The organism is Flavobacterium aquidurense (assembly GCF_001404985.1).
Lineage (GTDB): Bacteria > Bacteroidota > Bacteroidia > Flavobacteriales > Flavobacteriaceae > Flavobacterium > Flavobacterium aquidurense_B.
In genome coordinates, this window is record NZ_JRLF01000007.1 from 115,344 (window position 1) to 173,014 (window position 57,671).

A 57,671-nucleotide genomic window follows, 5' to 3' on the forward strand; every position below is an offset into this window, starting at 1 on the left:
AACAAATTTGTAATGATAGGAATATTATTTTAATAGAAGATAATTGTGAATCATTAGGAACCGAATTACCGGAAGGAATTACCGGTAATTTTGGAATTGGAGGCAGCTTTTCTTTTTTTGTTGCACATCATATGTCAACGATAGAAGGAGGAATGGTTTGCACAAGTGATGATGATTTTGCCGAAATGCTTAGAATTGTAAGAGCCAACGGATGGGATAGAAACCTTACTGCTGAACAACAGGAAAAATGGAGAGGAAAATTCGATATTCAGTCAGAATTTCAAGCCAAATATACGTTCTATGATTTAGGATATAATTTTAGACCTACTGAAATTACCGGTTTCCTAGGGCAATACCAAATGCAGTTTTTAGAAGAAAATATTAGTAAGAGAGAACAAAATTATTTGCGAATAGAAAATATTATAAAAGACAATTCAGATTTTGTTTATCTAAAACACAATCATATAAACAGATTGTCTACGTTCGCTTTTCCGTTTGTTTGTAAAACGCCGGAACTAAGAAAACATTATCTGGATAAATTTACTCAGGCCGGTGTTGAAATCAGACCTATGATTGCCGGAAATATGCAAGAGCAGCCATTTTATAAAAAATATGTAAAAGACCTTTATAATATGCCCGGAGCGAATATGATGCATGCGAATGGTTTTTATTGCGGAAATTATCCTGAGCTTCTTGAAGAAGACTTATTGATTATCGAGAATTTATTAAAAAAATAATGATTGTAGTTGAGTTAATTGGAGGTTTAGGAAATCAGTTGTTTCAATATGCAACAGCCAAAGCTTTTGCTTTAGAAACAGAACACAAACTTTATATAGATGTCTCACAATTTAAAAGTTATAAATTGCACAACTATGCATTAAATCATTTTAATATTATTTCTAATGTCTATAACAAACCAAACAGATATTTTAAAAAAATAAAAAGTTTTTATAAAAAAAATACTTCCTATAAAGAAGTTGATTTTGGTTATAATCAGGATCTTTTTAATTTAAAAGGAGACGTTATATTTTTAGAAGGTTATTTTCAGTCAGAAAAATATTTTAAAAAATACGAAAAAGAAATACGGGAGGATTTTGAAATACGTACACCATTAAAGAAGATTACTACAGATACTATTGCAAAAATTGAAACTGTAAATTCTGTTTCAGTACATATTCGACGAGGAGATTATTTAAACAATCCTTTACACAATACAAGTAAAGAAGAATACTATAAGAAAGCTTTAGAAATAATAGAAGAAAAGATAACCAACCCTGTTTTTTTTGTTTTTTCTGATGATATAAAATGGGTCAAATCAAATTTCTCAACAAATCACGAAACAGTTTTTATTGACTTTAATGATGCTTCAACGAATTTTGAAGATTTAAAATTAATGGCTTCCTGTAAACATAATGTTATAGCAAATAGTAGTTTTAGCTGGTGGGGTGCATGGCTCAATAAAAATCAGAATAAAATTGTAATTGCTCCAAAACTTTGGTTTAATGACAATTCTATAAATACTAATGATATAATACCAACAAGTTGGCTTAAAATATAAAAAATGAAAAAGGCATTAATAACCGGAGTTACTGGTCAGGATGGAGCTTATTTAGCAGAATTCCTATTAGAAAAAGGCTACGAAGTTCACGGCGTAAAAAGAAGAGCTTCATCGTTTAACACACAACGTATCGATCATTTATTCAGAGACCTTCATGAAGAAAACGTTCGATTCATCCTTCATTACGGAGATTTATCTGACGCGACTAATTTAATAAGAATAATTCAGGAAGTTCAGCCTGATGAAATCTATAATTTAGGAGCCATGTCTCATGTAAAAGTAAGTTTTGATACTCCTGAATATGTTGCAAATGTTGATGGTTTAGGAGCAATGAGATTATTAGAAGCAGTAAGAATTTTAGGTCTGGCAGAAAAAACCAGAGTTTATCAGGCTTCGACTTCAGAGTTGTTTGGTTTAGTGCAAGAAGTACCACAAACAGAGAAAACACCATTTTATCCGCGTTCACCATATGGTGTGGCAAAAATTTATGCATACTGGATAACCGTAAACTATCGTGAGGCATATAATATGTTTGCTTGTAATGGAATTTTATTTAACCACGAATCGCCATTACGAGGAGAAACATTTGTTACCAGAAAAATTACGATGGCTACGGCAAAAATCGCATTAGGCTTACAGGATATATTATACATAGGAAACCTAAATTCGCAAAGAGATTGGGGACATGCAAAAGATTATATAGAAGCCATGTGGTTAATTTTACAACAAGATAAAGCAGAAGATTTTGTTATTTCTACCGGTAAAACCACCACAGTTAGAGAATTTGTTAGAATGGCATTTCTGGAATGTGGTATTGAATTAGACTTTGTAGGTGAGAATGAAAATGAAGTAGGAAGAGTTAAATCCTGTTCAAATTCAAAATATCAATTAGAAATAGGGAAGGAAATTGTAAAAATAGATCCCGCTTATTACAGACCAACAGAAGTTGATTTATTGATAGGAGATTCAACAAAGGCAAGAACAGTTTTAGGATGGAAACCAAAATTTGATCTTAAAGATATAGTGGAACAAATGGTAGAATCAGATATACAATTATTTGAAAAAGAAATAAAGTAATGTCTTCAAGCCCAAAAATAACAGTTTTAATGCCGGTCTATAATTGCGAACTTTATGTAAAGGAAGCGGTAGACAGTATTTTAAATCAGACTTTTTCAGATTTTGAATTTATAATAATCGATGACGCTTCGACAGATTCAACTGTTTCGATTATAAAATCATATAATGATCCAAGAATACAATTAATAGAAAAACCTCAGAATTCAGGTTATACAAATAGTTTAAATAACGGATTAAGCATTGCTAAAGGAGAATACATTGCCAGAATGGATGGTGATGATATTAGTTTGCCGGAACGCTTTGCTAAACAAGTGACTTTTTTAGATGCAAATCCAGATGTTGTTTTGTGTGGAACTGTATTTACGATAATAGGCACAGATATAATTGTTACTGTTCCTGAAAATAATGAAAATATTAAATTAGCAATGCTTAAGGATTGTTGCATAGGACACCCTACAGTAATGATAAGAAAAAATATCCTGGATAAATTTTCTTTAATGTATGATGCAACTAAAGAACCTGCAGAAGACTACGATCTCTGGACCAGAATGCTTGTAATTGGCAAACTGCACAATTTACAGGAAGTGTTACTACAATACCGGATACATAATTCGCAAGTATCTCAAAAAAGAAATGAACAACAAACAAACATAGCCTTAGAAATAAAGACGAATTTAATCAATAATTTAAATTTAAATAAAGATGAATTTACAACTGATTTATTAAAGAAAATTATTTCAGGAAAACATCAGATTTATTTTAGTGAAATCGAACAATTCCAAGATTTAAAAAGCAGGCTATTGCTGGCCAATGAAGCAAGTTTTTTTGAAAAAACAGGTTTTGAAAAGTACTTGTTAAATCTTCAGAATAATTTATATAAAGATTATTTTTTAAAGAGAAAAAAATACTCGGCTTCAATTTTTTTTCAATATTTAAAAGCTAGAAACAAGCGCCATTTTAAATTAATAGCACGTCACGAAATAAAATTATTTATTAAATCAATGATTTTCTATACTAAAAAAAATGAATAGTCCTTCTGTCTCCATAATAGTCCCTTGTTATAATCAGGCTCAATATCTGGATGAATGCCTTCAATCTGTATTAGATCAGAGTTATGATAACTGGGAATGTATTTTGGTAAATGATGGGAGCTCTGATAATACAGAAGAAGTAGCAAAAAAATGGGTTACGAAAGACAAAAGATTCAAATATTTTGTTAAAGAAAATGGGGGAGTAAGCAGTACTAGGAATTTTGGAATTTTAAATTCTATGTCAACCTATATTTTACCTTTAGATGGAGATGACAAGATTGGTAGTGATTATCTAAAATTAGGAATCACTGAATTTGAAAATGATAAATCGTTATGTTTGGTTTATGCCAATGCAGCTTTTTTTGGAATAATAAATGAATTTTGGAATTTGCCTGATTTTGATTTCAAAAAGTTTTTACTAAATAATTGTATTTACTGTTCCGCAATTTTTAAAAGAACAGATTTTATATCTACCGGAGGATATGATGAAAAATTAGAATACGGAAATGAAGATTGGGAATTTTGGATCAATTTAATATCAAAATATGATATGCCCAAAATAAAAAGATTAAATTATACAGGTTTCTTTTATCGAAGAAAAGTGATGTCACGAGATGTTGAACTCTGTAATGATCCAATCAAACAATCTAAAACATTATTTGAAATTTATAAAAAGCATCATAAATTATACGATGAATATTTTGGAGGTTACATACATAATCTCAGACAGATTGAAAGAGATAAAATAGAAATTAAGAAACTATTAAAAAGCAAAAAGTTTGTAATTAATCTCTTTACGAATAAATTTTTAGGATTGGAATTTTTTAAAGGAACAGATAGTAAAATATTAAAATGATTTCAATAATTATATGTTCAAGAACTAAAAATATTAATAATGATTTAGTTCAGAATATTCAGCAGACTATTGGTTCAGTACATGAATTGATAGTAATTGATAACTCAGAAAATAGATACTCAATTTTTGAAGCATATAATATTGGAATAAATAAAAGTAAAGGAGAAATACTTTGTTTTGTCCATGATGATATACATCTTGTTACAAAAAATTGGGGACAAATTTTAAATTCAATTTTTAATAAAAACGAAAAAATTGGATTAATTGGCATAGCCGGATCAAAAAGCAAAACAAGAATGCCTTCAGCTTGGTGGGATTGTCCGCAAAAAGATTTATACTTAAATCTTGTTCAACATCTTGTCAACAAAGAAAAAGAACATTGGGTAGAAGGATTTAAAAATAATACATTAGAAGAAGTCGTAGTTGTAGATGGTGTATTTATGGCAGCAAGAAAAATAAATGATATTTTCTTCAGTCAAAAAATGAATGGTTTCCATAATTATGATTTAAACCTTTCATTTGAATACCTTAAAAAAGGGTATAAAATAATTGCAACACAAGATATTTTATTAGAACATTATTCCAGAGGCAAAATCAATAAAGATTGGTACAAATCAGCAATTGAATTTTATAATTTGTATAATCATATGCTTCCCATATCGGTTTCAGAAATTAAAAATTTAAAACTTCAAGAGTTTAAAAACGGAAAACTTTTTGTTTTTAAATTAAATGAATTGGGATTCAAAAAAGAAGCAATTCGGTTTTGGTTAAAATTAGTGTGGTTGAAACCCATAAGTAAATTTCATATTGATTTTTGTAAAATACTTTTAAAATAAAATATCAAATATCTAAAAAAATAAAATGGAGCAAGCAGCCCCTTTAGTTTCAATAATAATTCCAACTTTTAATAGAGAGCATCTAATAAAAGATACTTTAGAATCCGTATTGTTACAAAGTTATACTAATTGGGAATGTGTTATTGTAGATGATGGATCTACAGATAATACCGTTGCCGTTGTTAAGGAATTTATCAAAAATGATAGCCGTTTCTCGTTTTATAATTTAGAACATAAAGGAGTAAGTTACGCCCGGAATTATGCGTTAAGTATAGTAAAAGGAGAATTTATACAGTTTTTGGATTCAGATGATTTATTGCATGAAAATAAAATAAAAGATTCTTTAGCCGTTCTGGAAAAAGATAAATTCGATCCTAAAATTGTAATATCGAATTTTAGGATGTTTAGAGATACATTACAAAATTCAGAAGCACCATTTTGTAAACTCACTTTAGCCGAATTTAATTTTGAAAAAGTATTATACGATTGGGATTTCGAGTTTAATATACCAATCCACTGTGGTTTTTTTCATAAAAGCAATTTCGAAAATTTTAAATTTCAATCAGAATTAGGCGCAAAAGAAGATTGGATTATGTGGTTAAGGATATTTAAAAATAATCCTGAAGTTATTTTTATCGATTTGCCATTAGCTTATTACAGATACCATGATAAAAATATGACCAAAGATTTTGCTCATATGAAAAGCAATTTCTTCTATTCTTTTCCGGTTTTAAAAACGATGTTATCTGAAGATGAATTTGAAACCTTTTTAATTTTTTTAATCGAAAAGTATTATCAGCAGTCCAGAGAAAACAGACTTGAACTGAAGAAATATAAACATTCAGGATCATATAAATTAGGAAATAAAATTAAAAAAATCCTTTCGAAATTACACTTACTTGGTTTTGGAAAATGGATACTGAAAAAAGCAACAAAATGATCGCGATCGTAATACCGTATTACAAACTTCAGTTTTTTGACGAAACGCTGCAATCCTTAAAAAATCAGACTGATAAAAGATTTAAAGTTTATATAGGAAACGATTCAAGTCCTGAAGATCCACAATTTTTGCTGGATAAATTTAAAGGTGCTTTTGAGTATAATTATCATATTTTTGATTCGAACCTGGGCGGAACCTCATTAGTAAAACAATGGCATCGATGTATCGCTCTTACTGAGACTGAAGACTGGATTATGATTCTGGGAGATGATGACGTGTTGAGTGATAATGTAGTGGAACTATTTTATAAAAATCAAAAAGAAATTCAAGAGAAAAATATAAACGTAGTTCGTTTAGCTACCAAGGTTATAAATGAAAAAGGAGAAGTTTTTTTAGATAAATTCACTCATCCTGTCTTAGAAAACGCACAAGATTTTTTGACCCGCAAATTTTCAAAAAAAACACGAAGTTCATTAAGCGAACACCTGTTTAAAAAAGAAATTGTAGAACACAAAAAATTCAAAGATTTGAATCTTGCCTGGCATTCTGATGACTTAGCTATTTTAGAATTTTCGACTCCCAATTTTATTTATTCTATAAATGATGCTCATCTTTCAATTAGGGTTTCAAGTTTGAGTATAACAGGAGATTCCAGTACAAATGATCTTAAAAACTGGGCCACTTTTGAATTTTGCGAGATACTATTTTCAAAATATACTGCATCGTTTACAAAAGGTCAAAAGAAAGTAATTTTGCAAAAGCTTGAAGTTGCTTTTTTAAATATTCCTTCATTTGCAACTTATAAAACAATGATTGCTTATCATGTTAAGCAAATAGGTTTTATATCGGCAATAAAATTTCAATTTCGATTAATAAAATATAAAATAATTTTGATATTGAAGAAACTCAAAATATTTGCAGCTGTTTATGCAGTTTATGCTAAAATAGTAAAGAAATGAAAAACTTTTTTTTAGTAATTCCAACCAGAGATCGATTAGAATGTTTGTCTAATTTGTTATTAGATCTAAATGCTTTCGGGACATATATTTCGCAAGTTGTTATTGTTGATCAAAGTCAGGTCGATATAGAATCAGATCTTGATAAACTGCCGCTTGAATTTAATTTTACTTTCGTGAAAAACGGAAGAGAAAAATCAGTGAATCATTCCAGAAACCAGGCTTTAAAACATTACAAAGATGAAGAATGGCTGTTTTTTCTTGATGACGACTTGAGAATCCCAAGTATTGCGTTTGAGCAAATTACAGAAATTTTAAAACCCAACATAATTGATGTTTTAATTCCGGGAATTCATTTTGACGGAATGGAAACAGCAGAGTTTAAATACCAAACCATTTTAGACACCATTGCAAAACCACATAATTTCTCAAAATCACGATTTAGACTGCAAGTATGTTCCGGTTTAAATATTGTAAAAAAAGATGTTTTTAGAGAAGCGGGTTTTTTCTTTGATGAAAATTTCACCATATGGGGCGATGATTGGGATTACGGAATGCGCTTGCTTCAGGCCGGAGCAAATATCTATTTTCAGCCTAAAATTTTGGTAGAACACTTGCAGGTTTCAGTTGGTGGACAAAGAGACAAAGCCAAAACATTAAATCTGGAATTAGAAAAAGAAAAACTTTATTTTTATTTCCTGCAAAAACACTTTTCAAAAACTGTAGTGAAACAACAATATTATATAAAGATTTTTCAGTCAGTTAAAATGTTTTTTTTACACGGGAAAATTTCAAACGTATTAATTTCATATAAAGGATATAAAAGAATGCTAAAAATGAAATCTCATGATTAATGAAATCAAAAAGCTTTTATGGGTTTAAATAAACATAATTTTTCTATTTTAATTACAACTAAAAATAGATGCAGCGACTTGATTTTTACATTAAATAAAATCAAATATTTAATAGAAACAGAAGAGGTAGAATGTGTGGTTTTTGATGATGGTTCTACAGACGGTACTTTTGAAAAAGTAAACAAAGATTTTCCCGGAATTAAAATTTTTCGCAATGAATCTTCAAAAGGATATCTTTATTGTCGAAATAAAATGCTAAATGAAACTCAGGCAGAATTTGCAATTTCACTAGATGATGACGCACATTTTATTACTCAGGATCCTTTAAATGCTATACGCAAACATTTTGATGAAAATAAAAATTGCGGATTAATTGCACTTCGCATTTTTTGGGGATTAGACGAACCGGTTGAAATAATTTCAGCAGAAAAATCACAAAGAGTAAAAGGCTTTGTTGGTTGCGGTCATGTCTGGAGAATGAGTGCATGGAGAGATACCCCTAATTATCCGGAATGGTTTGAGTTTTATGGAGAAGAAGATTTCTCAGCAATGCAATTATTCAAAAGAAATTGGGAGGTTCATTATTTTCCGGAAGTCTTAATTAATCACAGAGTGAATATCAAGGCCAGAAAAAAAAATGCCGATTATGCTATTAGATTACAAAGATCACTTAGAGCCGGATGGTATTTATATTTTTTGTTTTTACCGCTAAAGGTAATTCCCAGAAAAATGGTTTATTCTATTTGGATGCAGTTAAAGCTAAAAGTTTTTAAAGGTGATTTTAAAGCTCTAAAAGCACTATTTTATGCCCTGTTTAACTTAATAGGTTCCATTCCTAAAATCATAAAAAATAAAAACAGATTTACGGATAAAGAGTTTTATGAATTTCGAAAACTTGAGGATACCAGGATATATTGGCAACCAGAAAAAAAATAACATTATAATTGCGTGCAAATGAAAACAATTGCTATAATTCCGGCAAGAGGAGGCTCTAAAAGATTACCTCAAAAAAATGTAAAAATGTTAGCAGGAATTCCACTTTTGGCACATAGTATTTTATATGCTCAGGCCAATAGCGACATCATTGACGAAATTTATGTTTCGACAGATAATGATGAAATTAAAAAGCAGGCAATATTGTTTGGCGCTAAGGTTATTGATAGGCCAGAATCCTTATCTGGTGACTTAGAACCTACGGTAACGGCATTAAAAAATGTATTAGAGCAATTAGAAGGAGATGTGGAAAATGTAGTTTTGTTGCAACCTACAAATCCCTTAAGACCGGATGATTTATTAAAAAAAGCTTTTAAAATGTATGAGCAAAATAACTCTGACAGTTTGTTTACTGTAACTCAGAATCATCAAAAATTTGGAAAAATTGTACAAAATAAATTCGTTCCTTTCAATTATAGAATTGGACAGCGAAGCCAGGATCTTGAACCCCTTTTTTATGAAAACGGATTGCTTTATATCACTAAAGCAAAACTTATTTTAGAAGATAAAATTATTTCTGAAAATGCTTTTACATTGATAATAGATCATATTTTTGCAAAAATTGATATTGATGCACAGGATGATTTTGATTATACAGAATGGATAATAACAAAAAATAAAAAATGAAAATAAAGAAACTTGCAATTCAGAATTATAAATATTTTTGTTCATTAGAAGGAAGTGATTATATCGCAAGCGAATTTGCTTTAGAAACTATTTTAAGACTTATAAAAAAATTTAATATATCTGATATTCTCGAAATAGGATTGGGTATTGGATCTGTTTCTGATACAGTTTTAAAGTTTTCTAAATTAAACAAACTGGATATTAAATATGTAGGAACAGAAAGCAATGAATTTTGTTTGAAAGCTCTTCCAAAAAATGTACAACACTATGACCAAATTCAACTTTTTCCTAAGTTGAATGAAGTTATTAGTAAAAAATTTGATTTAATTATTATTGATGGTTTAGATCTTTCACTAAAACAAATTGAACAATATTGTGCAGTAAATGCGATACTTTTTATAGAAGGCGGCAGAGAAGATCAAACAAAATCAATATTAAGTATTTTTCCTAAGTCATTGTTTGTAAATGTTATAACGCTAAAAAAGAATCCGCCTTATGCACACGAAAGCCGAAGTGTAAAAAGTTATATTGGTGGAGGGCAATTAATATTTATTAACCCTACTTTTAAAATGAAATTATTTTGGGCCAAACAAAAAGCCTTCACTTTTATAAAAAGAAAAATTAGAAAAAACTTTAAATAATGAATCCATATATCGAAATAGCAGGAAGAAAAGTTGGACAAGATTTTCCACCTTTAGTAATTGCCGAAATCGGAATTAACCATGAAGGCTCTTTGCAAGTTGCCAAAGAAATGGTTGATGCTGCACACAGGGCAGGAGCTGAGGTTGTAAAACACCAAACCCATATTGTAGAAGATGAAATGAGCGGTGCTGCGAAAAAAGTCATTCCCGGTAATGCCGATGTTTCTATTTATGAAATTATGGAGCGTTGTTCCTTAAATGAAGCTGATGAATTAGAACTTAAAAACTATGTCGAAAGTAAAGGCATGATTTTTATTTCGACACCATTTTCAAGAGCAGCTGCAGAACGTTTAAAAAAGTTCGATATCCCCGCTTATAAAATAGGTTCCGGAGAATGCAATAATTATCCCTTATTAGAACATATTGCTTCGTTTGGGAAACCTGTAATTTTAAGTACAGGAATGAATACTATCGAAAGTGTACAAAAAGCAATTGCTGTTTTTGATAAACATAATGTTCCGGTGGCAATTTTACATACTACAAATTTATATCCAACACCTATTCATTTGGTTCGTTATGGTGCAATGACAGAATTGCACGAAGCATTTCCTGATAAAGTTTTTGGTTTAAGTGATCATACTTTAAATAATAATGCTTGTTTAGGAGCTGTTGCTTTAGGCGCAAGTATTTTAGAAAGACACTTTACAGATCATATGCAGCGTACAGGTCCGGATATTGTTTGCAGTATGGATGAAAAAGCATGTCAGGAACTAATCATTTCTTCGGCAGAGATTGCTTTGATGCGCGGAGGAACTAAAAAACCGGCTCTTGAAGAACAAGTAACAATTGATTTTGCCTTTGCTACTGTTTGCGCTATTGCCTCAATTAAAAAAGGAGAAGTTTTATCTAAACAAAACATTTGGGTAAAACGTCCCGGAACCGGAAAAATCCTGGCAGAACATTTTAATGATTTAATAGGTAAAACTGCAACAAGGGACATTCAAAATGATGAACAATTAGATTTTTCTGATTTTGAATAAAAATATTTAAATGAAAAAAATTCTTTTTCTTACCGGTACCCGTGCTGATTTTGGTAAAATAAAATCATTGATTCAAACGCTTGAAAAACAAGATAAATTTGAAGTATTTGTTTTTGTAACCGGTATGCATTTACAAGAAGTTTATGGATATACCTTAATAGAAATTGAGCGTTGTAATTTTAAAAATGTTTTTACATTCGAAAATCACACGCACGAGACCACAATGGATTTAACATTGGCTAAAACCATAGAAGGATTATCAGGTTATTGCAAAACCATAAATCCTGATATGATAGTGGTTCATGGTGATCGCGTAGAAACCCTTGCAGGTGCTATTGTTGGTTCTCTTAATAATGTTCTTGTAGCTCATATAGAAGGAGGCGAAATTTCAGGAACTGTTGATGAATTAATTCGTCATAGCGTGAGTAAATTAAGCCATATTCATTTTGTTTCAAATACGCAGGCAGCGAAAAGATTGAGCCAGATGGGAGAAATACAAGAATCCATTTTTACAATTGGTTCCCCGGATATTGATATTATGTTTTCTGATCAATTACCGGATTTAAAAACGGCAAAAGATTATTATAAAATCAACTTTGATGATTTTGCGATTGTAATGTTTCATCCCGTTACGACTGAGTTTTCGATCATGAAAGAATATGCAGAATCATTTGTAGCATCATTATTAAACGATCATCACAATTATATCGTGATTTTTCCCAATAATGATTTAGGAAGTCAGTTTATTCTTGATGCTTATAAAAAGCTAAAAGACAATCCAAGATTCAGGGTTTTTCCGTCACTGCGATTTGAATATTTTCTTACTTTATTAAAAAACAGTCAATTTATAATAGGCAATAGTAGTGCAGGAATCAGAGAAGCGCCTTATTATGGAATTCCTATTATAAACATAGGCACAAGACAGCAAAACAGGGCAATACATGCTGATATTATCAACACCGATTATTCTGTTCAAGGTATAAAAAAAGCACTTGCAATAATAGATTCTCATAAAGTTCAGGGATCGATCGATGATTTTGGCGAAGGAAATAGTAACGAATTATTTCTTCAGTCTCTTCAAAAATCAGATATTTGGCATCTTAATAACCAAAAACAATTTAGAGACAGTTAATGCTTAATAAAAAAATTTTTATTTTACTGCCTGACGGAGTAGGACTGCGGAATTTTGCTTTTTCAAATTTTTTCAAATTCGGATTACAGCAAAATTTTGATATCAGATATTGGAATAATACTCCTTTTGATTTAACAACTTTAGGATTTGATGAGGTAAAAATCAGAAATGCTAAAGCGAATCTTTTAACGGATAGTTATAAAAATGCAAGAAAACATATCGAACTCAATTTAAATATTCAAATTGAGAAAGATCCGGTGTATGATACTTATCGTTTTCCTTTTTCGTATAAAAAATTAAAACCAGCTGTAAAAAATTTAATTTCTCAGTTTTTAATTGCAACTCATTCTTCAGATAAAGGGTTGAAGAAAATTCGCGAAAAAATTAAAAAACTAGAAAAAAGCGGCAACTATTATGCGCATTGTCTGGAAACACTTAAAATAGAAAAACCTGATTTCGTTTTTTGTACCAATCAGCGTCCGGTTTTGGCAATTGCACCATTATTAGCAGCACAAGAATTAAAAATTCCAACAGCTACTTTTATATTCTCCTGGGATAATTTGCCAAAAGCAACAATGGTAGTCGAGACAGATTTTTATTTTGTCTGGAGCGAGCACATGAAGCGCGAACTGCTGCATTATTATCCGTACATTAAAGAAAATCAGATATTTGTAACAGGAACTCCACAATTTGAAAGTCATTTTGATGCAAACAATGCCGTATCAAAAAGTGCGTTTTTCGAAAAATACCAGCTTGATTTAAATAAAAAATATGTATGCTATTCAGGAGATGATTTTACAACTTGTCCTGATGATCCGCAATATTTATCTGATGTTGCAGATGCTGTCAGAGAACTAAATAATCAGGGAAATTCAATAGGGATTATTTTTAGACGCTGTCCGGTAGATTTTTCTAAGAGATATGATTTAGTACTTGAAAAAAATAAAGATATAATTACACCCATTGCTCCTTTATGGGAAAAAGTTGGAGAAGACTGGAATACCATTTTACCAACAAAAGGAGATCTCGAATTGCAAATTAACACAATCAAACATACAGAGATGGTGTTAAACCTGGGATCATCAATGGTGTTTGATTATGTTGCACATCAAAAACCTTGTGCTTTTATAAATTATGATGTACCTGATAAAGTTGATAAAGATTGGTCAGTTTCTAAAATTTATCAATACGTTCACTTTAGGTCCATGCCAAATAAAAATGCCGTTTTATGGTTAAATTCCCCTCAGGACATAAAAGAAAAAATCAGACTTGGTTTAGAGCAATCAACGGAAACAATAGAAAATGCTCAAAAATGGTTTGAGATCATTAGTGGTCATTCGCCAGAAAGTGTTTCTGAAAAAATTTGGAAAGCTATCGAAAAAATCGTGCACTAATTTCTGAATTTTATTTCCTATTAAATTGTTTATCAAATTTTTAAAATAATATGTTTTTTAACTCTTTAGCATTTGCTGTTTTTTTACCAGTCGTTTTTTTTCTGTATTGGTTTGTCTTTAATAAAACAAAAAATACCCAAAATGCGTTACTAATTGTTGCCAGTTATTATTTCTATTCTTGTTGGGATTGGAGATTCTTGTTTTTATTAGTGTTCTCGACTTTTTTGGATTATTATACCGGAATTCAAATCGAAAAAGGAAAATCAGAAGGAAGCCGCAAGTTTTGGTTTTGGCTCAGCATAATAGTTAATTTAGGATTTTTAGGAATTTTTAAATATTATAATTTTTTCGCTTCCTCATTCTCAGATTTATTAAGTTCAGTAGGAGTAAAAGCCAGTCCAATTTTATTAAATGTAATCCTTCCGGTCGGAATTTCATTTTATACCTTCCACGGTTTATCATATGTAATAGATATTTATTACAAACGAATAAAAGCTGAATACAACTTTGTAGATTATTCGCTATTTGTAAGCTACTTTCCACTTTTAGTTGCAGGACCAATAGAGCGCGCCACGCATTTATTGCCTCAGGTAAAAGTAAAACGAGAATTTGATTTTGAAAAAGCAAAAGAAGGTGTTTTTCAAATTGTTTGGGGATTGGTTAAAAAAGTAGTCATTGCAGATACGTGCGCCGCATATGCAAATGCTATTTTTGATAATTATACGGCAATGAATACTTTCTCATTAATTCTGGGAGCCATTTATTTTGCTTTTCAAATTTATGGAGACTTCTCAGGATATTCAGATATTGCATTAGGAGTTTCAAAACTGTTTGGTTTAGATTTATTGCGAAACTTTAATTATCCTTATTTTTCAAGAGATATTGCCGAGTTTTGGCGTCGCTGGCACATTTCGCTTTCATCCTGGTTTCGGGACTATTTGTACATTCCGTTAGGCGGAAGCAAAGGAGGAATATGGATGAAAATAAGAAACACCTTCATCATATTTGTAGTCAGCGGGTTCTGGCATGGAGCCAATTGGACTTATGTTGCCTGGGGATTTATAAATGCTATTTATTTTCTGCCTTTATTATTGTCAAATAGAAACAGAAATAACATGGATACGATCTTCTTACGATGGAATTTTGATTCTGTAAAAGTCATATTAAACATTCTGTCAACATTTTTACTGACTTGCGTAGCCTGGATATTTTTTAGATCAAAGACCATAACAGATGCGTTTCTATATTTAAAAAGACTCTTTACGAACGCTGATTTTAGTTTTCAATATCTGGAAAACGAACGTTATAATTATGAGTTATTAATACTAACCGGTTTGTTCGTTTTGGTTGAATGGAATAATCGCAATAAAGAAGAACCTATTTCCGGAAAAAGAAGTTTGCTGAGATTAACCCTTGCTATTGCTGCCATTCTCGCATTCGGAATTTTTTCAGATTATAAAGAATTTATATATTTTCAATTTTAATGAAACAGTTTTTAATTTTTACAGGCAAAATTGTTTTGCTGACAATTTTACTCACAATTGTATTAGATGGATTCTATACAGCCATGTTTATACAAAGTAAAAACAGAGGAAAAATAGATCAGGTTTATAATTCAGAAGCAGAAAAGTATGATGTGATAATCTTGGGTTCATCACGTGCAAATAACCATTTTGTTGCTTCAATGTTTGAAGAAAAAGGATTAAAAACCTTTAATTATGGTATGAGTGGTTCGCATTTGTTCGAGACATCCCTGATGTTGAAACTTATGATAGAAAGAAAATATCAAATCAAGAATGTTATTCTTGAGGCAGATTTAAATCTTGCAGGAATCAAAAGATCAGACGGGATTTCATGTGCATTTTTACCGTATATTCATAATTCAAAAGTTGTAAAAGAACAATTTGAAACTCAAACTGATTTTAATGAGTTATATTATATCCCATTTTACAGATATATAAAATACGAAGCTAAAATTGGGTTTAGGGAAATGTTTTTTAATGCAGTACATAAACGAACAAGTAATTTGGATAATGAAGGCTATTATCCATTAAAAGGCGTAGAAAACGGAAACATGAAAAACAATATTGTTAATCTAAATCCGCTGCCACACAATAGATATTACGAGCAAATTAAAAAGATTTGTAAAGAGAATAATATCAATTTGATCACTGTCATGACACCAATGTGCGAAAATGTTGTTGGAATGGATTATTTCGATAAAGTAAAAAAAGCATATCCAGAAATTCATAACTATGAAAATGCTGTTGTAGAGAATAAATATTTTTCGTCTTGCGGACACATGAATGATACCGGCGCAAAAATGTTTACAGCCAGAATTATAAAAGATTTTTTTAATAAATAATTCTCTCTCAAAGCCAAAATAAGAAATGATAACGTACAGCAAGATAGGAAAGAAAGGTAATTTGGGAAATCAGCTTTTTCAAATAGCGTCAACTATTGGTATCGCTGTTCAAACCAAGCAGGAATTTTCTTTTTTAGACTGGAAATATCAAGATTATTTTAAAAACAAACTCCCGCTTTTACAAACTAATTTTTCGAATTTTAAAACGATCGAAGAAAAAGAATATAGTTATTATGATAGAGCGTTAGGAACAGATAATTATGATATTGAAGGCTGGCTTCAATCAGAAAGATATTTTGATAAGCAACTGACAAAATATTATTTCGAGTTTTCTCAAAATTTAATTGACAAATTAAAAACCAAATATCGTGAAGTCTTTCAAAAACGCACCATTCTTATCTCTATTCGTAGAGGAGATTTTGTAAATCATCCGGATTATATTCAGTTATCCATAAAATATTATCTGAACAGTCTGATTCATTTTTTTCCTGATTGGGAATCCTGCAATCTTGTCGTTCTCAGTGATGATATTAAATATTGTAAATTTCATTTCTCATTTTTAAAAAATGCTTTTTTTGGTGATGGATTAAGCGAAGTTGAGCAACTTTGTTTAGGAACATTATGCGATGATTTTATAATAAGTAACTCGACTTTTTCCTGGTGGTCAGCATGGTTAGGAGAGAAAGAAGATTCTAAGATCATCAGGCCATTTAAAAATTTTGACGGATTAAAAAGTATCGAGTTAAATGATAAAGACTATTTTCCTGAAAGATGGATCAAATACAATCATTTAAACGATAAAATCATATTAGATAAACTAGTTTTTCACATAAGATCTCAAAAAAATAAAGAAATAATTAAAAATTATATTTTGAGTTATTTTGATGTAAAAATTGCCTTTAGCAATACTGATACTGGATCATCTGATGATATTTATTTTTTAGAAAAAGATTATTTTTTGCCGCCATTTTTAATGTATTCCAGTTGGTTAGCATTAAACAAACCTCACGTAAAATTGGTCGCTAATAATGTAGCCGAAATTTTTAAAGTTTCAAGAGGATTAAATTATGAAGATTTTGTAGTACAGAATGATCTTGGTTTATTTTCAAGGATTTTTGATTTTTCTAAAGCAGAAAGAAAAACAAAAAATAATACTTTAGATGTTTATTTAAAAAAAGCTGGTGATTTAGAACAAAACCTTCATTTTGAGTCAGATTCCGAAATTTGGATGCACTTTTACGGAATAAAGTTTTTAAGTTTTGGCGGTTATGCTTATAGTATTAAAAAATACACGAGGAGAAAAAAAATACAATTTAAAAAAAGTGTCAAAAGATTACTTTTAATAAAATAAACATGGCATTAAAACCACATATCGCATACATAGTATCTCATTATCCGCATAAGGCATTTGGCCATGATGGCGGATTAGGCACAAGTGTTTACAATTTAGTAGAGAAACTTAAGATGTTGGGGAATAAAGTTTCCGTTTTTGTATATAGCCAGAAAAGAGAATTTATTTTAGAAGAGGATAATGTTACGATTTATAGTTTAACAGATAGTAAAGCAAGTTTATTTAAATTTTATTTTAATAGAAAAAAAATCGAAAAATTTATAAAAGAAACAATTTCTCAAAAAGGAATAGACATTCTTGAAGCTCCTGACTGGACTGGAATAACGGCTTTTATGAATTTTAAAATACCATTAGTAATCCGTTTTCATGGTAGCGATGCTTATTTTTGCCATCTGGAAAAAAGAAAACAAAAACCAAAGAATTACTGGTCAGAAAAATTGGCTCTTAAAAATGCAAAAGGATTTATAGCGCCAACTACTTTTGCCGGAGAACTTTCCAGAAAAATCTTTAAATTGAAAAATGATGAAGTAAAAACAATTCATCACGGATTAGAATTACAAAATTTCACAAATGATGCCCCGGAAAATTTTGAAAAAGGAATGATTTTGTATGTAGGAACTATAATTCGTAAAAAAGGAGTTCTGGAGTTACCGGATATTTTCAATAAAGTTCGAAAAAATTATCCTGATGCAAAATTAATTTTAATTGGAAGTGATGCTGCTGATATTCAGACAAATTCAAGTTCGACCTGGCAACTGATGCAAAATCAATTTGAAAAAGATGATCTTAGTAATGTCGAATATTTAGGTAAAATTCCCTATAATGAAGTTGTAGGTTATATTAAAAAAGCAAATGTTTGTGTATTCCCAACTTTTGCTGAGACTTTAGGAATGGTTACAATAGAATCTATGGCCATGAAAAAAGCAGTAGTCAACAGTAACATTGGCTGGTCACAGGAAATTATTATTGATGGAGAAAGCGGTTATCTGGTGCACCCTAATGATCATGATTTATATGCAGAAAGAATTTCTGAATTATTGCAAGATGAATCTCTCTGCTTAAAAATAGGTAAGCAAGCCAGAAAAAGAGTAGAAGCCAAATTTGATATCAATAAATTAGCAGATGAAAATATAGAATTCTATCAAAAAATAATCAATCAATACCAAAAAATATTATGATTGTTTTTTATCATCAAAATAATAGAGTCAAAGAGATTATTCGCGAAGGAAAGAATCTGGATTTTTCTGGTAAGAAAATTTCAGATGTTCTAATCGAAATAGCCATTGCTAATCCGGACGAATTTTTGATCTGGTGTATTTTTGATTTAAAACCTTATTTAAATTTATCTGCACTCAGTGGTGTTTTTCATCATAAAAAAATAATGGCCACCTATAATCCTTTTACAAATTCACTTTTATGTGATGCAATTGGTTATGTAGAAGAGACTCCGTTTATAAAAATAAATAAAAAAGTAAGTTACCCAACCTGGCAAATGAGCAGTTGTGTTGGAGGAATTCACGCATCTGTACTTTTAGAACTCAGAAAATCGATTTCAGCAGGCAATAACTTTGAGTATTTTTTACATTCAATAGCTAAATTAGCGATGAATAATGGGCTTTTGTGTTCTTCAGAACCACTTTTGTTAAAAGATATTTTTAATCAGGAGGTAAATAAAAAAGCAAGTTTATTTGTCCTGTTCCGTTTTGTAAAACAGCATTACAAAACCCGTTGGATATTCCTGTTGTTTTTGAATTTGTTTTTATACGAAAGAAAAGTAGCTGTTCTTCCCCTGATTTTTAGTTTGTTCTATTCAAATAGAAAACTGGACAAGAAAGAATTAAATCTCATAGAAGTTCAATCTTCAAAAAAAATACAAGAAGAAGAAACTGTAGATGTTATTATCCCAACTATTGGAAGAAAAGAATTTTTGTATGACATCTTAAAAGATTTTTCTGTTCAGACACATTTACCAAAAAAGATTGTTATTGTAGAACAAAATCCAAATTTAGAAAGTATTTCAGAATTAGATTATCTTCAAAATGAAAGTTGGCCCTTTGAGATAAAACATATTTTTACGCATCAGGCAGGTGCCTGCAATGCCAGAAATTTAGCTTTGGCTGAAACAAAACAGGAATGGGTTTTTATGGCTGATGATGATATTAGAATTAAAAAATCATTCCTGAAAGAAGCATTCGCTCAGCTCAATAAATTTGGTCTTGACGAAATTACATTTGGCTGCTATGACAGTGCGTATGATTTTAGTAAAAAATATCATAGCAATATGCAATGGGAAGCCTTTGGATCTGGCTGTAGTATTGTAAAACGCCAATGTTTAGAAAATCTTAAATACCGTAAGGGATTTGAGTTTGGTTACGGAGAAGATACAGATTTTGGTATGCAGCTTCGCAACAAAGGTGTAGATATTATGTACTTTCCTGAACCTGAAATTTTGCACCTGAAAGCACCAATTGGTGGATTTAGAACAAAACCGGTTCTGGAATGGCAGAATGATAAAATTCAGCCTAAACCTTCACCAACAGTTATGCTCTACAAGATTTTACATTTTAGTAAAGAGCAAATTAATGGTTATAGAACCGTTTTATTTTTCAAATTTTATAAATTGCAGCCTATAAAAAATCCGATTCAATATTTTTCTTATTTCAAAAAACAATGGAAACAAAGTTTGTATTGGGCAAATCAATTAAAAAATAAAATATAAATTTTGATACATTCCATAACTATTGTAACACCTTCAGGAGATCAAAATATTGATTTTGAGGTAAATGATTCACTAAAACAAGCTATAGATTTATCTTTGTTTAATCTTTCGGATTTCAATTCATTTGATATAAAAATTACGTTTTCTCAAACTATTGCTGAATTTCGCAGTCATGATTATACGTGGCAAAAAAGTGAAATTAATTTTATTGCAAACGAGTTTAGTCCAAAAATAATAAGATTAGAAAACGGTCAAATTGTTCAGTCTAATATAACTGCAGGTATTTGGGAAATTGATGAAAATGATACCACAGTTTTGCTTTGGCGATTTAATCCGGACTGTTCGGTGCCAATTGCAAGTTATCTGGGAAATGAAAACAGGAAAACGATTTCTTCAGCAAACCAACAGTTTAATTTTATTGAAACCCCAGCATTATTGTTTCCTAAAAGCGAAGCAATTGAGATAAGCCGATCAAAAAATCCATTTACAGCGGTAGCTTGTTTTACTGATCACTGTGATTTTGATACTGCCGAAAATTTGATTTTACAAAGAGAATTTTTTAAAGAACATCAGATAAAAGTAACTAAAGGTTTTTTTCTAAACCATTTCTCAAAGCGGGAAGATAATGCGTCATTTCAAAATCAAAAGCAGGAACTTTTAAATTGGAGTGATGATGGGCACGAGTTATGTTATCATTCGCTTTCGCAATCTATAAAAACAGATCAGGAGAGTTTTGTAGATTTTGAGCAATTTGTTCCTCCGTTGCATGATATAAAAGTTTGGATTGATCACGGATTTCAACCCTATAATTTTTCTCTTTTAAAGAATAAGAAATTCAATAAGAATGAATTTGAAAACATTTTAAATAAAAAAAATATAAATACACTCTGGAATTATATCGATTCAGGAACCGCAACACATGGCGTAATAAATCAGTTTAATCCCAGGCACTTTACATTATCAAATTTCTTAAACGGGAACAAAGGTTTAGGTTTCATAAAAAATACACAGCTAATAATCAAGAATATTATTTTTCATTATTATAATGAAGAAGATTTAATTTTGAAATATAAACATACTGCATCGCGTTTCAAAAAAGTATTTTTTCAAAGAGAACTAAAATTATTTTTTCCATTAATAAGAGATTTTTTTAAACTGAGTATTTCAATTTTTTCGGTGTTGTTATTTTGGAATACTAAAAAGAAGAACCCTTATAAGTTGGCAAAATATTCTCCAACGGTTTTTAAGCATATTATTTTTGATAAGGAGTTTTATATTTTTCAAACCTTAGAGATGCTTGATTTTAAAAAATCATTATCTCACGAAAATATAAACACATTAATCAACGAGAAAGGTGTTTTTATTGCACACACTTATTTTTCTGTACCAATGGAATACCATGAAGGAAAATTATTCTCGACAGAAACTACAATAGATAAAAAAGTATCTGAAAACTTTAAATATCTGGGTTATAAAATCAGGAATAATCAAATATGGAATCCAACACTAACAGAGTTAATTGAATATTGGTCTGATTTTGAAAAATTGGTTTTAGATATTGATCTAGAAGGAAACATATTCGAAAAAAGCAACACAAGCCTACAAAAGCGTCAAGCAATTTAATTATACATGAATCACAAGCTAAAAACGATATTATTCAAATCACTTACTTTATTACCTAATAAAGTCGATGATTATTGTTATCATAAAATTCAAAGTTTTTTTGATAAGTCGACTCTGGAAGATCGGTTAAAAAGCGTTGAATCAACCTATTCAAGACTTTCAAAAGTTTTAACCGGTTTGGATATCGACTTAAAAGATAAAGTTGTTTTTGAGTTTGGTTCAGGCTGGTTTCCTAGTATGCCTTATTTTTTTAAATACAAATTTGGAGCAAAAAAAGTACTTACTTTTGATATTAATGAACATTTTAAAAAAGAAACGGTTTTAAAATTAAATACTCTTTTTTCTAAAAGATATGATTGCGAAATAGTGCCAAGCCCGGATAATAAGTACAGTCTTCCTGAGGGAGTCGAGTATTTTCCAAATTATAATATTGTAAAAAAAGATTTTCCTGATGTCGATGTTGTTTTTTCACGTTATGTACTTTCGCACATGAATGAAAATGATGTTGACGCCTTGCACAAAAAAATCAAGACGGTACTAAAAAAAGGGACATATGTAATTCATTTTATTTCCCCAAGTGATTTACGCCAACATAATGACAGTTCTTTATCGCTGCAGGATTTCTTAAAATACAGTAAGAAAGAGTGGGACAAAATACATACTAAATATGATTATCATAACCGGTTAAGATTGCCTCAGTTTCTGGAAATATTTAAAAAATATGATTACGAAATTGTTCATCTGGACTATGAGAGCTTAAAAGAAGATACCAAAAGATATGAGCTATTTAAAAAAGTGCAGCTTCATGAAGATTATAAAAAATATTCTGATGAAGAATTAACCGCCGGAAATATCTTTGTGGTTTTAAAAGTATAAAATTTAATGAATTTACCTTTGCGCTTTTCTCTAATTGTTTGCACTTACATGCGTCCTGAACCTTTGCTGGCTTTACTGCAATCAGTTCAGGGACAAACCCTGTATCCGGATGAAATTTTAATAATCGACGGATCAACTAATAATGATACCAAAATTATTCTGGAAGACAATAAATTCAAGAACCTAAAATATTTTTTAATTTCAGAAGAAAACAGAGGATTAACAAGACAAAGAAATTTTGGGATTTCTAAAATAAATCAAGATATAGAAATAGTTTGTTTTTTAGATGATGATACGGTTTTAGAACCCGATTATTTTTTTGAGACAATAAAAACATTTCAAAACAATCCCGATATTACCGGAGTAGGAGGAATAGCAATAAATGAATATAAGTGGAAACCTCAAAATCAGGATTCTTTTTATAATAAGAAAAAGTACTATTTATTCGAAGGATATTTTTATAAAGAAGGAAGCCGTAATGTAGTCAGGAATTATTTGGGTCTTGGATCTAATTTAGGTTCAGGAAAAATGCCAAATTTCTCACACGGAAGAACTTCCGGATTTCCTATGACCGGAAAAACATATGAGGTTGACTTACTTATTGGTATGTCGATGGCATTTAGAAAAGTTGTGGTTGACAATATTAAATTTTCTAGATTTTTTGAAGGTTATGGTTTATACGAAGATGCAGATTTTAGTTTACGAGCGCTGAATTTTGGTAAAAATGCAATCAATACAAAAGCACATTTATCTCATTTTCATGCTCCATCAGGACGCCCTAATCAGTATAATTATGGCAAAATGGTAGTAAGAAACGGATATTATATATGGCGTGTTAAAAACCCGAATCCAGGTTTTAAAGATCGTTTTAAGTGGAATGCGATTACGATACTGCTAACTTTAATAAGATTTACGAATACAATTACATCAGGCAATAAAAAAACACCCTTTACTGAAGCAATTGGTCGAACAATGGGCTGGCTTAGCTTGTGGTATAATAAACCAAAAGAAATAAAATGAAAGTGAAAGTTTATATTTATGGACTTTGTGATGTTTTTTACGACGGTTATTATATTCAGGGAATAAAAGAACTTTATAAAGATTTTGAATTCAATATTTCTAAATTTCCTGAATTTCAAGAAGAAACATTTGCTTTTATAATTGAAGATGATAATTATTCCAGAAAGATAATTATTGATTCTATAGATTCAGCTCAAATTGATTTAATGGGCTTGGAATGGTGTGATGTGTATGGAAAAGTAAATTATAATACTGATAGTTTACCCGCTAAAGATTACCAGAAGATTGTTGCAATAGGACCAAGTTTTGGTGTTAAAATCTGGAATTTGTTTGAAACCCTATATCATTGGGCTTTTAATTTTATAAGATTTAAAAATTCTATAGTAAACAAAAGAGGGTTTGCAGCCAATTATTGGAGGCAATATAAAAGATTCAGGTTAAATAAATATAATTTGACTGAATCTTCAATTAATGAAGTTTTCTTTTTAAACAGTATCTGGAAAAAAGAAAATGAAACCAATAATAATAGAGCCCTGTTTATAGAAACCTGCAAAAAAAATAAGAATATTGATTTTGAAGGAGGCTTTGTATCGAGAAGTAATGGTGATAATCTGGGATATGATGCTTTAATATATTCCAAAATAATCCCTTTGAAAACCTATCTGAAAAAACTTAAGAATTCTGCATTTGTCTTTAATACACCCGCTGTTCTCTCTTGTCATGGTTGGAAATTAGCTGAATTTCTAGCTTTAGGAAAAGCAATTATTACAACGTCTCATTACAATAAATTACCAGCAGATTTAATAAATGAAAAACATTTATTATATGCTGAAACCGAAGAAGAAATTAATAAGGCAATAGAAAAATTAACTACAGATAGTAGCTTTAAAAGAAAACTAGAATTAGAAAGCAGGAATTATTTTGAAATCTATCTGACACCTCAAAAAGTTATTAAAAGATTATTAGAAAATAAATAAATGAAATTTGTAATAATCAGTCATGTGATGCACAATAGTGAGCAAGATTTATTTTATGCTTATGCACCTTATGTTCGCGAAATGAATATATGGTTTAAATATGTAGATGAGGTAATTGTCGTTGCGCCATTACAAAGTAAACAGCCCACGGCGATAGACATTGCTTACAAGCACAATAAGATTGATTTTAAAGCCGTACCTGATTTTAATCTGACAAGCTTAAAAAACAGTTTGCTTTCCGTTTTTAAATTGCCGGTTATTTTTTGGCGAATATTTTTGGCTATGAAAAACGCCAATCATATTCACTTGCGTTGTCCCGGTAATATGGGTTTGATTGGATGTTTTGTTCAAATTTTATTTCCAGCAAAACCTAAGACAGCAAAATATGCCGGTAATTGGGATCCTCAAAGTAAACAGCCACTGACATACAAAATGCAAAAATGGATTTTAAGTAATACATTTTTGACACGTAACATGCAGGTTTTAGTTTATGGAGATTGGCATAATCAGTCTAAAAATATAAAACCTTTTTTTACTGCCACATACGCACAGGCAGAAAAAGAAAATAGCACAAAAACAGATTTTGATACTACAATCGAATTTATTTTTACAGGGAGTTTAGTTTCAGGTAAAAATCCATTTTATGCGATAGAATTAGTTCATCAATTAATAAAAAAAGGACACAAAGTAAATCTGAATATTTACGGAGAAGGTTCAGAAAGAGCAAAGCTGGAAAACTATATTAAAACAAATAATCTAGAAAGATTAGTTGTTTTACACGGAAATCAAAATCATGAAACATTGAAGAAAGCCTATCAAAAAAGTCATTTTGTGATTTTACCCTCTAAAAGTGAAGGTTGGCCAAAAGCCATTGCCGAAGGAATGTTTTGGGATTGCATCCCTATCGCAAGTAAGGTTTCATGTGTGCCTTTTATGTTAGATTACGGTAATCGTGGGATTTTATTAGAAATGGATTTAGAGAAAGATGTAAATAAGATTAACGAAATAATTGATGACGAAAAAACGTTTCTGGAAAAAAGCATGTTAGCTGCAAAATGGTCACAAAATTATACTACAGATCTTTTTGAAAACGAAATTAAAAAGTTATTATCAAAATGAGAATTGTACAAATAATAGACTCTCTAGAAGCTGGTGGAGCAGAACGAATGGCTGTTAATTATGCTAATGCGTTATCAAAAAAAATAGAATTTTCAGGGTTAGTTGTCTCCAGGAAAGAAGGATTATTATTAAACCAAATTGATAAAAAGGTTTCTTATTTATTCCTGAACAAAAAAAAGAAAGTAGATCGTCAGGCTGTTTTTAGATTACGTAAATATTTACAGAGTAATCGCGTTGATGTAATTCATGCTCATAGTTCTTCTTTTTTTATTGCTGTTTTAGTGAAATTAACCTTGCCAAAAATCAAAATTATTTGGCATGACCATTATGGAATTTCACAGGATCTGTCTTCTCGTAAAAACTTAAGCCTCAAATTGGGTTCGTTTTTTTTTATGGGAATCATTTCTGTAAATTCTGCTTTGAAAGAATGGGCAAAATCGTATCTCTTGACTTCTAATATTACTTATTTTCCTAATTTTGTAATTGATTCTTCTGTTTCCGGAGAGAAAATTAATCTAAAAGGATTTGAAGGAAAAAGAATAATTTGCGTAGCTAATTTACGTGCACAAAAAAATCATGATTTAGTATTGGACGCCGCAAATTTGATGAAAAATAAATTTCCGGATTGGAGTTTTCATTTGTTTGGTAAAGATTTTGAAGATTCTTATTCTGATAGACTGAAAAAAAAGATTGATGATTTAAAACTTCACGATACTGTTTTTTTTTATGGAACAACTGATACTGTTGGTTCAGCATTAGAACAATGTCAAATTGCTGTTCTGTCATCAGTTTCAGAAGGGCTTCCATTAGCGATTTTAGAATACGGAATGTATAAGTTGCCAGTTGTTGCTACAAATGTGGGTGAAGTCTCAAAAATAATTACTTCAGAGAACGAAGGTATAATAGTAGAATCTAATGATCTTAATTCATTTGTTACTGCAATTGAAAAACTAATTAACGATCAAAATTACAGTAACAGAATCGCTTTGGCTTTGCATCAGAATGTTCAGCTAAAATTTAGCGAAACCAGTATTATCAAAGAGTATCTTTTATGGTTGAAATCTTTGACTACTTTTACAGCTTAAAATAACAATAAATAAAAAATGAAAAATACAAAATCATCCTATAGTTTTCTGCTTCTCATACATGCAGTTATTGCTTTAGTTGTTTTTACTATTCCTTTTTTATCAAAATTATATGCGCTTTTAATTCTGGTTGTTGGTTTTTTTATTGTTTATCGAACTAAAAACAAGAACAATGAAGTTCTTTTGGTTGCAGGTTATTTAGTTGGAGTTGAAGTTTTTTTGCGAATGACTGGCGGAAATTTAAATAATGAATTTGTTAAATTTGGTGTGACTTTTTTCATGCTACTGGGTATGATATACAGCAATTTTTCTACGAATGCATTTATATATTGGTTTTTCCTGATTTTATTAATTCCATCAATTTTAATTACCTCTACGGTCTTCAACCCTTCTGTTGATATCAAGAAATCATTAGTTTTTAATTTATCAGGACCCGTATGTTTAGCCATATCTTCGATCTATATGTTTCGAAGAAGAATTTTATTTTCTGATTTACAAAATGTATTAGTTGCAATGGGATTGCCATTAGTAAGCACTACAGTATATTTGTTTTTATTTAATCCCAGCGTTAGGGATGTGGTTACAGGTACACAATCTAATTTTGAAACTTCTGGTGGTTTTGGTCCTAATCAGGTTTCTACGGCTTTAGGATTAGGAATGTTTGTGTTTTTTACACAGTTAATATTGTTCTCAAAATCAAAAAAAGCAATCATCATAAATGGTTTTTTGTTATTATTTATGACTTATAGAGGGATTGTTACTTTTTCAAGAGGAGGAGTTATAACAGCAGCCGTTATGATTGTTTGCTTGCTTGCTTTATTATATAGTTTTTCTAATGCAAGAGGTAAAAGCAAATTTGTATTAGTTTTTATTGTAACAGGTATAATGGGGGTAGGAGTTTGGGGGTATTCTTCCATTCAGACCAATGGACTTATACAAAAACGTTATGCAAATCAAGATGCTGCCGGAAGAGTAAAAAAAGATCGTTTAGGTGGGCGAGAAGAAATCATGGGAGAAGAGATTACAATTTTTATGGATAATCCTATTTTAGGAATTGGAGCAGGAATGGGGAAACAAGTCAGGAAAGAAACATTTGGCGAGAGTGCAGCTTCACACAATGAGATTACACGTATGTTAAGTGAGCATGGCTTGTTTGGAATCTTTGGACTTGCATTACTCTTTATAACTCCTTTTGTAGTATATGTTAATAATAGACAGCATTTATATTTTCTGTCCTTTTTTATTTTTTGGTTACTAACAATAAATCACGCCGCAATGCGAACAGCAGCTCCGGCTTTTGTATATGCATTATCATTACTTTTAGTTCAGGTTAAAATTCCTGAAAAAACAGAAAATTTGATCGATTAGATTCTATTTTTTATAATACATTTGACTCAAGTTTAAGCCCTAAACAAATTGAAAAAATGTTTTCTAACAAAAAAATGCACTTCGAGATTTCAGAAAGAAGAATATTGCTTCTTGTCTTTGATGCTGTTTTTATTTTATCTGCCTTATATATATTAAGTTTAATATTTGATTATAACTACTTTGTTTTTGATTCAGGTAATTTTCTAAGTGTTATTTTACTTCTTAGTTATATGTATGCTTTTGGAGTAATATTCGAAATGTACGATCTACAAGTAGCAAGTAGTCAATTACAAATACTTCAAAGTGTAATTTTTACTGTTACAACTACTAGTTTAGCCTATTTGTTCACGCCCGTTTTATCGCCTGAATTGCCTAAGCAGAGAATAGTAATATTTATATTCTACTCTACCATACTTGGCACACTGCTATTATGGCGTTTTTTTTATGTTTTCTTCCTTGCATCTCATCGATTCTCTCAAAATGTAGTTTTAATATGCGATCAAAACCAAGTACAGGAATTAGTTTCAAGCCTTGAAAATGTCGACCCGCATTATAAAATTATTGGTTTTGTAAATTCAGATTCAATTTCTAAAGAAAATTCAGGGCTTAATTATGTAAAAGAAGTTGAAAAGAATGATTTAGAAGATTTTGTAATCAAAAACCAAGTTTCTGAAATTGTAATAGCTTCCCAAAAAACAGACGGAATTACAGCCGATTTATACCAGCAATTACTTCACTTATTAGAATCCGGTAATATAATCAGAGAATATACACAGGTTTATGAAAGTAAAACCCAGCGTATTCCTGTACATTATATTGCAAGGGATTTTTATCGTTTTTTTCCTTTTAGCCGTAGTAATACCAATAAGCTTTATCTGTTTTTAGTACGCTCAATGGAATTTCTGTTTTCTTTTTGTGGACTATTGGTTTGTTTTCTTTTTGTACCCATAATCTTTATTGGAAACCTATTAGCAAATAGAGGACCATTATTTTATACTCAGGAACGTGTAGGCAAACACGGAATTGTTTTTGAAATCTATAAGTTCAGGACAATGATTAAGAATTCTGAAGTAGATGGAATTGCTTTTGCAACTTCAAATGACAAACGAATCACTCCTTTTGGCAAAATGATGCGCAAATCAAGAATAGACGAGTTGCCTCAGTTTTTTAATATTTTAAGAGGTGATATGGCCGTAATTGGACCAAGACCTGAAAGACCGTTTTTTGTAGAGGAAATTGCCCGAATAATGCCTTTTTATGAAACCAGACACGTTATAAAACCGGGACTTACCGGTTGGGCTCAAGTCAATTATTCCTACGGGGAATCTATTGATGAGAGTTTGATAAAATTGCAATATGATTTATACTACATCAAACATCGAAGTATATTTCTGGATTTGAGTATCACATTCAAAACGATTACCACAGTTTTATTTTACCGCGGACAATAATTTAGATAATAATCGGGATACGTTTTTTGTTTCGAATAGCCACTCTAACTAAAACAAATCCGCTTGTAATAATCATTGGTAAAACAATCAAAAAGTGCGCTTTGTTAATCATGAAAATACTATAAAAAATTAAAAACAGTAAATGTAATACCGCAAAACGGTATGTCCATCTTTTGTTTTTTATAATCGATAGAAAAATCAAAATCAATAATAAAGGGCTAAATAAAAGCACATTATAATTCATTGCCAGTTCCTGGTGAAAAGAATAAAATCCCACAGCAACAAAAAAGATTCCCATAAGAGATAAAATCAAAAGATAGATTTTATCTACTATTTTATTGTGCGCCAAAACAACAAATGCAAGAATAAAAAGATAAGTATAAACATTATTCCACCATGATCCCGGTGTTTCTTTCTCGAAGCTTAGTAAAGTTTTGGTCTTAGTAACTAAAGGATGATTTTGATAAGTAATTTTTTCTAAACTGTTTTTTAATTCAAAAGGTAAAAATATCTTAGTTCCCAATTGATCTACTTTAGTTCCAAAAATAATACTTGTACCCAACTGGTCATAAAAATGTCCATTAAAATAAGGAAATAAAATGGATCGATACGTTATGTCAGTATCTCCTTTTTTACTAATAACAGTACCATTCAAGCTTTTATTGATAATGTCAACTACCATCGAAGTACAGTTTTTATCAATAAATTTATAAGTATAATAACGATCTTCAGATGCGAGAGTCGTATTTAGATTATCAAAAAGCCTTTGTTTTGCATCTTGGGAGATAAGAAGTTCCTGTTCAAATACACTTCTTTTTTCGGTATTATATTCTTCAATAAATTCCGGAAATGAATGCACAATCACGAAATACTGCAAATCTCCTTTTGCAAATTTTGCAACAAAATTTGGAGTTCTAAAATCAAAAGCCCCATAATTATATACAACATCAATATTATTTCCGGGATCAGCAACCCGTATTGCCGTATGTCCAAAATAAGAATATGTTTCGTTGCCCAATCCGCAAGTGATAACGCTAATTTTTGCGTCTTTAGACAGCGGCAAACTTTGGCTAAAACCAATAAAACTCATTAATAATAGTAAACTAAAAAGTGCTTTTTTGAAAATGACATTTTTCATGATTTAAAATTTTAAGAAGTTTATGGTTTGTAAATTTTATCTAAAGATACCTAAATCTACTTTTAAAGAAAAAATATTTGAATACAAAGCGGTACTTTGGTTTCCTAAATCCGTTAAGGCATAATCAATCTGGATGCCTTTGTATTTAAAACCTAAACCAATATTGGGTTGAAAATTTACTTTTTCAGTATTGTCCAGCTGTGTTACATTCTGAAAATTTCCAGCCCCGGCACGTAAAAACACAAGATCAGTGTAACCAAATTCAAATCCTAAAGCAGGGTCAATACTTACAGCTTTTGATGAGATAATATCATTAGTCTGTTCAAAACGCATATTTAGGTTAGTAGCAACCAAAAGGCTATAATCATTATGAAATTCAAACTTTCTTGAAACCCCTAATTGTGCTTTAGGCAAAGTTATTTCAGTACTTTCAGGTAATTCATTATTTTCTCCCGGAATAGCATTGGCGATCTTTGCATACTCTTCTTCATCAATATTCCAGACATTATAAGTCGTTGTAATATCGCGCAGCATTAATCCGAATTTCCAGTCATTTCGTTCAAACTGAAGCCCCACATCAAAACCGAAACCCCAGGAATTAGCAAATTTACCAATAACCCTTCTTATTATTTTTGCATTTACACCATATTGAAATCCGTCAACAGGCAGTTTTCGGGCATATGAAAAAGTAAAGCCATAATCTGCAGTCGAGAATAAACTAATCCTGTTATAGTCAATATTTCCCTGATTGTCGATTAATTGGGTTGTATCCATAATATCATCAACACCAAAACGAATCATCGAAATTCCCCAGGCACTTCTGTCATCAATAGGGCTCGCATATCCTATGTAATCATATTGTGCAATATTTGCAAAATAATTGGCGTGCATTAATGATATCTGATGATCTTCAAGATTTGTTAAACCAGCCGGATTCCAATAAACAGAATTTACATCATTTGTAGAAGCCGTCACCGCGCTGGACATTCCTAACGCAGCTGCATCTACACCAATATTCATAAATTCATTCGAATATTTTCGAGCAGTTTGCGCATACTGTACTGTATAACACCAAAATAATAAAAGCACAAATGTTTTCTTCAACGGATATTTTTTAGCAAACCGGAGTCTGTTTTAATTTTTACCAAAAATATAATATTTTACTCAGCAAATTTATTCCTTTTGATAAATATTACGAAAGTCGAAATTTCAAATAAAAAACTCTTAAAAAAACGCCACATAGATACAGTTATTATGCTAAATTTGTTCCCTGTCATTATCAAATTATATAAAACATGAATATTAAAAAGCACATTCCTAATTTAATCACATTAATCAATTTGTTTTGTGGTTGTATCGCCGTTGTTTTTATCTCAGAAGCCAATTATCTAATGGCTTTTTATATGGTTTGTTTAGGAATATTTTTTGATTTTTTTGATGGTTTTTTTGCCAGATTATTCAAAGTTTCAAGTCCGCTTGGTTTGCAGCTGGATTCTTTGGCAGACATGGTAACAAGTGGGGTTGCGCCGGGTTATGTTATGTATAGTTTGTTTACCAATAGTGCACACGAACTGGGAACAAATCCTGCGATTCCGTTTTTAGGATTTATAATAACTTTAGGATCATGTTATAGATTGGCAAATTTTAATATTGATACACGTCAAACAGATTCATTTATCGGTTTGCCAACTCCGGCAAATGCACTTTTTATATTGAGTTTGCCTTTAGTTCTGGAATTTTCAGATTCATTAATGGTATTGGAAATATTAACCAATCAATGGGTTTTACTTGCAATCACATTATGCAGTGCTTATATTTTAAATGCCGAAATTCCTTTGTTTGCCTTAAAAATCAAGAAATTTACGGTAAAAGATAATGTACTTCAGATCGTATTTTTATTGATATCATTAATTATGGTGATCGCACTTCAGTACTTGGCAATTCCGTTAATTATCATTTTTTATGTGTTATTATCTGTGGTTAATAATATGTTTTTGAAAAAGTAGTTTTATCTGAATGGCTAGAAAAACAACTACCCGAAGAACAACTTATTCTCGAAAATCGAAGCCTCAAAAGTCGATTTTAGTAAGAGGAATTCGCTTTATTATTTATTCTTTTTTTGTGTTGGTTTTTTTTGCAGCAGTTTATCATTATCGTGATGGACTGGCCTATTATCTTGGTTTTAAATCCAGTAAAGTATTAGATGAAGATGCTGTTGATAAACATTTGTCTGACGTTCGAAACATTAAGGTTCTTGAAAATCATAAAGGAAAAGTAATAGGGATCGATGTGTCTGAATTTCAGGGAAAAGTAGAATGGGACGAAGTTGAAGTTTTAGAAGAAAAATATCCTGTAAAATTTGTTTTTGTTCGTGCTACTGCTGGAAATGACAGAGTAGACAGGCAGTTTAAGAAAAATTGGGAAGGGGCAAAAGAACATAAAATCATTCGTGGTGCATACCATTATTATCGTCCAAACGAAAACTCAATCGAGCAGGCAAATCTTTTTATTAAAACAGTAAAATTGCAAAAAGGTGATTTGCCACCCGTTTTAGATATCGAAAGGTTACCAAAGAATCAGCCGTTGGATAGTTTGAAAAAAGGATTGAAACGATGGCTTAATAAAGTAGAAGCACATTATCAGGTGCGTCCAATTATTTACAGTGGAGAACGTTATTATGCTGATTTTTTGAAAGAAGAATTTGGAGAATATTTATTCTGGATTGCCAATTACAATTTTTATAGAGAAAAAATTGAAGACGATTGGCTTTTTTGGCAATTTACAGAAAAAGCATCATTACCAGGAATCAAACATCGCGTAGATGTTAATATTTATAATGGTGATCTCGAACAGCTTCAGTTTATAACCGTCGAATAAGTTTTCAGTATTCAGTCGCAGTATTCAGTTTTTACCGAGACTGAGACTGAATACTGCGACTGTAAACTGTATACTTTTTTTAAAATTCAAGTTTCTTCTTACGAAGTTCGAAGTTTTGTCCTAAGTAAACACGACGAACCATTTCATCCTCTACTAATTCTTCCGGAACTCCGGCTTTCAAAATTCCACCTTCAAACATTAAGTATGTTTTGTCGGTAATTGCTAAAGTTTCCTGAACGTTGTGATCAGTGATTAGAATTCCGATGTTTTTATTTTTTAACTGAGCGACAATTCTTTGAATGTCTTCAACCGCAACAGGGTCAACCCCGGCAAAAGGCTCATCCAATAAAATAAATTTTGGATCTGTTGCCAGAGCGCGGGCAATTTCAGTACGACGGCGTTCTCCTCCTGAAAGTAAATCACCTCTGTTAGTACGAATATGTTCTAAGCTGAATTCTTCAATAAGACTTTCCATTTTTGCAATCTGTTCTTCTTTAGAAAGTTTAGTCAATTGCAAAACACTCAGGATGTTATCTTCAATGCTTAATTTTCTAAAAACCGAAGCTTCCTGTGCTAAATAACCAATTCCTTGTTGAGCACGTTTGTACATTGGATAATCAGTAATGTTCAAATCGTCAAGATAGATATTACCTTGATTTGGCTTTACTAATCCTACAATCATATAAAATGAAGTCGTTTTTCCGGCACCATTTGGTCCCAAAAGTCCAACGATTTCTCCTTGATTTACTTCAACAGAAATTCCTTTTACAACGCTACGACCTTTGTAGGTTTTGATTAAATTATCGGCTCTTAGCTTCATTTTTTTTTAATTAGATAATGTGTCAATTCGAAAATTAGATAATTGACTATATGGAAAAATTTATCTTTTCTCTTTTAGAAAATAAAGGCAAAATAAGTTAAAATTAATTAATCAATTAAACGAATTAACATATCGTATATAATTATCTAATGGACTAATTATCAAATTATCTAATTTGCAGCTTCTTCCAGAGCTTCCCAGAATTCGTATGCTCTGCGTAAATGAGGTATAACAATTGTTCCACCAACCAAAGTTGCGATTCCCATTGCTTCCATCATTTCTTCTTTAGTAACGCCTTCTTTATGGCTGGTTTCTAAGTGGTATTTTACACAATCGTCACAACGTAAAACTGCTGAAGCTACTAAGCCTAAAAGTTCTTTTGTTTTTACATCAAGAGCTCCCGGAGCATAAGCATTAGTGTCAAGATTAAAAATTCGCTTTACAATTTTATTATTGTCAGCTAATAATTTTTCGTTCATCTTAGAACGGTAGTCGTTGAATTCTTGTATGATATCAGACATTTTGTTTTAATTTATTTTTATAAACGATTCTCGAAATAAGGATACTCACTTCGTAAATAATCAACATTGGTATAGCAACAATAGTTTGGCTCACAACATCCGGAGGTGTTACAATTGCAGCGACAATTAAAATGATTACAACGGCATATTTCCAATATTTTCTCAGGAAATCAGGAGTTACTAATCCTAATTTGGTAAGGAAATAAATGATAATTGGTAATTCAAAAAATAATCCGCTGGCAAGAATACTGGTTTTTACCATTCCCATATACGAATCTAATGTAAATTGATTTTTTACAACATCACTCACAGAGAAAGTAGCTACGAAATTCACGGACATCGGGATTACTACATAATAGCCAAACAATACTCCTAAAAAGAAAAGTAAGGAAGAAGTAAATATAAAGAATTTGGCATTTTTTCTTTCTTTCTCATATAGTGCAGGACTGATAAATTTCCAGAGTTCCCATAAAATATAAGGAAAACTCAGGATAAATCCGGCTAAAAGACACATCCATACAAAGATGTTAACTTGCCCTTCCATTTCTGTATTCTGAATAATGAAATTTAATTCAGTGATACAAATGCTATCTGCAAAACCCAGTTGATGAGACAGGTCGCAAAACCATACATAAGTAAAAAAAGTAGGTCTTATGGGACCTAAAATAATTTGATCAAACAAATAATCACTAATAAAATAAGTGACAAAAGCCATAATGCATATTGCGATTGTGCTTCTCACTAATAACCATCTTAATTCTTCAAGATGGTCTAAAAATGACATCTCGCCAAGGTTTTTTTTTGCCATTATACGATTCCTTCTTTTAAAATGTCATGTAAATGTAATACTCCTTTGTACTCGCCGTTATCTGAAACAATAAGTTGTGTTATAGAAAAATCTTCTAAAATATTTAAAGCATCAACTGCCATAGTTTCTGAAGATACTAATTTAGGGTTTCTCGACATAATATCTTTTGCAGTTAAATCTGCAATAGTATCTACGTCATTTAGCATTCTTCGGATGTCACCATCAGTAATAATTCCGATAATTTTATCATTTTCAATAACTGCTGTTACGCCTAATCTTTTTTCTGAGATTTCAAAAATCACCTTTTTAACCGAAGTTTCCGGAGTAACCTGAGGTTTTAATGAATGTTCAATCATGTCTTTAACACGAAGCAATAGTTTTTTGCCTAAAGCCCCACCAGGATGATATACGGCAAAATCTTCAGGTTTAAAGTCTCGCATTTCCATCAAACAAACCGCAAGGGCATCACCCATAACAAGTTGTGCAGTTGTGCTGTTTGTTGGTGCCAGGTTTATAGGGCATGCTTCCATATCAACCGTTGTGTTCAAAACATAGTCTGAACCTTTGGCCAATGACGAAGTGATGTTTCCGGTAATAGCAATTAAAATATTTCCAAAACGTTTTAATAACGGTACCAAAACTTTTATTTCAGGACTGTTTCCGCTTTTAGAAATACAGATAATTATGTCTTCTTTTTGTATCATTCCCAAGTCGCCGTGAATAGCTTCTGAGGCATGTAGAAACATAGAAGGCGTTCCGGTAGAGTTAAAAGTAGCCACCATTTTTTGAGCTATGATTGCGCTTTTTCCGATGCCTGTAACGATCAATCGGCCTTTTGTTTCGTAAATACGTTGGGTTGCTTCGTAGAAATTTTCATCCAGAAAATCAATTAGCTTTGTAATTGCTTCACTTTCAGAGAGTATTGTTTTTTTGGCGATCGCCAATATATTTTCTTTTGTGATCAAAACAGGATATTTAAAATTTGTATGTATAAAAGAAAGTTGTATCTTTATGTGTTGCAAATTTATACAAAATACCATTAATATAAAGAATGAATTCAAACGAAATTGAAATACACAAGGAATTAAAGAAGTATTTCGGCTTTAGCCAATTTAAGGGTTTGCAGGAGCAAGTCATTACGAGTATCTTAGGTAAAAAGAATACATTCGTAATTATGCCTACTGGCGGTGGAAAGTCTCTTTGTTATCAATTACCCGCTTTAATTCAGGACGGAACAGCAATTGTTGTTTCTCCTTTAATTGCTTTGATGAAAAATCAGGTTGATGCAATCAGAAGCCTTTCTTCAGAAAACGGAATTGCGCATGTATTAAATTCCTCTCTCACAAAAACAGAAATTGCACAAGTAAAAAAAGACATCACTTCCGGCTTGACAAAACTTTTGTACGTAGCGCCGGAATCTTTGACAAAAGAAGAATATGTGGCTTTTTTGCAGAGTGTGCCAATTTCATTTGTGGCTATCGATGAAGCACATTGTATTTCAGAATGGGGTCATGATTTTAGACCTGAATATCGAAATCTGAAAAATATTATCAAACAATTGGGGCAAGTGCCAATTATTGGTCTTACCGCAACTGCAACACCAAAAGTTCAGGAAGATATTCTTAAAAACCTGGACATGTCTGATGCAAATACTTTTAAAGCATCTTTCAACAGACCAAACCTATACTACGAGGTTAGAACAAAAACTAAAAATATAGAATCGGATATTATTCGATTTATAAAACAACATAAAGGTAAATCCGGAATTATTTATTGCTTAAGCCGTAAGAAAGTAGAATCAATTGCCGAAGTTTTACAAGTTAACGGAATCAGCGCTGTTCCTTATCACGCAGGTTTAGATGCAAAAACGCGAGCCAAACATCAGGATATGTTCTTGATGGAAGACGTAGATGTTGTTGTAGCAACAATCGCTTTTGGTATGGGAATTGACAAACCAGATGTTCGTTTTGTAATTCATCACGATATTCCAAAATCACTTGAGAGTTATTATCAGGAGACCGGTCGTGCCGGTCGTGATGGAGGCGAAGGACATTGTTTAGCATATTACTCCTATAAAGATGTAGAAAAGCTGGAGAAATTTATGTCCGGGAAACCGGTAGCAGAACAAGAAATTGGTTTTGCATTATTACAGGAAGTTGTGGCTTACGCCGAAACCTCAATGTCCCGCAGAAAATTCCTGCTGCATTATTTTGGTGAAGAATTTGACAGCGAAACCGGCGAAGGTGCAGATATGGATGACAACGTTCGTAATCCTAAAACTAAAGTCGAAGCGAAGGATCAGGCGGTTAAATTACTTGAAATTGTTCGCGATACAAAACATATCTATAAGTCAAAAGAAATTGTCTTTACATTAATAGGTAGAATAAATGCCGTAATTAAGGCACATAAAACAGATACACAATCCTTTTTTGGTTCAGGTTCAGATCATGACGAGAAATATTGGATGGCATTATTACGACAAGTTTTAGTAGCAGGATATTTATCTAAAGATATCGAAACTTACGGAGTAGTAAAAATTACAAAAGAAGGTTTGAACTTCATTAAAAATCCAGTTTCATTCATGATGTCTGAAGATCATGAATACAATGAGTCTGAAGATGAAGCAATCGTAACAGCAGCAAAATCATCGGGAACAGCTGATGAAGTCCTAATGGGAATGTTGCGCGAACTTCGTAAAAAAGTTGCAAAGAAACTAGGCGTTCCTCCGTTTGTTGTTTTTCAGGACCCTTCTCTTGAAGATATGGCTTTAAAATATCCAATTACTTTAACTGAGCTTTATAATATTCATGGTGTTGGTGAAGGAAAAGCCAAAAAATATGGTAATGATTTTGTGACCTTAATTAATCGTTATGTAGAAGACAACGATATAATTCGTCCAGATGATTTAGTGGTAAAATCTACAGGAGTAAACTCCGCAAATAAATTATATATCATCCAGAATATAGATCGAAAATTACCATTGAGTGACATTGCTTCAGCAAAAGGACTTTCGATGGATGCTTTGATCAAAGAAATGGAAATGATCGTATACGCAGGAACAAAACTTAATATTAAGTATTGGGTTGATGATATGCTTGATGATGATCAGCAAGAAGAAATTCACGATTACTTCATGGAATCAGAATCAGATAAAATCGAAGACGCTCTTAAAGAATTCGATGGTGATTATGATATTGATGAATTACGTTTAATGCGAATTAAATTTATTAGCGAAGTAGCGAATTAAAAAAAGTTTTCAGTCTCAGTTTATAGCTTTCAGTTTTTACTGAGATTGAAAACTGAGACTGCAACTTAAATTTATTCTCAGTACATAACTGTAAACTGCCACTGAGAACTGTGACTTTTTCACCCCTCATATACTTCCCCACGATGCGGTTTCAAAGCATCTCGTACCTGAATCATATTTCCATCAGTTACTACCATAAAAGCGGTAGCGTGCATATCGTTTATGATTTTGAATCCGGTAATATTCAAAGGCAATTTTTCTATTGCGATATATTCTTTTAAATGAATTTCATGATGCTCAGCTGTTTTTGCCGAAGCCGGACCACGAAAATCCCAAATCAATTTTATTTTTCTAGACATTTTTTTTAGAGGTGCAAAGGTTCAAAGTAACAAAGGTACAAAGTCTATCCTAATCTCATTTCAAAATAGTATTTTTGCATGTTCTTTTCATAAAAAGAAAAGCTAATTGAATAAATAAAACAAAATGCCAAGAGAACTTTTACTTCAGGTAACTCCGGAAATAGCTTCAAACGAATTGTTGCTAAAAGACTATTTGTCTAAACACATAAAGGTTTCTTCTAAGGAAATTCAGCATATTTCTATTTTAAAGCGCTCTATTGATGCGCGACAAAAAGCGATAAAAATGAATCTGAAAGTGATTATCTATTTACAAGGAGAACCTTTTCAGGAAACTAAAATAGAGCTACCTATATATAAGGATGTTTCTTCGGCTCAGGAAGTAATTGTAGTTGGAGCAGGTCCTGCAGGACTTTTTGCAGCTTTGCAATTAATAGAATTAGGCTTAAAGCCAATTGTTTTAGAACGAGGAAAAGATGTTCGAGGCCGCCGTCGTGATTTAAAAGCAATAAACGTAGAACATATCGTAAACGAAGATTCTAATTATTGTTTTGGCGAAGGTGGAGCAGGAACGTACTCTGACGGAAAATTATATACACGTTCTAAAAAACGTGGTGATGTAACCAGAATTCTAGAGCTTTTAGTCGCTTTTGGAGCTTCAGAAGATATTCTCGTAGAAGCGCATCCGCATATCGGGACCAATAAATTACCTAAAATTATTGAAGATATCCGAAATAAAATTATCGAATTTGGTGGTCAGGTTTTGTTTGATACCCGCGTAATTGATATTTTAGTAAAGAATAATGAAGTAGAAGGAATCATAACTCAAAACGGAGACAAGATTCTGGCTAATAAATTGATCTTAGCAACAGGACATTCTGCAAGGGATATTTTTGAATTATTAGATAAAAAGAAAATTTTTATAGAAGCAAAACCTTTTGCTTTGGGGGTTCGTGCAGAGCATTCTCAACAATTAATAGATAGTATTCAATATAGCTGTGATTATCGTGGCGAACATTTGCCTCCGGCGCCATATTCTATCGTGAAACAAGTTAACGGCCGCGGAATGTATTCATTTTGTATGTGTCCCGGCGGAGTAATTGCGCCTTGTGCTACAAGCCCGGGCGAAGTAGTTACAAACGGCTGGTCACCATCTAAACGTGATCAGGTTACGGCAAATTCCGGAATTGTAATCGAATTGAAATTAGAAGATTTTAAACCTTTTGCAAAATTTGGTGCTTTGGCCGGAATGGAATTTCAAAAAAGTATTGAACAAAAAGCATGGCATTTGGCAGGAGAAACTCAAAAAGTTCCTGCACAGCGAATGGTCGATTTTACTCAAAATAAAGTTTCAGCTGATATTCCTAAAACATCTTATGTTCCCGGAACAACATCTGTAGAAATGGGACAGGTTTTTCCTGGATTTTTATCTCAGATATTGCGTGAAGGATTTATGGAATTTGGAAAATCAATGCGTGGTTATTTGACCAATGAGGCAATTTTGCATGCTCCGGAAAGCAGAACGTCATCTCCGGTTCGTATTCCCAGAGATCCAATAACGTACGAGCATTTGCAAATAAAAGGTTTATATCCTTGTGGAGAAGGAGCGGGGTACGCAGGCGGAATTATATCTGCAGCCATAGACGGCGAAAAATGTGCTTTAATGATTGCCGAAACTTTAAAATAATATAGTATTATGAAAAACTTCTTTTCTAATTTATTTGGTAGAAATAATGATCCAAAATCGATTGTCTCTTTTGATGTTATGGATAGTATTTATTCAGAATTGTATAATGGAAATAATAGTTTTGATTTTAAAATGAAAGGAGTTCACGATACGGTTTCTGTGAATTTGTATTCGTTTCCAACTTCATTTGATCACGATGAAGGAAAAATTGAGATTGAGAAAAGCGGTTTTAAAAACGCTTACGAAGTTTTGAACGAGATATATAAGAAGATTAATATAGGGCCAATTTCAGAAGAACAGATGCTTCAGGAATTGGAATTCGATTATATTCATATTCAGTTTTATACAGAGCCAACTCCGGAAGCTAAAAAATACCTGAAACATGTGCTGCATAATTTTGTAATCTTTTTTTGCTGTACCAATAGTCTGGAAACAAATGATTTTAGAATGCTTTATAATAATAGTTATTTCCTCGATTATACAAAAGCAATCCTCGATACAGAATCTATTGATATAAAAGATCCGAAAAATGATACTCAGAAAATAGGTTTTAAAGAATTTGAAAGAGTTTTACAAGGGATTTGTCAGTATTTGCAAATAGAATTACCCGAAAGTATTGAACTTCCTTCTCAGGAAAATTTATTGCCTGAAGAAGTTGAGGTTACTCAGGAAACTTTTGAAGAGTTTATAAAATTGGTTACAAGAGGACATGTAGAGGAGAAATTGGTTAAAAAGGAATCTAAAAAGCTTTTAAAGAATTTTAAAAAAGAGGAAAAAGAATATCATGCAATAGTTCAGGGACAATGGGATTTTTTTGAAAGTATCGATGCCTGGAACAGCGATTGGAAATTTGATCCTGAAGATGCTGAATATTTCATTTCGGAAATGATTGGCGAAGATCTAAATTTCGAATATCCGGAAGAAACCTACAGTCATGATTTATTTCCTTATATTCAATCGGCTTTAGAAAAGCGAGATCTTGAATTAATGACTTATGATACGCATGGAGATAATTATCTGTTTTTTGTAGCGAATAAAAGTGATGTTGCCAGAATTTTAGAATTGTCTGAATTGACGAAGATTGAGGTTGATAGTTTGTAAAATTGGTTTGAGATATTGGGATTAAATTTTGTTGAATATTTTGTTAGTCTTTGCTTTTCTGATGATTTAAAAGTATTGTGAAAAAAAGAACGCAGATTAAACAGATTCGCTAAGCGAAAACGCAGATAAAAATAGATTTTATATGGTCTTTATGTTGTTGAGATTCTTTATTCCTGGGAATAATAAGGTTACATGAGAACTGAGACTGAAATCTGAGACTGATACTAATAACTGAAAATCAATGGTTGTCCGGATTATTTAAGGAATCAGGATTATTTTTCCAGTGCTTTTTCTGCTTTCAAGATAATCGTGAGCCAGTTTTCCTTCAGATAATCTGAAAGAAGTTGGGGTTGTTGGTATAAGTTTTCCATCGATAATCCAGGAAAATAATTGATTTGTTCTCTTAATTCTTTCCTCTTTAGAATTTAAATAACTCCACAAATCCCCGCCGGTTAATGTTTTTGAACCATCCATTAGCATTCTTGGGTCGACAGGTTCAGGATCACCGCCTGCCATCCCGAAGAAAACGACTTGTCCACATTCTTTCGTGATCTTAAAACTATCCGCTAAAGTACTACCAATGCTGTCGTAAACAACATCAACACCTTTTGGGGCAATTTCTAAAACATGAGATTTCCAATCTTCATTATATAGAAAAACATGATCTGCACCTTGTTCGATGGCAACTTTGGCCTTGTCTGAAGAGGAGGTTAAACCGATGACATTCGCTCCCAAAAGTTTGCTTATTTGAGTAAGAAACTGACCTACTCCGCCTGCAACGGCATGAATTAAAACAGTTTCTCCTTGGGTAGTTTTATGACTGTCGGTGGCTAAATAATGTGCCGTTAATCCTTGTAATAAAATAGAAGCAGCAGTTTCAAAAGAAATCGCTTCAGGTAACGGAAGAACGTGATTTGTATTCACTGCCACTAATTCTGCATTTGCAAAAGGAACATCGGCGAAAGCCACGCGATCCCCAACTTTATATTCCGGATGATTATTTGCATCAACAACAATTCCGGCACCTTCGTAACCAGCAATAAAAGGAGGATTTCCTTTCAGGTGATAATTTCCTTTTCGTCTGTAAACATCGGCAAAATTTAATCCGATGGCTTTCATCTCGACTAAAATTTCGTCCGTTTTTAATTCGGGATTCGGAATTTCGATATATTCTAAAACATCAGAATTTCCAAAAGAAGAAAAGGTTAGTGCTTTCATTTTTTAATTAAATTAAGAAATACAAAGTACGTGAAAATTTGTTTCCAGTTTGAAATTTTTATAACCACAGATTATAAGGTTAAAAATATTTTTGCCACGAATTTCACAAATCTACACTAATTAATTCGTGCTAATTGTGAAATTTGTGGTAGAAAAATAAAATTAGATTTTAGGAAATTTCATTTCGTTGAAAGTGCTTTTTTGGGTGGCAAGTTTTTCGATATCCTGCCATTTTCTTGGAGATTCAGCAGATAAATTTTCGTATGAATCTTTTGTAATTGCAAGATCGTCTTCGATACGAACGCCAATGTTCCACCATTTTTTATCGCATTTGCTGTTTGCCGGGATATAGATTCCGGGTTCAACAGTCAGAACCATATTTTCTTTTAGTTTTCCCATATAATTACCTTTATCATGCACATCCAGACCCAGAAAATGAGAGCAGCCGTGAGGATAATATATTCTCACGTCTTTAGGATCTGTAATAATTCCGAGCTTTATTAAACCTGCGGCTATAACTTCTTTGGATTTTTGATTTAGATTCTGGATTGGAGTTCCTGGTTTGCAAATTTTAAAAACTTCTTCCTGAGCTTCGTATACTAATTGATAGATCGCTTTTTGCTCTTCAGAAAATTTTCCGTTTGCCGGAATTGTTCTCGTAACATCGGCAGAATAACCGTGATATTCAGAGCCAACATCCATCAAAAGCAACTGATTGTCAATTTTTGTGCTGTTGTTTTCTCCATAATGCAAGATGCATCCGTTTGCTCCGGCGCCTACAATTGGGGCATATCCTTCGGCTTCGGCACCATAATGCCTGTGTATGTAAGCATGGATTCCGTCTGCTTCGTTTTCGCTCATATCTGGACCAATAGCCTTCATTACCTCGTTGTGAGCGATGCAGGAAAGTTTTACAGATTTGCGAAGCAAATCCATTTCTTCAGGAGTTTTTATTTCTCTGAGTGAATTTGTGATGTTTGTAAATAAATTTATTGAGGTTTCGTTTTCGGTTGTGATTCCGGCTTTGGTTTTAAAACTTTCTAATAAGCCATAAAGATCAAACCCGCTTTTATCATTGCCAATATCTGTTGGGATTTTATCATAAATAATGGTACTTAATTTTTTAAAATCAATAGCAAAATCCTTAAAATCCTTTCCGTTATAAACAGTTGTAAAACCTAGTTTAGACTTTGCCGCTTCGGCTCCTAAGCGTCTTCCTGTCCAGGTTTCTTTTCCTGCATTTCTTTCTCTCACAAAAAGAATTTCATTGTATTTTTCTACACCCTGATCTTCTTTAAAAAGCAATAAAACAGCATCCGGCTCTTTGTAGCCTGAAAGATAATACAAGTCAGGATTTTGATGGTAATTATAATTTACATCTTTAGAAAAAACTCTTTCCGGATAAGAAAAAACAACTGCAACAGAATTGTTAGGCATTAAATTTCTAAAAGCTTCTCTTCGGCCTTTATGAAATTCTTTAGAAAGATAATCTGTTGGAAGGTTTTGCTGAGAATGAACTTGAGAAAGTGTTATGAATAAGGTAAAGAATAACAATAATTGCTTCATTTTGTGATTTTTGATTGATTTGTCGCTGCAAATTACAAAAAATATGAATTGCTATCAGAGAAAAAAAACGCCACAAATTACATGAATGTTTCAAGATGAAAATCCCTGAAATTTGGCAAAAAAAACATAAAAAAACCGTCCATAAAAATGGACGGCAACTATTATTAACCAAGATAAAATACTGTTATTTCTTTTTTAATTTGTCTTTAAAGACTTTCTCGAATTTCTCGATTTTTGGCTGAATTACCATTTTGCAATACGGTTGGTTTTTGTTGTTTGCATAATAATTTTGATGATAATCTTCGGCTTTATAGAACGCTTTAAACGGCTCTACTTTTGTCACAATAGGACTGCTGTATACTTTTGCTTTGTTGAGTTCGGCAATAATACTTTCGGCAGCTTTTTTCTGTTCCGCATTTTTATAAAAAATTACAGAACGATATTGTGTTCCTACATCTGCACCTTGACGATTTAATGTTGTTGGATCGTGAACGGTAAAGAAAACCTGAAAGATTTCATTGATATCTGTTTTCGTTTTGTCATAGGTAATCTGAACAACTTCGGCGTGACCTGTTGTGCCTGTACAAACTTCTTCATAAGTAGGATTGGCAACTTTACCGCCGGAAAAACCTGAAACTACAGATTTTACTCCATCTAAATTTTCATAAACTGCTTCAACACACCAATAACAGCCTCCGCCAAGAGTAATGGTTTCAAGGTTTGAAGTGTTTTTTGCTTTGTCATTTTGTGCAAATCCGTTTAAGGAGAATGCCAGAATGCAAATTATAACTATGTTTTTCATATTGTATGTTTTATTTAGTATCAGGAACAAAGTCCAGTGCGATCGAGTTCATGCAATAGCGCTTTCCGGTTGGTGCAGGTCCGTCATCAAATAAATGACCTAAATGTCCGCCGCAACGCCCGCATAAAGCTTCAAGTCTTTCCATTCCCAAAGAGTTATCGTTTTTATACACTACGCTTTTTTTGTTGTCTTGTTCAAAAAAGCTTGGCCATCCACAGCTGCTGGCAAATTTAGCACCTGAACGAAAAAGTAAGTTTCCGCATGAAGCGCAATAGTAAGTCCCTTTTTCATCTGTATTCCAGTATTTTCCGGTAAAAGGTCTTTCGGTATCTGCATTTCGCATTACATCATATACATCTTCCGGTAATACTTTTTTCCACTCGGCATTACTTACATTTAGTTTAGTAGTATCAATATTCGAATAATAAGGATTTCCGGGTTTGGTGATTTTGTTTTCCATAACGACTGTTTTGGTATTTTGTTTTTTTGCACTTTGTCCGCATGCCTGCAAAATGAAAAGCGGAATTAAAAAGCAAAGGCTGAAAATTTGAGTTTTTGTTTTCATTGTTTTAGTGCTTTAATTCTGTGATTTCAAAGATACAACTAGATTTCGCCTTGAAATGTCGTGTACTTTACAATTCAGATTTTTTTAAGTATGTTTTAACTTTTCTTTATTTACGTATAATAGTTGGTTTTAGTTTTTACAGCTTGTTTTCTAAAGGTTTTTATGTGATGTTTAAGTTTCAATTACTTGAAAATTAATGTTTTGAAAAATCATTGAGTCGTTAAACTTTTCACAATCTCTCTGAGGATTTTAAAGCCATTTCTTTTTTCGTATTTTTGTTTGATCAATAAGCCCTATGATAGAAGAAAACGTAATATTAGTAAATCAAAATGATGAGCAAATTGGCTTAATGCCAAAATTAGAAGCACACGAAAAAGCAGTTCTGCATCGCGCTTTTTCAGTTTTTATTTTAAATGACAAAAATGAAATAATGCTGCAGCAACGTGCCCATCAAAAATACCATTCCCCTTTACTCTGGACAAATACCTGTTGCAGTCATCAGCGAGAAGGAGAAACGAATATCGAAGCGGGAAGCCGAAGATTGTTTGAAGAAATGGGCTTTAAAGCAGAATTGAAAGAACTCTTTCATTTTATTTATAAAGCTCCTTTTGATAATGGTTTAACAGAGCATGAACTCGATCATGTTATGATTGGATATTATAACGATAATCCAAACATAAATTTTGAAGAAGTAGAAGACTGGAAATGGATGAAAATTGAAGATGTAAAAGCAGATATCGAAAAGCAACCTGAAATTTACACCGTTTGGTTTAAAATAATATTTGATGAATTTGATCATTACTTAGAAGATCATAAGATTTAAAAGATTACAAGCTTAACCCCAAACTAACCAACCTCAAAATGAAAGTAACCATATCAAGAAAAGCACATTTTAATGCTGCACATCGATTGCACAGAAAAGATTGGACATTTGAAAAAAACAATGCCGTTTTTGGAAAATGTAATAATCCCAATTTTCATGGTCATAATTATGGTTTAACAGTAAGTGTTACAGGAAAAATTGACCCTGAAACTGGTTTTGTTTTAGATGTGAAAGTATTAGCGGATATCATAAACGAAGAAGTAGAGATTCCGTTTGATCACAAAAATCTGAATCTGGATGTTCCGGAATTTCAGGATTTAAATCCAACAGCAGAAAATATTGCCGTTGTGATATGGAATAAAATTAGAAAAAGAATTCAGCCCGATTTTGACTTAGAAATCGTGTTGAATGAAACGGACCGCAATTTTGTAACTTATAAAGGAGAATAATAAATGTCACTAAAAATAGGAGATATCGTTCCCAATTTTACTGCAAAAGATAGTCATGGAGAAGTTTTTGAAAGCCAAAGTTTTTTGGGGCGAAAACCGCTTGTGATTTATTTTTACCCAAAAGATAATACGCCCGGATGCACAACTGAAGCTTGTAGTTTTAGAGATCAATACGAAGATTTTAAAGACCTGGGAGCTGAAGTTATTGGTATAAGCAGCGACAGTATAAAGTCGCATCATAAATTTGCCAGCAAACATAAATTGCCTTTTATACTATTATCTGACCAGGATAAAAAATTACGACATCTTTTTGGTGTTCGTGATACTTTATTTGGACTTTTACCTGGAAGAGTAACGTATGTTATTGATAGAAATGGTGTTGTCATATTAATATTTGATAGTATGAATGCCGGAAAGCACATCGCAAAAGCGCTTGAAACTGTCAAAGAATTAGTATTATAGAATATATAAATAGTATCAGATTGCTATTAAATTAATAAAGATATTAGCCTTAAAAAAAATGAACCTGAAATCATACCCTTTACAATTTGAACCCATATTGAAAGATAGAATCTGGGGAGGAGAAAAGTTAAAAACAGTTCTTAATAAACCAATCGTTTCTAAAATTACCGGAGAAAGTTGGGAGTTATCAACCGTAGAAGGTGATGTTAGTGTTGTTGCTAATGGAGTTTTGAAAGGGAAATCATTGATGGAACTTATCGATGAAATGCCAGACGAAATTTTAGGAACTAAAGTTTACAATCGATTTGGGAAACAATTTCCGTTGCTTTTTAAATATTTAGATGCCCGAGAAGATTTGTCTATACAAGTACATCCAAATGATAAGTTAGCAAAAGAGCGTCATAACTCTTTTGGTAAGACTGAAATGTGGTATGTAATGCAGGCAGATCCTGATTCCAGAATTATTGTAGGTTTTAAGGAGAATTCAAGTAAGGAAGAGTATTTAAAACATTTAGAGGATAAAACTTTGGTTTCGATTCTGGATGATGTAAAAGCAAAAGCGGGAGATGTTTTCTTTTTAGAAACCGGAACTGTTCACGCTATTGGTGCCGGATTAGTAGTGGCAGAGATACAGCAAACATCAGACATTACTTATCGTTTATATGACTTTGACAGAGTAGATGCACAGGGTAATAAAAGAGAACTTCATGTAGATTTAGCGCTTGATGCTATAAATTATAATAAGGTTGATACTCAAAAGAAATATGAGACAAAAGCAAACACCTCTAATGTAGTGGTTGATTGTCCTTATTTTACGACCAATTTTATCCCTCTTGAAAATAAAGTTGAGGTTGTAAAAACAGGAGAAACTTTTACGGTTTACATGTGTATCGAGGGAAATTTTGAAATTGAATATAATGGGTTTAAACAATCCTATAAAAAAGGAGATACTGTTCTAGTTCCGGCTGAGATAAATGCATTTATTTTGAACGGAAAAGCTTCTATTTTAGAAATTTACATTTCATAGCGCTTAATAAAAAGATTATATGTACTTTTGCAGTCGCAAATTAAAATAAAAATAAAAATGGCAAACGTTAAAAATTTAAAGAAAGACATCAACTTCGTATTAGGAGATATTATTGAAGCAATTTACTTGTTCGAAATGTCTACATCAGGAAATCCAACTCCGGAAACGAATGCTTTGATCGATCAGGCTATCGCAGCTTTTGATACTTTGATCACAAAAGTGAATGCTAAGAACGTTGAAAACAAAAAAGCGCACTTTAAACAAATCAATGTTGAATTGGAAGAAACTGCTAATCAATTGATTGCTAAAATCAACGAATTGTAAGCAAAAAAAAGTATAAAAAAGTGCAAATTTATTTTGGTAAAACGAAAAACCGCTTTATATTTGCACCCGTAATGAGTCGCCAGCGTAGCTCAGTTGGCTAGAGCAGCTGATTTGTAATCAGCAGGTCGTGGGTTCGAGTCCCTCCGCCGGCTCAACGTAAAACCATCACTTTTTAGTGGTGGTTTTTTTTGCCTTTTTCTTTTGTCAAGCAGAACATAATTTAATTCTGAATTTTATAATTTAGAAAATTGTAACCATATTTTTCTTATGTTTGTTTCTTAACCAAAACATATATTATACAAATGGAAGAAAATTCAGTTTTTGAAAAATTTGAGTTGCAGCTCGACCAATCTGCAAAAGAGTTTTTAAAAGAAACCGCAAAATGGGCCTATTTCTTGTCTATTTTAGGTTTTGTAGGCATTGGGCTTATTATGTTAATTGCAGTTTTTGCAGGAACCTTTTTTGCAGCAATGGGAGCAGCTATTCCCGGAGCAAATGCAATGGGGAGTTCTTTTGGCGTAGTAATGGGCATAGTGTATTTTATTATCGGAGCAATCTATTTTTTTCCAGTATATTACTTATTTAAGTTTGCATCTAATGCAAAAAAAGCTTTCAGGGATAATGATACTGAATTACTAACAAGTTCTTTGGGGTATCTAAAATCTCACTACAAATTTATCGGTATTTTTATGCTTGCTATTTTGGTATTGTACGGATTAATATTTGTACTTGCTATATTTGGAGCGCTATTAGGAAGATAGAAAAATAAAATTTCAAACTTTCTAAGAATCTTTTTTATGATTTAATTTGAGTTTGCTATAAAACAAAAAAGTCCTGAGATTCTCAGGACTTTTTTATTTGTTTAAAATGGTATATGTTATTTCTGCTGCTCTTTTTTAATGTCAGCAACATATTTAGTTAGTTTTTTTCCGTAAAGTGATTGTGCTACTTTTGGAGTCATTGATTTTTGAATGGTATCCAGAAATTTAATGTTGATGTCGTAAATTTCAGATAAAGCAATATAAGGTGCTATTTCGTGATCTTTATTGTTAAGAGCAAAGTTTGTAGCATACAAGTATTTTCTTTTAATATTAGACTCTTGTTTTACATTAATACTATCGATAGCTTTTTGATCTTGTCTTTTGATAGCCTTAAATTTTGATTCGACCATAGAAAGGCTTTCGTCATTAAAACGAGAATTTATTTTTTTGTACTCTTCGTATAAATCCTGATTTTTAGATCCGGTAATTTTTGCCCCATAGATAAAATTATCTAAATTGGTATCTATATTTATATTTCCCGGCTCAGCAAAAAACATAATATTATTGTCTAATGAGTTGGTTACGCCACGATCCAGATATAAATAAAGAATTTCTGGAGATTCTAATTTTAAGTCGCTTTCAAAAGCAGAATTTCCGTCTATTTTGATACTGTCAACAGCAACAAGAGAGGTATCAACGATTCTTTGAATATATAAAGTTCCGTTTTTTAATCCTTTTATATTTCCTGTAAGGTGCAAGCCGTCAGTTGATTCTTTTTTACTACAAGATGCTAATACTGCGAGTGTAACAAAAGCAATAAGTGATTTTTTCATTGGTTTTTTAGATTTTGCTGCAAAATAAAGAAAATAGTTTGAATGTAATGATGTAGTATTTAAATTTTGCAAAAAATAAATCCCAATCTATTTCTAAATTGGGATTCCTGAATTTTATTCAAATTATCTGTTTACATCACTAAATTATATGAAGTTCCGTTTTCGTTCATATAAGTATATTTACTATCGCAATCATTGTCGCCATAATCTACAACACCGTTTAGTATTCCGCCCTGAATTTTTAGTTTTCCTTTAGAAATAAATTCACAAGAATATTTTTTAATCAAGGATTCCTGAACGGTCAAGGTTAGCGTTCCTCCGCTTTGTGCGGTTACGGTATGAGTTCCTTCGGTCATTTCATAAATATTATCCTCAAGAACAAATGGTGTTTCTACGCCTGCAGTTTGTTTTACAGTAACCATTCCTGAATTAAGATAAACTCTTCCCGCCAGATCTGTAAATTTTCCGTTAGTGACTTTTCTGCTAAATTGCGGTACAGTTGCAATAGTTGTAGTATTTACATATTCAATTGTTCCTTCGAGTTTAATTCCTGTAATAGAGTAGTCTATTCTCTCAATGGTCATTTTGCTTCCTGTAGTAGTTATGGGTCCGGAAAATGTAATTTTTTGTTTTCCTCTTTTTACAATCTGATTGTCTGAGCATCCCGCTGTTCCATAATCTACCGTGAATACTTTTGGGTACGATTCTGTACTTTGTTGTGTTACGGTAACAGTGCCGCAGATTCCGGTTACATTTTCGGCTGATTTTCCTGAGGATGAGGTTTTTGACGAAACCAATAACCCGGTTTTGATATCCATTTCGGTAGTGGCATCAATTGCAATCGAAGCTCCAACTGAACTTACATCAGCCTGATTCGTTTTTTCGTCATCATTACTGGAACAAGAAATATAGGTGAATCCTGTTGCACAAATGGTTAGTAATAAAATTAGGGTCTTTTTCATAGTAGTTTTGGTTTTTTGTTAGTATTAATAGGCATTCAAATTTAATAAAAAAAGTGAGTGTAAATAAAAAAATCCTGTAAGCAGAGCCTACAGGATTTAGAACGTTTTTTTAATAAAAAATATTATTTGATCATCTCAAAACTTCTTTTTACAAAAGCTGTTAACGCTTCTCCTTTTAAAAGGTTTTGCGATAACTTGGCTAAGTCTAAAGCTTGTTTTACCAAGTGTTCCTGATGCGTTTTGTCTTCTGTATTTAAGATACTTGTAGCTAAATCTGAGTTTGTGTTTACAACCAGATTATACATTTCAGGCATATTACCCATCCCAAACATTCCGCCGCCTCCAGACTGGCTCATTTCTTTCATTCTACGCATAAATTCTGGTTGCGTGATAATAAAAGGAGCAGCCTGACTATTCATTGCTTCAAGTTGTACGCTGTATGCCTTAGGGATATAAGCTTCTAGTGAAGTTTTTAAAGTTTCTTTTTCTTCATCTGATAACTTAGAAATCGTGTTTTCCTCTTTTTTGATTAAATTATCAATATGATCAGAATCTACACGAACAAAAGTCACATCTTTATTATCGCCTTCAATTTTTTGAATCAAGTGTGAGATAATCGGAGAATCTAAAAGTAACACTTCGTATCCTTTTTCTTTTGCTGTTTCAATATAAGAGTGTTGTGCTTCTTTATTTCCAGCGTAAAGAACAACCAGTTTTCCGTCTTTATCAGTTTGGTTTTCTTTTAATTTCTCTTTTAATTCTTCAAGAGTAAAATAAGTGTCATCTACAGTTGGGTATAAAACAAATGCACCAGCTTTTTCGTAGAATTTATCTTCAGAAAGCATTCCGTACTCTAAAACAATTTTAATATCATTCCATTTAGCTTCAAAATCAGCACGGTTTTCGTTAAATAAGGCTTTAAGTTTATCTGCTACTTTACGAGTGATGTAGTTAGAAATTTTCTTAACCGCACCATCAGCTTGTAAACCTGAACGGGAAACGTTCAATGGGATATCCGGTGAGTCGATAACACCTTTTAACATCGTCAAAAATTCAGGTACAATTCCTTCTACATTATCAGTAACGTAAACCTGGTTTTGGTACAATTGAATTTTATCTTTCTGAATTTGCATATCAGATCCTAACTTAGGGAAATATAAAATTCCGGTTAAGTTGAATGGATAGTCTACATTTAAATGAATGTGAAACAACGGATCTTCAAATTGCATTGGATACAATTCTCTGTAGAAATTTTTATAATCCTCATCAGATAATTCGGTTGGTTGTTTAGTCCAGGCCGGATTTGGGTTATTGATGATGTTATCTGTTTCGATAGTTTCGTTTACGTAATCTTCAGGCGCATCTTCCGGTTTTGGAAGTGTTTCTGTTCTTGTTCCAAACTTAATTGGAATAGGCATAAACTTATTATACTTATTCAATAATCCGCTGATTTTAGAATCTTCTAAAAATTCAAGAGAGTCTTCAGCAATATGAAGGATGATTTCTGTACCACGTGAAGTTTTGTCAGCAGGTTCTAAAGTAAATTCAGGACTACCATCGCAAGTCCAGTGTGCAGCTGGTTCGTCTTTGTATGATTTAGTTATGATTTCAACTTTTTCTGCAACCATAAAAGCAGAGTAGAAACCAAGACCAAAGTGACCAATAATTCCAGAATCTTTAGCAGAATCCTTGTATTTATCAAGGAATTCCTCAGCTCCTGAAAAAGCAACCTGGTTGATGTATTTCTCTACTTCATCAGCTGTCATACCTAAACCCTGGTCAATGATGTGGATTTTTTTGCCTTCTTTATCAATTTTAATTTCGATAACAGGATTTCCGAATTCTACTTTAGCTTCTCCTATACTAATTAAGTGTTTTAGCTTTAAAGTCGCGTCGGTTCCGTTTGAAATTAACTCACGTAAAAAGATTTCGTGATCGCTATACAAGAATTTTTTGATTAAGGGAAAGATGTTTTCTACCGAAACATTAATTTTACCTGTTGTCATATTTTTATTATTTTTTTAGTTTAAAGTGATGATTTTCATTTCTTCAAATAGAATACCAATTGTTTTTTGAATGACAAAATGTCGCAAGTGTTAATTTTGAAAGAAAATAATTTGATTGTAAAACAAAAGATATTCTTATGAATTGTATCTTTGTCGTATAATAATTGTTAAATAAGTAAGTATTAACTTAAATAAAAGTACAAAATGAAGAAAATTATTTTCATTTGCATGATCGCAACGATGTTATTCGCGTGTAAATCAGCTTCGTCTACAGCTTCAACTGAAGCCACTCCACTATCAAAGAAACTTGACAGACCTACTCAGGTAGCCATTAAAGGAAATTGGGTTTTAACAAATGTGTCTTATCCTGGTTCTGAATATATCAAAGTAAATTCTTTTGATCTTGCAGATTCTAAATGTTTCATTGGAAGTACCTGGAACTTTATTTCAAATAATAACAAAGGTTCAATGGCTTTAACAGCACCAAGCTGTACTGCTTTTAGCTCACCAATTGTTTGGAGTATCAATAATCAGGGATTGTTTGTACTTAAAATTCTTGATGCTGGTATAAAAGCAAAAAAAGTAAGAGACGGATATTTATTGAAAGTTGCCGGTTTAACTGAAAATTCATTTCAGTTAGTTGATAACATCAATGTTGGTGGACAAGTAAAAGATGTTACTTACCAATTTCAAAGAGCTAATTAAAATTAAAAAATATATAATATGAAAAAGATAACAGTTTTAGGTTTGAGTAGTTTACTTGTATTAGTAAGTTTTTTTGCAAGTTGCGATTCAGTTAAAAACGCAAATAATACACAAAAAGGTGCAGGAATTGGAGTAGTTGCCGGTGGTCTTATTGGTGGTATTTTAGGTAACAATTTAGGAAAAGGCGGAAACGCTGCTTTAGGAGCTGCAATTGGAGCTGCTGTAGGTGGTGGAACTGGTGCTCTTATTGGAAACAAAATGGACAAACAAGCCCGTGAAATTGATCAGGCTTTACCAGGTGCATCTGTAGAAAGAGTAGGAGAAGGAATTCACTTGACCCTTAATGAAAATGCTGTTCGTTTTGATACTAACAAATCTACTTTGACAACTCAGGCAAAAGCAAATTTAGATAAATTGGTTCCTGTATTTAATGAATACGGAGATACTGATATTCAAATTTTTGGTTATACTGATAACACAGGAAAACCAGAATACAACTTAACACTTTCTGGACAAAGAGCTGCTTCTGTGCAATCTTATTTAGTTTCTAAAGGATTAAAATCAAGCCGTTTCAAAACTTCAGGTTTAGGAATTGTTGATCCAATTGCTACAAATGATACTCCGGAAGGAAGAGCTCAAAACCGTCGTGTAGAATTTTCTATTACTGCAAATGACAAAATGGTAAATGACGCTAAAACCGAAGCTGGTAAATAGTTTCAAACGCAATAAAATTTCTTAAAAGCTGTTTCATAATTGAAGCAGCTTTTTTTTGACTTTAGAAATTAAACATTGTAAATTTGAACTTTCAAATACAACCCATGCTCGACATTCAGAATATTTCTTTTTCGTATACCGATAGCCCCGTTATAAAAAACGTTTCTTTTACCATAAATAAAGGCGAGAATATTGCTATTATTGGTGAAAGCGGCTGCGGAAAAAGTACACTTTTAAAATTAATGTACGGTTTATATGATTTAAAAGAAGGTAAAATCTTTTATAATGATAAACCTATTTTAGGTCCTAAATACAATTTGATCCCGGGAATGCCTTTTATGAAATACCTGGCTCAGGATTTTGATTTGTCCCCTTTTGAAACTGTAGCGGAAAATGTGGGTAAATTTCTTTCGAATGGTTTTGCCAACATGAAAAAACTACGTGTTCAGGAACTACTTGAAATGGTAGAAATGGAGCAATTCTCTAATGTAAAAGCTAAATTTTTAAGTGGAGGACAACAACAAAGAGTAGCTCTGGTAAGAGTTTTGGCTCTGGAACCGGAAGTAATTTTATTAGATGAGCCTTTTAGCCAGATAGATGCTTTTCGTAAAAATGCTTTACGCCGAAATTTATTTCGATACTTAAAACAAAAAGGAATTACCTGTATTATTGCAACCCATGACAGCACAGATGCATTATCGTTTGCAGATGAAGCAATCGTAATGCGAAACGGGGAGGTTATCGTAAAAGATAATCCGACAAAAATTTATGAGGATCCTGAAACAAAATATGTGGCTTCGCTTTTTGGGGAAGTAAATGAGATTCCTACCCACTTACTATTACCATATGAAGATCAAACACATAAAACATTGGTTTATCCACATCAGTTTAAAATGGTAGCCGAATCAAATTTACCGGTAAAAATTAGAAGAACTTATTTTAGAGGAAATCATTTTTTAATTGAAACAGTTTATAAAAGACAACTGGTGTTTTTTGAAAGTGAAATCGATTTGCCTCTTGAACAGGAAATATTTTTAGGTTTAAATTATTTGTAATTAGATATTTTTTTTATTCTGTATAAATAAAAACCCGACAGCGATTAAACTGTCGGGTTTCTTTTTATGTCAATTTTGAATAATCTAGTTTTTTAAATACTTCTCTAAAAACTGATCTTGTTCCCAAAGCAGGTGCAAAATATTTTCTTTGGCAACATAACTGTGAGCTTCTTTAGGTAAAATTACCATTCTTGCCGTTGCTCCCAAACCTTTTAAGGCCTGGTAATAACGCTCAGTCTGCAAAGTAAAAGTTCCAGGGTTATTATCTGCTTCACCATGAACTAATAAAAGAGGTGTTTTCATTTTATCTGCATTCATAAAAGGAGACATCGCAGTGTAAACCTGAGGAACTTCCCAATAATTACGTTGTTCAGTCTGGAAACCAAAAGGGGTTAAAGTCCTGTTGTAAGCACCACTTCTTGCAATTCCGCAAGCAAATAAATTAGAATGTGTCAATAAATTGGCAGTCATAAAAGCACCGTAAGAATGTCCTCCAACAGCTACTTTTTTGCGATTAATATATCCTAAAGCATCAACGGCATCAATTGCAGCGGCAGCATTATCGACTAATTGAGAAATAAAATTGTCATTAGGTTCTGTAGTTCCTTCCCCAATAATTGGAAAAGCGGCATCATCTAAAACTGCATATCCTTTTGTTACCCAATATACAAACGATCCATAATAAGGAACCGTAAATTCGTTTGGATTTTGAGTCGATTGTCCGGCGCTGTTTTTATCTTTATATTCAGCAGGATAAGCCCAGATCAGCAAAGGCAGTTTTTCTTTCTTAGCTTTGTCATAACCGGCAGGCAAATATAAAGTCCCGGAAAGCTCAACACCATCTTTACGCTTGTATTTAATGACTTCTTTGCTAACATTTTTGATGCTTTCAAACGGGTTTTCAAAAGTAGTAATTGGAGTTAAACTATTTTGTTTTTTGATATTTCTGAAATAA

57 protein-coding genes and 1 tRNA gene (2 of these 58 cut by a window edge) are annotated in these 57,671 nt (G+C 31.9%); 43 read left to right on the forward strand and 15 right to left on the reverse strand.

What is annotated here, in order from left to right:
• The 28 genes in view from RC62_RS04845 to RC62_RS04980 are tightly spaced (at most 56 nt apart) and all read left to right on the forward strand, a layout consistent with a single transcriptional unit that may run on beyond the window.
• Window positions 1-737 carry the 3' portion of a DegT/DnrJ/EryC1/StrS family aminotransferase gene (locus tag RC62_RS04845; RefSeq protein ID WP_245176784.1) on the forward strand. 439 nt of this gene lie to the left of the window's left edge, so the window shows 737 of its 1,176 coding nt (coding positions 440-1,176); its start codon lies beyond the left edge, outside the window; the stop codon is at window positions 735-737.
• Entirely contained in the window at window positions 737-1,558 is an 822-nt protein-coding gene (locus RC62_RS04850) for an alpha-1,2-fucosyltransferase (protein ID WP_055093155.1), read from the forward strand. Before RC62_RS04845 ends, RC62_RS04850 begins: the two co-directional genes overlap by 1 nt.
• Window positions 1,559-1,561: 3 nt before the next feature.
• Window positions 1,562-2,635, forward strand: a complete 1,074-nt coding sequence (gmd, locus tag RC62_RS04855) for a GDP-mannose 4,6-dehydratase (RefSeq protein WP_055093157.1) — start codon at window positions 1,562-1,564, stop codon at window positions 2,633-2,635.
• A complete protein-coding gene (locus tag RC62_RS04860; RefSeq protein ID WP_055093160.1) occupies window positions 2,635-3,666 on the forward strand; it encodes a glycosyltransferase family 2 protein in 1,032 nt (343 codons plus the stop codon). The genes gmd and RC62_RS04860 overlap by 1 nt, the downstream gene beginning before the upstream one ends.
• Window positions 3,659-4,522 carry a glycosyltransferase family A protein gene (locus tag RC62_RS04865; RefSeq protein ID WP_055093162.1) on the forward strand — a complete coding sequence of 288 codons (864 nt, stop codon included), beginning with the start codon at window positions 3,659-3,661 and terminating at the stop codon, window positions 4,520-4,522. The genes RC62_RS04860 and RC62_RS04865 overlap by 8 nt, the downstream gene beginning before the upstream one ends.
• Window positions 4,519-5,358 carry a glycosyltransferase gene (locus RC62_RS04870; protein ID WP_055093164.1) on the forward strand — a complete coding sequence of 280 codons (840 nt, stop codon included), beginning with the start codon at window positions 4,519-4,521 and terminating at the stop codon, window positions 5,356-5,358. The genes RC62_RS04865 and RC62_RS04870 overlap by 4 nt, the downstream gene beginning before the upstream one ends.
• A gap of 25 nt (window positions 5,359-5,383) precedes the next feature.
• Complete coding sequence (locus RC62_RS04875) at window positions 5,384-6,298, forward strand: glycosyltransferase family 2 protein (protein WP_055093166.1); 915 nt, start codon at window positions 5,384-5,386, stop codon at window positions 6,296-6,298.
• Window positions 6,295-7,257, forward strand: coding sequence for a glycosyltransferase (locus RC62_RS04880; RefSeq protein ID WP_167343847.1), 963 nt, complete (start codon window positions 6,295-6,297; stop codon window positions 7,255-7,257). Before RC62_RS04875 ends, RC62_RS04880 begins: the two co-directional genes overlap by 4 nt.
• On the forward strand, window positions 7,254-8,108 hold the full coding sequence (locus RC62_RS04885) for a glycosyltransferase family 2 protein (protein ID WP_055093170.1): 855 nt from the start codon (window positions 7,254-7,256) through the stop codon (window positions 8,106-8,108). Before RC62_RS04880 ends, RC62_RS04885 begins: the two co-directional genes overlap by 4 nt.
• An 18-nt stretch (window positions 8,109-8,126) precedes the next feature.
• Window positions 8,127-9,044: a glycosyltransferase family 2 protein gene (locus tag RC62_RS04890; RefSeq protein ID WP_055093172.1), complete on the forward strand. Its 918-nt coding sequence runs from the start codon at window positions 8,127-8,129 to the stop codon at window positions 9,042-9,044.
• A gap of 18 nt (window positions 9,045-9,062) precedes the next feature.
• Entirely contained in the window at window positions 9,063-9,728 is a 666-nt protein-coding gene (locus RC62_RS04895) for a cytidylyltransferase domain-containing protein (protein ID WP_055093174.1), read from the forward strand.
• Window positions 9,725-10,369, forward strand: coding sequence for a hypothetical protein (locus RC62_RS04900; RefSeq protein WP_055093176.1), 645 nt, complete (start codon window positions 9,725-9,727; stop codon window positions 10,367-10,369). The genes RC62_RS04895 and RC62_RS04900 overlap by 4 nt, the downstream gene beginning before the upstream one ends.
• Complete coding sequence (neuB, locus tag RC62_RS04905) at window positions 10,369-11,409, forward strand: N-acetylneuraminate synthase (protein ID WP_055093178.1); 1,041 nt, start codon at window positions 10,369-10,371, stop codon at window positions 11,407-11,409. Before RC62_RS04900 ends, neuB begins: the two co-directional genes overlap by 1 nt.
• 10 nt (window positions 11,410-11,419) lie before the next feature.
• The gene (gene neuC, locus RC62_RS04910) at window positions 11,420-12,541 is read left to right on the forward strand and encodes a UDP-N-acetylglucosamine 2-epimerase (protein WP_055093180.1); all 1,122 of its coding nucleotides are present in this window, start codon (window positions 11,420-11,422) and stop codon (window positions 12,539-12,541) included.
• On the forward strand, window positions 12,541-13,935 hold the full coding sequence (locus RC62_RS04915; RefSeq protein ID WP_055093183.1) for a hypothetical protein: 1,395 nt from the start codon (window positions 12,541-12,543) through the stop codon (window positions 13,933-13,935). The genes neuC and RC62_RS04915 overlap by 1 nt, the downstream gene beginning before the upstream one ends.
• A 50-nt stretch (window positions 13,936-13,985) precedes the next feature.
• Window positions 13,986-15,419: an MBOAT family O-acyltransferase gene (locus RC62_RS04920; protein WP_055093185.1), complete on the forward strand. Its 1,434-nt coding sequence runs from the start codon at window positions 13,986-13,988 to the stop codon at window positions 15,417-15,419.
• Window positions 15,419-16,300: a hypothetical protein gene (locus RC62_RS04925; RefSeq protein WP_055093186.1), complete on the forward strand. Its 882-nt coding sequence runs from the start codon at window positions 15,419-15,421 to the stop codon at window positions 16,298-16,300. The genes RC62_RS04920 and RC62_RS04925 overlap by 1 nt, the downstream gene beginning before the upstream one ends.
• A 25-nt stretch (window positions 16,301-16,325) precedes the next feature.
• Entirely contained in the window at window positions 16,326-17,651 is a 1,326-nt protein-coding gene (locus RC62_RS04930) for an alpha-1,2-fucosyltransferase (protein WP_055093189.1), read from the forward strand.
• A 2-nt stretch (window positions 17,652-17,653) separates the two neighbouring features.
• Complete coding sequence (locus tag RC62_RS04935) at window positions 17,654-18,829, forward strand: glycosyltransferase family 4 protein (RefSeq protein ID WP_055093191.1); 1,176 nt, start codon at window positions 17,654-17,656, stop codon at window positions 18,827-18,829.
• A complete protein-coding gene (locus RC62_RS04940) occupies window positions 18,826-20,370 on the forward strand; it encodes a glycosyltransferase family 2 protein (protein WP_055093193.1) in 1,545 nt (514 codons plus the stop codon). The genes RC62_RS04935 and RC62_RS04940 overlap by 4 nt, the downstream gene beginning before the upstream one ends.
• Before the next feature lie 3 nt (window positions 20,371-20,373).
• The gene (locus RC62_RS04945) at window positions 20,374-21,993 is read left to right on the forward strand and encodes a hypothetical protein (RefSeq protein WP_055093195.1); all 1,620 of its coding nucleotides are present in this window, start codon (window positions 20,374-20,376) and stop codon (window positions 21,991-21,993) included.
• A 6-nt stretch (window positions 21,994-21,999) separates the two neighbouring features.
• Window positions 22,000-22,869 (forward strand): class I SAM-dependent methyltransferase, encoded by an 870-nt coding sequence (locus tag RC62_RS04950; RefSeq protein WP_055093197.1) that lies wholly within the window; start codon window positions 22,000-22,002, stop codon window positions 22,867-22,869.
• Window positions 22,870-22,875: 6 nt separating this feature from the next.
• Window positions 22,876-23,889 carry a glycosyltransferase family 2 protein gene (locus tag RC62_RS04955; protein ID WP_245176785.1) on the forward strand — a complete coding sequence of 338 codons (1,014 nt, stop codon included), beginning with the start codon at window positions 22,876-22,878 and terminating at the stop codon, window positions 23,887-23,889.
• Entirely contained in the window at window positions 23,886-24,866 is a 981-nt protein-coding gene (locus RC62_RS04960) for a glycosyltransferase (protein WP_055093201.1), read from the forward strand. The genes RC62_RS04955 and RC62_RS04960 overlap by 4 nt, the downstream gene beginning before the upstream one ends.
• Complete coding sequence (locus RC62_RS04965; RefSeq protein ID WP_055093203.1) at window positions 24,867-25,985, forward strand: glycosyltransferase; 1,119 nt, start codon at window positions 24,867-24,869, stop codon at window positions 25,983-25,985.
• On the forward strand, window positions 25,982-27,070 hold the full coding sequence (locus RC62_RS04970; protein ID WP_055093205.1) for a glycosyltransferase: 1,089 nt from the start codon (window positions 25,982-25,984) through the stop codon (window positions 27,068-27,070). The genes RC62_RS04965 and RC62_RS04970 overlap by 4 nt, the downstream gene beginning before the upstream one ends.
• 18 nt (window positions 27,071-27,088) lie before the next feature.
• Window positions 27,089-28,438 (forward strand): O-antigen ligase family protein, encoded by a 1,350-nt coding sequence (locus RC62_RS04975; protein WP_055093207.1) that lies wholly within the window; start codon window positions 27,089-27,091, stop codon window positions 28,436-28,438.
• A gap of 56 nt (window positions 28,439-28,494) precedes the next feature.
• The gene (locus RC62_RS04980) at window positions 28,495-29,889 is read left to right on the forward strand and encodes a sugar transferase (protein ID WP_055093209.1); all 1,395 of its coding nucleotides are present in this window, start codon (window positions 28,495-28,497) and stop codon (window positions 29,887-29,889) included.
• A gap of 1 nt (window position 29,890) precedes the next feature.
• On the opposite strand, the gene RC62_RS04985 is transcribed toward RC62_RS04980, so the two are convergent.
• Entirely contained in the window at window positions 29,891-31,027 is a 1,137-nt protein-coding gene (locus RC62_RS04985; RefSeq protein ID WP_055093211.1) for a DUF4105 domain-containing protein, read from the reverse strand.
• 36 nt (window positions 31,028-31,063) lie between these two features.
• Complete coding sequence (locus RC62_RS04990; protein WP_055093417.1) at window positions 31,064-32,047, reverse strand: PorV/PorQ family protein; 984 nt, start codon at window positions 32,045-32,047, stop codon at window positions 31,064-31,066.
• A 275-nt stretch (window positions 32,048-32,322) separates the two neighbouring features.
• Between RC62_RS04990 and RC62_RS04995 the strand changes: the two genes are divergently transcribed.
• Together RC62_RS04995 and RC62_RS05000 are read left to right on the forward strand one after the other, a co-directional pair.
• The gene (locus tag RC62_RS04995) at window positions 32,323-33,033 is read left to right on the forward strand and encodes a CDP-alcohol phosphatidyltransferase family protein (protein WP_055093213.1); all 711 of its coding nucleotides are present in this window, start codon (window positions 32,323-32,325) and stop codon (window positions 33,031-33,033) included.
• Window positions 33,034-33,043: 10 nt separating this feature from the next.
• Window positions 33,044-33,904, forward strand: coding sequence for a glycoside hydrolase family 25 protein (locus RC62_RS05000; protein ID WP_055093215.1), 861 nt, complete (start codon window positions 33,044-33,046; stop codon window positions 33,902-33,904).
• Window positions 33,905-33,983: 79 nt separating this feature from the next.
• On the opposite strand, the gene lptB is transcribed toward RC62_RS05000, so the two are convergent.
• From lptB to RC62_RS05020, 4 genes are all read right to left on the reverse strand, one after another.
• A complete protein-coding gene (lptB, locus tag RC62_RS05005) occupies window positions 33,984-34,724 on the reverse strand; it encodes an LPS export ABC transporter ATP-binding protein (protein WP_029272155.1) in 741 nt (246 codons plus the stop codon).
• 170 nt (window positions 34,725-34,894) lie between these two features.
• On the reverse strand, window positions 34,895-35,245 hold the full coding sequence (locus RC62_RS05010) for a carboxymuconolactone decarboxylase family protein (RefSeq protein WP_055093217.1): 351 nt from the start codon (window positions 35,243-35,245) through the stop codon (window positions 34,895-34,897).
• Window positions 35,238-36,053, reverse strand: a complete 816-nt coding sequence (tatC, locus tag RC62_RS05015; RefSeq protein WP_055093219.1) for a twin-arginine translocase subunit TatC — start codon at window positions 36,051-36,053, stop codon at window positions 35,238-35,240. Before tatC ends, RC62_RS05010 begins: the two co-directional genes overlap by 8 nt.
• Window positions 36,053-37,018: an SIS domain-containing protein gene (locus tag RC62_RS05020; RefSeq protein WP_055093418.1), complete on the reverse strand. Its 966-nt coding sequence runs from the start codon at window positions 37,016-37,018 to the stop codon at window positions 36,053-36,055. The genes tatC and RC62_RS05020 overlap by 1 nt, the downstream gene beginning before the upstream one ends.
• Before the next feature lie 86 nt (window positions 37,019-37,104).
• Between RC62_RS05020 and recQ the strand changes: the two genes are divergently transcribed.
• Window positions 37,105-39,300 (forward strand): DNA helicase RecQ, encoded by a 2,196-nt coding sequence (gene recQ, locus RC62_RS05025; protein WP_055093221.1) that lies wholly within the window; start codon window positions 37,105-37,107, stop codon window positions 39,298-39,300.
• Between the two features lie 119 nt (window positions 39,301-39,419).
• Here the strand turns inward: recQ and RC62_RS05030 are convergent, their stop codons facing one another.
• A complete protein-coding gene (locus tag RC62_RS05030) occupies window positions 39,420-39,659 on the reverse strand; it encodes a hypothetical protein (protein ID WP_055093223.1) in 240 nt (79 codons plus the stop codon).
• Window positions 39,660-39,783: 124 nt separating this feature from the next.
• On the opposite strand from RC62_RS05030, the gene RC62_RS05035 reads away from it, so the two are divergent.
• On the forward strand, window positions 39,784-41,343 hold the full coding sequence (locus tag RC62_RS05035; RefSeq protein ID WP_055093225.1) for an NAD(P)/FAD-dependent oxidoreductase: 1,560 nt from the start codon (window positions 39,784-39,786) through the stop codon (window positions 41,341-41,343).
• Window positions 41,344-41,352: 9 nt separating this feature from the next.
• Window positions 41,353-42,444 carry a hypothetical protein gene (locus RC62_RS05040; RefSeq protein WP_055093227.1) on the forward strand — a complete coding sequence of 364 codons (1,092 nt, stop codon included), beginning with the start codon at window positions 41,353-41,355 and terminating at the stop codon, window positions 42,442-42,444.
• 258 nt (window positions 42,445-42,702) lie between these two features.
• Here the strand turns inward: RC62_RS05040 and RC62_RS05045 are convergent, their stop codons facing one another.
• From RC62_RS05045 to msrB, 4 genes are all read right to left on the reverse strand, one after another.
• Window positions 42,703-43,662 (reverse strand): quinone oxidoreductase family protein, encoded by a 960-nt coding sequence (locus tag RC62_RS05045; protein ID WP_055093228.1) that lies wholly within the window; start codon window positions 43,660-43,662, stop codon window positions 42,703-42,705.
• Window positions 43,663-43,824: 162 nt separating this feature from the next.
• Window positions 43,825-45,228 carry an aminopeptidase P N-terminal domain-containing protein gene (locus RC62_RS05050; RefSeq protein ID WP_055093230.1) on the reverse strand — a complete coding sequence of 468 codons (1,404 nt, stop codon included), beginning with the start codon at window positions 45,226-45,228 and terminating at the stop codon, window positions 43,825-43,827.
• 184 nt (window positions 45,229-45,412) lie between these two features.
• Window positions 45,413-46,030, reverse strand: coding sequence for a peptide-methionine (S)-S-oxide reductase MsrA (gene msrA, locus RC62_RS05055; RefSeq protein WP_082421225.1), 618 nt, complete (start codon window positions 46,028-46,030; stop codon window positions 45,413-45,415).
• Window positions 46,031-46,040: 10 nt separating this feature from the next.
• On the reverse strand, window positions 46,041-46,595 hold the full coding sequence (gene msrB / locus RC62_RS05060; protein ID WP_055093233.1) for a peptide-methionine (R)-S-oxide reductase MsrB: 555 nt from the start codon (window positions 46,593-46,595) through the stop codon (window positions 46,041-46,043).
• A 295-nt stretch (window positions 46,596-46,890) separates the two neighbouring features.
• Here msrB and idi point away from each other — a divergent pair, with 295 nt between their 5' ends.
• The 7 genes from idi to RC62_RS05095 all read left to right on the forward strand — a co-directional run bounded on the left by idi (window position 46,891) and on the right by RC62_RS05095 (window position 50,441).
• Window positions 46,891-47,418: an isopentenyl-diphosphate Delta-isomerase gene (gene idi, locus RC62_RS05065; protein WP_055093235.1), complete on the forward strand. Its 528-nt coding sequence runs from the start codon at window positions 46,891-46,893 to the stop codon at window positions 47,416-47,418.
• A 38-nt stretch (window positions 47,419-47,456) separates the two neighbouring features.
• On the forward strand, window positions 47,457-47,867 hold the full coding sequence (locus tag RC62_RS05070; RefSeq protein WP_055093237.1) for a 6-carboxytetrahydropterin synthase: 411 nt from the start codon (window positions 47,457-47,459) through the stop codon (window positions 47,865-47,867).
• Window positions 47,868-47,870: 3 nt separating this feature from the next.
• Window positions 47,871-48,329: a peroxiredoxin gene (locus tag RC62_RS05075; RefSeq protein ID WP_055093239.1), complete on the forward strand. Its 459-nt coding sequence runs from the start codon at window positions 47,871-47,873 to the stop codon at window positions 48,327-48,329.
• 58 nt (window positions 48,330-48,387) lie between these two features.
• Window positions 48,388-49,356, forward strand: a complete 969-nt coding sequence (locus RC62_RS05080) for a type I phosphomannose isomerase catalytic subunit (protein WP_055093241.1) — start codon at window positions 48,388-48,390, stop codon at window positions 49,354-49,356.
• Between the two features lie 57 nt (window positions 49,357-49,413).
• Window positions 49,414-49,680, forward strand: coding sequence for a hypothetical protein (locus tag RC62_RS05085; protein WP_055093243.1), 267 nt, complete (start codon window positions 49,414-49,416; stop codon window positions 49,678-49,680).
• A 78-nt stretch (window positions 49,681-49,758) separates the two neighbouring features.
• Window positions 49,759-49,832, forward strand: a tRNA-Thr gene (locus tag RC62_RS05090).
• A 150-nt stretch (window positions 49,833-49,982) separates the two neighbouring features.
• Window positions 49,983-50,441 (forward strand): DUF5362 family protein, encoded by a 459-nt coding sequence (locus RC62_RS05095; protein WP_055093245.1) that lies wholly within the window; start codon window positions 49,983-49,985, stop codon window positions 50,439-50,441.
• 116 nt (window positions 50,442-50,557) lie between these two features.
• On the opposite strand, the gene RC62_RS05100 is transcribed toward RC62_RS05095, so the two are convergent.
• The 3 genes from RC62_RS05100 to htpG form a co-directional block, all read right to left on the reverse strand.
• Window positions 50,558-51,274: a DUF4369 domain-containing protein gene (locus RC62_RS05100; protein ID WP_055093246.1), complete on the reverse strand. Its 717-nt coding sequence runs from the start codon at window positions 51,272-51,274 to the stop codon at window positions 50,558-50,560.
• Window positions 51,275-51,405: 131 nt separating this feature from the next.
• Window positions 51,406-52,236 (reverse strand): hypothetical protein, encoded by an 831-nt coding sequence (locus RC62_RS05105; protein WP_055093248.1) that lies wholly within the window; start codon window positions 52,234-52,236, stop codon window positions 51,406-51,408.
• A 122-nt stretch (window positions 52,237-52,358) separates the two neighbouring features.
• A complete protein-coding gene (gene htpG / locus RC62_RS05110; protein ID WP_055093250.1) occupies window positions 52,359-54,242 on the reverse strand; it encodes a molecular chaperone HtpG in 1,884 nt (627 codons plus the stop codon).
• Between the two features lie 204 nt (window positions 54,243-54,446).
• On the opposite strand from htpG, the gene RC62_RS05115 reads away from it, so the two are divergent.
• From RC62_RS05115 to RC62_RS05125, 3 genes are all read left to right on the forward strand, one after another.
• Window positions 54,447-54,947, forward strand: a complete 501-nt coding sequence (locus tag RC62_RS05115; protein WP_055093252.1) for a lipocalin family protein — start codon at window positions 54,447-54,449, stop codon at window positions 54,945-54,947.
• An 18-nt stretch (window positions 54,948-54,965) separates the two neighbouring features.
• Window positions 54,966-55,661: an OmpA family protein gene (locus RC62_RS05120; RefSeq protein WP_055093254.1), complete on the forward strand. Its 696-nt coding sequence runs from the start codon at window positions 54,966-54,968 to the stop codon at window positions 55,659-55,661.
• A 104-nt stretch (window positions 55,662-55,765) separates the two neighbouring features.
• Window positions 55,766-56,716: an ABC transporter ATP-binding protein gene (locus RC62_RS05125; RefSeq protein ID WP_055093255.1), complete on the forward strand. Its 951-nt coding sequence runs from the start codon at window positions 55,766-55,768 to the stop codon at window positions 56,714-56,716.
• 84 nt (window positions 56,717-56,800) lie between these two features.
• On the opposite strand, the gene RC62_RS05130 is transcribed toward RC62_RS05125, so the two are convergent.
• Window positions 56,801-57,671 carry the end of an alpha/beta hydrolase family protein gene (locus RC62_RS05130; RefSeq protein WP_055093258.1) on the reverse strand. 1,541 nt of this gene lie beyond the right edge of the window, so 871 of the gene's 2,412 nt are visible here — the last part of the coding sequence; its start codon lies off the right edge, out of view; it ends in the stop codon at window positions 56,801-56,803.

Bases quoted from the DNA above. Each gene is read 5' to 3' on its own strand.
- RC62_RS04850 (WP_055093155.1), top strand. From the start codon at position 737: ATGATTGTAGTTGAGTTAATTGGAGGTTTAGGAAATCAGTTGTTTCAA.
- gmd (WP_055093157.1), top strand. From the start codon at position 1,562: ATGAAAAAGGCATTAATAACCGGAGTTACTGGTCAGGATGGAGCTTAT.
- RC62_RS04860 (WP_055093160.1), top strand. From the start codon at position 2,635: ATGTCTTCAAGCCCAAAAATAACAGTTTTAATGCCGGTCTATAATTGC.
- RC62_RS04865 (WP_055093162.1), top strand. From the start codon at position 3,659: ATGAATAGTCCTTCTGTCTCCATAATAGTCCCTTGTTATAATCAGGCT.
- RC62_RS04870 (WP_055093164.1), top strand. From the start codon at position 4,519: ATGATTTCAATAATTATATGTTCAAGAACTAAAAATATTAATAATGAT.
- RC62_RS04875 (WP_055093166.1), top strand. From the start codon at position 5,384: ATGGAGCAAGCAGCCCCTTTAGTTTCAATAATAATTCCAACTTTTAAT.
- RC62_RS04880 (WP_167343847.1), top strand. From the start codon at position 6,295: ATGATCGCGATCGTAATACCGTATTACAAACTTCAGTTTTTTGACGAA.
- RC62_RS04885 (WP_055093170.1), top strand. From the start codon at position 7,254: ATGAAAAACTTTTTTTTAGTAATTCCAACCAGAGATCGATTAGAATGT.
- RC62_RS04890 (WP_055093172.1), top strand. From the start codon at position 8,127: ATGGGTTTAAATAAACATAATTTTTCTATTTTAATTACAACTAAAAAT.
- RC62_RS04895 (WP_055093174.1), top strand. From the start codon at position 9,063: ATGAAAACAATTGCTATAATTCCGGCAAGAGGAGGCTCTAAAAGATTA.
- RC62_RS04900 (WP_055093176.1), top strand. From the start codon at position 9,725: ATGAAAATAAAGAAACTTGCAATTCAGAATTATAAATATTTTTGTTCA.
- neuB (WP_055093178.1), top strand. From the start codon at position 10,369: ATGAATCCATATATCGAAATAGCAGGAAGAAAAGTTGGACAAGATTTT.
- neuC (WP_055093180.1), top strand. From the start codon at position 11,420: ATGAAAAAAATTCTTTTTCTTACCGGTACCCGTGCTGATTTTGGTAAA.
- RC62_RS04915 (WP_055093183.1), top strand. From the start codon at position 12,541: ATGCTTAATAAAAAAATTTTTATTTTACTGCCTGACGGAGTAGGACTG.
- RC62_RS04920 (WP_055093185.1), top strand. From the start codon at position 13,986: ATGTTTTTTAACTCTTTAGCATTTGCTGTTTTTTTACCAGTCGTTTTT.
- RC62_RS04925 (WP_055093186.1), top strand. From the start codon at position 15,419: ATGAAACAGTTTTTAATTTTTACAGGCAAAATTGTTTTGCTGACAATT.
- RC62_RS04930 (WP_055093189.1), top strand. From the start codon at position 16,326: ATGATAACGTACAGCAAGATAGGAAAGAAAGGTAATTTGGGAAATCAG.
- RC62_RS04935 (WP_055093191.1), top strand. From the start codon at position 17,654: ATGGCATTAAAACCACATATCGCATACATAGTATCTCATTATCCGCAT.
- RC62_RS04940 (WP_055093193.1), top strand. From the start codon at position 18,826: ATGATTGTTTTTTATCATCAAAATAATAGAGTCAAAGAGATTATTCGC.
- RC62_RS04950 (WP_055093197.1), top strand. From the start codon at position 22,000: ATGAATCACAAGCTAAAAACGATATTATTCAAATCACTTACTTTATTA.
- RC62_RS04955 (WP_245176785.1), top strand. From the start codon at position 22,876: ATGAATTTACCTTTGCGCTTTTCTCTAATTGTTTGCACTTACATGCGT.
- RC62_RS04960 (WP_055093201.1), top strand. From the start codon at position 23,886: ATGAAAGTGAAAGTTTATATTTATGGACTTTGTGATGTTTTTTACGAC.
- RC62_RS04965 (WP_055093203.1), top strand. From the start codon at position 24,867: ATGAAATTTGTAATAATCAGTCATGTGATGCACAATAGTGAGCAAGAT.
- RC62_RS04970 (WP_055093205.1), top strand. From the start codon at position 25,982: ATGAGAATTGTACAAATAATAGACTCTCTAGAAGCTGGTGGAGCAGAA.
- RC62_RS04975 (WP_055093207.1), top strand. From the start codon at position 27,089: ATGAAAAATACAAAATCATCCTATAGTTTTCTGCTTCTCATACATGCA.
- RC62_RS04980 (WP_055093209.1), top strand. From the start codon at position 28,495: ATGTTTTCTAACAAAAAAATGCACTTCGAGATTTCAGAAAGAAGAATA.
- RC62_RS04985 (WP_055093211.1), bottom strand. From the start codon at position 31,027: ATGAAAAATGTCATTTTCAAAAAAGCACTTTTTAGTTTACTATTATTA.
- RC62_RS04990 (WP_055093417.1), bottom strand. From the start codon at position 32,047: ATGAATATTGGTGTAGATGCAGCTGCGTTAGGAATGTCCAGCGCGGTG.
- RC62_RS04995 (WP_055093213.1), top strand. From the start codon at position 32,323: ATGAATATTAAAAAGCACATTCCTAATTTAATCACATTAATCAATTTG.
- RC62_RS05000 (WP_055093215.1), top strand. From the start codon at position 33,044: ATGGCTAGAAAAACAACTACCCGAAGAACAACTTATTCTCGAAAATCG.
- lptB (WP_029272155.1), bottom strand. From the start codon at position 34,724: ATGAAGCTAAGAGCCGATAATTTAATCAAAACCTACAAAGGTCGTAGC.
- RC62_RS05010 (WP_055093217.1), bottom strand. From the start codon at position 35,245: ATGTCTGATATCATACAAGAATTCAACGACTACCGTTCTAAGATGAAC.
- tatC (WP_055093219.1), bottom strand. From the start codon at position 36,053: ATGGCAAAAAAAAACCTTGGCGAGATGTCATTTTTAGACCATCTTGAA.
- recQ (WP_055093221.1), top strand. From the start codon at position 37,105: ATGAATTCAAACGAAATTGAAATACACAAGGAATTAAAGAAGTATTTC.
- RC62_RS05030 (WP_055093223.1), bottom strand. From the start codon at position 39,659: ATGTCTAGAAAAATAAAATTGATTTGGGATTTTCGTGGTCCGGCTTCG.
- RC62_RS05035 (WP_055093225.1), top strand. From the start codon at position 39,784: ATGCCAAGAGAACTTTTACTTCAGGTAACTCCGGAAATAGCTTCAAAC.
- RC62_RS05040 (WP_055093227.1), top strand. From the start codon at position 41,353: ATGAAAAACTTCTTTTCTAATTTATTTGGTAGAAATAATGATCCAAAA.
- RC62_RS05045 (WP_055093228.1), bottom strand. From the start codon at position 43,662: ATGAAAGCACTAACCTTTTCTTCTTTTGGAAATTCTGATGTTTTAGAA.
- RC62_RS05050 (WP_055093230.1), bottom strand. From the start codon at position 45,228: ATGAAGCAATTATTGTTATTCTTTACCTTATTCATAACACTTTCTCAA.
- msrA (WP_082421225.1), bottom strand. From the start codon at position 46,030: ATGAAAAACATAGTTATAATTTGCATTCTGGCATTCTCCTTAAACGGA.
- msrB (WP_055093233.1), bottom strand. From the start codon at position 46,595: ATGAAAACAAAAACTCAAATTTTCAGCCTTTGCTTTTTAATTCCGCTT.
- idi (WP_055093235.1), top strand. From the start codon at position 46,891: ATGATAGAAGAAAACGTAATATTAGTAAATCAAAATGATGAGCAAATT.
- RC62_RS05070 (WP_055093237.1), top strand. From the start codon at position 47,457: ATGAAAGTAACCATATCAAGAAAAGCACATTTTAATGCTGCACATCGA.
- RC62_RS05075 (WP_055093239.1), top strand. From the start codon at position 47,871: ATGTCACTAAAAATAGGAGATATCGTTCCCAATTTTACTGCAAAAGAT.
- RC62_RS05080 (WP_055093241.1), top strand. From the start codon at position 48,388: ATGAACCTGAAATCATACCCTTTACAATTTGAACCCATATTGAAAGAT.
- RC62_RS05085 (WP_055093243.1), top strand. From the start codon at position 49,414: ATGGCAAACGTTAAAAATTTAAAGAAAGACATCAACTTCGTATTAGGA.
- RC62_RS05095 (WP_055093245.1), top strand. From the start codon at position 49,983: ATGGAAGAAAATTCAGTTTTTGAAAAATTTGAGTTGCAGCTCGACCAA.
- RC62_RS05100 (WP_055093246.1), bottom strand. From the start codon at position 51,274: ATGAAAAAATCACTTATTGCTTTTGTTACACTCGCAGTATTAGCATCT.
- RC62_RS05105 (WP_055093248.1), bottom strand. From the start codon at position 52,236: ATGAAAAAGACCCTAATTTTATTACTAACCATTTGTGCAACAGGATTC.
- htpG (WP_055093250.1), bottom strand. From the start codon at position 54,242: ATGACAACAGGTAAAATTAATGTTTCGGTAGAAAACATCTTTCCCTTA.
- RC62_RS05115 (WP_055093252.1), top strand. From the start codon at position 54,447: ATGAAGAAAATTATTTTCATTTGCATGATCGCAACGATGTTATTCGCG.
- RC62_RS05120 (WP_055093254.1), top strand. From the start codon at position 54,966: ATGAAAAAGATAACAGTTTTAGGTTTGAGTAGTTTACTTGTATTAGTA.
- RC62_RS05125 (WP_055093255.1), top strand. From the start codon at position 55,766: ATGCTCGACATTCAGAATATTTCTTTTTCGTATACCGATAGCCCCGTT.